The following is a 57,050-nucleotide window of genomic DNA, read 5'->3' on the forward strand; positions in this document are numbered from 1 at the left end:
CCCGCAGATCAGGGCGGCCACGAGCAGGGCGACGAGCAGGGCAGCGCCCATCAGCGTCAGGGACACCCCCATGGCCTCGAGGAGACCGGGCAGGACCGGGCGCCCGCTGATCCAGGAGGTGCCGAAGTCCCCGCGGAGCACCCCGGAGGCCCAGTCGGCGAAGACGGCGAGCGGGCCGCCGTCCAGGCCCAGCTCGGTCCGGATCTGGGCCAGCACCTCCGGGGTGGCCGGCCGGTCCGCGTAGCGGGCGCGCAGCACCGTGTACTCGGGGCTGTTGCCCGAGAGCCACGGCAGGGCCCCGATCAGGACGACGACGGCCGTGAACGCCAGGACGCGCGAGACGAGGGCGGCCGCCCCTCCCCCGCCCGGCACGCGGTTCCGCGCCCGGTCCGCCGGCGCGTCCGCTCCACGGCCCGTCATCTGGTCCGCCGCCCGGCTCGTCACCCGAGCTGTCATTCGGCGACGGTGGTCGCCGCGGTGATGAGCTCGCGCTCGCGCGGATCGCGGACCGCGCCCGCCACGCCGTCCTGCTCCCCCTGGATGACGCGCTCGTGCAGCATCGGGATCGCGGCGTCCTCGGCCAGGATCGCCGCTTCGGCGGCCATGATCGCCTCCTGTCGCTCCTCGCCGGGAGCGGCCTGCTCCGCGGCGGTCAGGGCGTCGTCGACGGTCGCGGAGCAGAACTGGGAGAGGTTGAACGAGCCCTCGCAGCCGAAGTCGCTGACCATGTAGGCCACCGGGTCGCCCGAGTCCAGCACCGTGGCACGGGAGAGGACGAACGCGTCGAACTGCCCGTCGATCGCGTCGGCCTCGATGTACTGGTACTCGCGCACCTCCAGCTCCACCTCGAACCCGGCGGCCTCGAGCTGCTGCTGGAGCTGGACGGCGACCTCGGGCAGCTCGGCCCGGTCGGTGAAGGTCCCGATGGTGATCTTCCGCCCGGCCGGGTCCCCGGCCTCGGCGCGGCCGGCGAGCAGCTCGCGGTAGGCGTCCGTGGCCCGGCCCGCCGCGGCGTAGGGGATCGCCGGGCCCAGCAGCCCGGCGGCCGTGTCGGCGCGGCCCTCGTAGACCCCGTCCACGATGCCCTGCGGGTCGAGGGCCTCACGGGCGGCCGCGCGCACGGCGGGGTCGGCGAACGGCCCGTCCTCGGTGTTGAGGTACAGGGTGTTGGTGCGCGGCATCGGCACCTCCGCCAGGAGGTCCTCCTCCACCTGGGCGGCCTGTCCCACCGGCACGGCCTCGACGACGTCCGCCTCCCCGGCGCGCAGCGCGGCGGCCCGCGCGGTGCCGTCGGGCACGAAGGACACGTCGATGCCGGAAGCGGCCGCGGCGCCGTTCCAGTAGGCGTCGTAGCGCTCCAGGGTGGCCCCGGCGGTTCCGTCCACGGCGGTGAGCTCGAAGGGTCCGGTGCCGTGGCCCACCGGGGTCACGGCCTCCCCCTCGTAGGCGGCCGGCGCCAGGATCGACAGCTGCGGGCTGGACAGCCGCTGGGGCACGAGCGGATCGGTCTCGGCGGTGGTGACCCGCACCGTGTCCCCTTCGGCGGCCACGCTCATCTCCACCCCGTCGAGGATGCGCGGGGCCGGTTCGGCCTCCACGGCCCGGGTCAGGGAGGCGGCGGCGTTCTCCGCGGTGAGCTCGGTGCCGTCGTGGAAGGTGACGCCGTCGCGGACGGTGAAGGACCAGGTGTTCTCGTCCAGCTGCTCCCACCCGGTGGCCAGCATCGGCTGCGCCTCCCCGGCCTCGTCCAGCCGGACCAGGGTCTCGGCGGTGGACCAGCGGGAGAGCTTGAACGCGTCGTCGCTCAGCGGGGACAGCCCCGAGCGCGGCGGCTGCAGCATGGCCAGCCCGATCCGGGCGCCGGCCGAGCCGCCGGCGCCCCCGGCCGAGGAGGTGCCGGAGCCTTCGGCGGAGCTGCCGGAGCCCTCGGCGAAGCAGCCGGTGAGCAGCAGGAGGCCGGCCGCGGCGAGGCCGAGGCCGGCGCGGCGAGGCGCGAGGCGGGGAACGGTGGGACGAGGGGGCATCAGAGGGCCCTTTCGGTGTGGTGATCGGTGGAGGGGGACGTGCAGATCTCAGGAACAGGCAGCACCTGCGGGAAGGCGACGGCGGAGAGCAGGACGAGCAGGGTGCGGGTCCCAGGCGGGCAGGCGCGGAACAGCATCCACCAGCTCCTGCGTCGTCGGGTGGCGCGGCGTCCCGAGGAGCCGGTCGACGGGTCCTTCCTCCACCACCCGCCCGCGGTCGAGCACCAGCGCGCGATCGCACAGGAACCGGACCGCGGTGAGGTCGTGCGAGACGAACAGCAGTCCCAGGCCCTCCCGGACGTGCTGCTCCTTCAGCAGCTCCAGCACCTGGTGGCGCAGCGGCAGGTCGAGCCCGCTGACCGCCTCGTCCGCCAGGAGGATCCGGGGCCGGGTCACCAGGGCCCGGGCAATGGCCACGCGCTGGGCCTGACCACCGGAGAGCTCGTGAGCGCGCCGGCCCAGGTGGTCGGCGCCGAGCTCCACCTGCGCCAGGGCATCGAGAACCAGCCTCGAGTGGTCGCCCGGGATGCGGAAGCGCCGCAGCGGTTCCCGCAGCTGGCGCTCGACGCTGCGCCGCGGATCCAGGCTGGACGCCGGGTCCTGCGGGATGTACTGCACGGCCTGCCGGGCCCGCCGGATCTGCCCCGGCCCGGTCAGGAGCGCACCGTTGAAGAGGACCTCGCCGTGCTGCGGGCGCTCCACGCCCAGCAGCAGGGACAGCAGCGTGGACTTGCCCGACCCGGAGGGGCCCACGAGGCCCAGCGTCTCCCCCTCGCGCACCTCGACATCGACGCCGCACAGCGCGGCCACCACGCCGAACCGCGTGCCGTAGGTCCTGGTGAGCCCGGCACCGTCCAGCGTGGTGGCGCGTTCCGCCGGCCGGCTCACGACGCCACCCCCAACGGAGCCGCGCCCAGCGGAGCCGGGGCGGGCAGGAGACCGGCCCGGGCGGCGTCGACCAGGGCCGCGATGAAGGGCGCCTGCGGCGAGCCGACCACCTGCTGCACCGGACCGGCCTCCACGACCCGCCCTCGCTCCAGGACGACGACGTCGTCGCACAGGTCGGCCGCGACCGACAGGTCGTGGGTGACGAACAGCAGCCCGCCGCGGCCCGGGCCGGTGCACCGGCGCAGGGCCTCGACCACGTGGCGCTGACTGATCATGTCCAGGGCCGTGGTCGGCTCGTCGGCCACCAGCAGGTCCGGGGATGCGGCCATGGCGAGCGCCAGGCACACGCGCTGCCGCTGCCCGCCCGAGAGCTGGGAGGGATGGGCGCCCAGGATCCGCTCCGGGTCCTCGAACCCGACCTCGTGGAGCAGTTCCGCCATGACCCGGACGGCGGCCGCCGCGCTGATCCGGCGGCGGCGGGCCACAGCGGGCAGGAGCTGCCGGTCCAGGCGCACCACGGGGTTCAGCGCGGCCTGGGAGTCCTGGAAGACCGCCGCCATCCCCGGACGCCGCCCCGGTGCCTGACGCCAGGGCAGCTCACGGCCGGCGACCCGCAGCGAGCCCTGCACGTCGAGCTGCTGGCCGAGCAGACCCAGCAGGGCCAGCACCGTCAGGGACTTCCCGGAGCCCGAGGCGCCGAGCAGGGCGACCCGCCGCCCGTGCGGCACCTGGAGGTCCACCCCCTGCAGCAGCGGCCGTCCGGCCACGGAGACCTCGAGCTCCCGCACGTCCACTCCGGTCGCACTGCGCATGCTTCTCCCTTGCCAAAACCCGTTCCGACAGGATCTCATGGTAATGATTTTCATTCTCAACAACCAATCCGGCGGAGACCGGACGTGCGACCCGACGGCCCGCACCATCGCCCATCACCCAGGAGGCAGTCCCATGACCCGCAAGAGCATCCCGAGCAGGACCAGTACCGACGCCAGCGGTCCGCTGGTCGCGGTGTGCCAGGGTCACCGGTGCGCCGGCCTGCGCCGGCTGGCCGGGACGGCCGAGCAGGCGGAGAACCTCCGGGAGGTCGTGAAGGATACGGCCGGAGCCGTCCTGATCTCGTCCCCGTGCATGGGGCGGTGCGAGATGGCCTCCCTGGTCGCCGTGGCGCGGCGGGACGGACCCAGCGGGCAGGCCGGACCCACTGTGTGGCTGAGCGGGCTCGAGGACGCGCACCGCGCGGAAGCGCTGAACCGCTGGGTCGCGTCCGGCGGACCCCAGCAGATCCACCGGCCCGAGCGCGGTGCACCACAGCCCCTGCAGGATGCCGTGAGCGGATTCGGCCCGCCCCCCCCAGGCTCTCCCGCCGCGCCTCCTGAGGCAGTGCCCCCGGACGCGGGTCAGCGGGCCGGAGCGGCCAGAGCCCTGGACAGGCGGTCGGCCGCCCCGGGATCAGCACGCTCGGCGGACATCAGGATCGCCGACACGGCGAGCGGACAGTCTCGAGAAGCCCCTGCACGAGGCAGACGCTTCTCGACACGCACGGGGTCGTGCGGCGCAGTGCTCGTCGTAATGGTCGTCGTGCTGCACGGTCCCGGCACGGAAGGCAGTCTGCCGCCGGTGGAGGCGGAGGCACGGGCCCGTCGCCCCGATCCGGCTCGTGCCGCGAGATCTTCACAGAATCTTCAACGGCGAGGGGTTCAATCCACTGAATCAGCAGTCTACTGTCGATTGCACGGCGGACCGGTTCCGGCCGGTCCGCGCCACGGCAGAACGGACGAAGGAGCGAGACCATGACGCATGTGACCTCGATGCTGGAGACCTACCCGAAGGAGCTGGGGAACATCGACCGGCAGAAGCTGGCCGAGTGCATCGCCGCCTGCTTCGAGTGCGCCCAGACCTGCACCGCCTGCGCCGACGCCTGCCTGGCGGAGGACAAGGTCGCGGAGCTGACCACCTGCATCCGCAAGAACCTCGACTGCGCCGACGTCTGCGCCTCCACCGGAAACGTGCTCTCGCGCCAGACCGGCAACAACGTGGAGGTCACCCGGGCGGCGCTCGAGGCGTGCCGGACCGCGTGCCGTGCCTGCGCGGAGGAGTGCGAGCAGCACGCGAGCATGCACGAGCACTGCCGGGTCTGCGCCGAGGCGTGCCGGCGTTGCGAGCAGGCCTGCGCGGACCTTCTCGCCGCACTGGGCTGAGCACGGTCGAGCACCTGGCCGACGGCCGGAGCGGCTGCCGCTCCGGCCGTCGCGGTGACCACCGGGCCGACACGTCTCGACCGGTGGGAGGTCGCCGTCCGACAGGGTGATCTCCCCGCCGCCCGGTGACAGACTTCGAGGTGACGGCGGACGGAGGAGACCCTCATGTATTCCGGGATCGTGGCGATGGCCCTGGTGGCGCTGTCCCTCGTCGTCCTTCTCCACGCACTTCACCGCGCTGCCGCCGTCGCGTCCGACCCGCTGACGGCGCTGCCCGCTCAGTCCGGGTGGATGCCCCAGGAGCACGCGCTGTCCCGGTTCCACGCCCGCTGGTACCTCGCCTCGATCGTGTTCCTGGCCTTCGACGTCGAGATGCTCTTCATGTATCCGTGGGCGGTGGTCGTGATCGAGAAGGGGATCTCCGCGGTCGTGGAGATGTTCCTGTTCCTCGGGGCCCTGCTCGTCGCCGTGGCCTGGGCCTGGCGTGAGGGAGCTTTCCGATGGGCCTGAGCGATGCTCTCGCCCGGCTCGCGGTCCGGGCCGCCCGGGTCCTCGTCGTCGAGGTCCCCGGGCACTGGACTACCCGCATGGAGCTCGAGCACCAGGCGCTCCGCCGCGGGTGGCGACCGGCGTGGGCACCGGCCGACGCGGACGTTCTCGCGGTGTGTGGCACGCCCGGTCCCGAGCTCTCGGAGCTCGTGGACCGCCTCTGGGAGCAGATGCCCGGTCCCCGAGTCCGCGCCGACATCACCTCGCCCGGAGGGGTGGGGCCCGCTCTCGACGACGCCGCAGCGCTCCTGCTCGACACCCCGCACCACCGGACCGACGCCCGGGAACGGCAGCAGGAGCCCGAGATCCCCGAGGACGTGGATCATGGGGGCCACGGGGGCATGGACCACGGCGAGATGGACCACGGCGAGATGGACCACGGCGAGATGGACCACGGCGAGATGGACCACGGCGAGATGGACCACGGCGAGATGGACCACGGCGAGATGGACCACGGCGAGATGGACCACGGCGGTCATGGCGGCATGGACCACAGCGGGCACGGCGGGATGGACATGGCCCCGGGGGGAATCCCCCTGGCCGAGGGCGGGGAGGACCGTGACGGGCTGGAGATGGACGTGCTCCGGCTGCCGCTCGGTCCGGTGCTGCCGTTCTGGCCGGCCGGGCTCGTGCTGCGCTGCTCCCTGCAGGGGGACGTCGTGGTGGAGGCCGAAACCTCCGTGGTCGACGGCCGGAACGACACCCAGGACGACGGCGCCGGAGCGGCCGGGCCGCACCCCGGTCCCGCGCCTGCTGCGGTGGTGGCGTGCGATCAGGTCATGGCGCTGCTGGCCCTGGCCGGGGCCGAGGACGCGGCGGCGTGCGCCCGGCGCACTCGGGACGCCCTCCTGCACGGCGATCGGGGCGCCTCCCGGGACGCCGCCGAGCGGCTGCACCGGACGGTGCGAAGATCGCGGCTGCTCCGCTGGTCGCTGCGGGGCGTGCTCCCGCTCGACCCGCCTGCCCTGGAGCACCACGGGCTGCCGCGGCACTGTCTCGGGGACGCCCACGACCGGCTGCTGTCCCGGGTGGAACGGATCCGGGCCGAGACCGGTGGCGCGGAGCCGGCCGCAGTGGCGCCACCGGTCCGGGGGGACGACGGCGCGGTGCCGTGGGCGGTGCTGCCGGACCTGGTGACCGGGCTGGAGCTGGCCTCCGTGCGGCTGGCCGTGGCGAGCCTGGACCTCGAGCCGCATCCTGCCGTCCGGGCGGTGGGGCATGGCTGAGAGCGTGGTGACGACCGTCCCCGGCGGCTGGGCCGTGCTGGCGGGGATCCTCCTGTGCGGCCTGGCCTTCTTCGCCGTGGCCCTGGACGCGGCGCTCTCGGCCCGGGCGCAGGGCACCGGCGGCGGGTGGAGCGCACCGGTGAGCCGTACGGCGCGGCTGCTGCGGCAGCGGCGCCGTACCACCGTGGCCGCGGACACCCTGCTGTGGCGGGTCGGCGGCGCGGGCATGCTGGTCGGGGCGTTCCTGATGATCGCGGTGCTCCCGCTGGACCGGTGGACGCTGGCGGACCTGGACGTCGGCGTCGTGTGGTTCAACACCGTGGACGTCATGGTCTGGGCGCTGGTCTGGCTGGCCGGCTGGGGCGCGAACTCCGCCCACGGCCTGGTGGGCGGCTACCGGTTCCTGGCGCACGGGCTGGCCTACGAGCTGCCCTTGATGTTCGCGCTGGTGGCCCCGGCGATCGCCGCCGGCAGCCTGGCCGTGGGGGACGTCGCGGCCGCCCAGGACGGACTGTGGTTCGTGGTCTGGATGCCGGTCGCCTTCCTCGTCTTCCTCATCGGCGTGACGGGCTTCTCCGTGTGGGGGCCCTTCGCCCCGGCGCTGGCCGCCGACATCGGCGGCGGCGTGCTGGCCGAGCTCTCGGGCGTCGACCGCCTCGTGCTGCAGGCCGGGCGCTACCTGTTCCTGACCGCCGGCGCTGCCTTCTCGGTGCCGCTCTTCCTGGGCGGCGGCGCCGGGCCCGTCCTGCCCGGCTGGGCGTGGGTCCTGGTGAAGACCGCCCTGGTGCTGGCGGTGCTCGTGTGGCTGCGGCGGAAGCTCCCGCTGCTGCGCCCGGACCGGTTCATGGAGATCGGGTGGGTGGTCCTGCTCCCGGCCGCCGTGCTCCAGGACCTGGTCGTGTCCCTCGTCGTCGTCTGGAAGGGCTGAGCCGTGCTGGTCGGAATCGTGTTCTGGGTGCTCGCCGTGGTGGCCGTGGCCGCGGGGGCAGCCGTGTTCGTGGTGGACTCCATGGCGCGGGCCACCTACGCCCTGGCGCTGTCCTTCATCGCCGTGGGCGTGCAGATCCTGCTGCTGGGCCAGAGCTACCTGGGGATCATCACGATCCTCATGATGGTGATGGAGATGGCCGTGATGGCGGTCTACATGGTGATGTTCATGGGCATGAACCCCGCACTGATGCCCATGGACATGACCCACGGGAAGAAGACCGCGATCGGCGCCTCGGCCGGGGTCTTCGTGCTGCTGGCCGCCGGTGCCCTGCTGATCCCGTGGCCGCAGCGGCGCGGCGCCCCGCCCGAGGACCTCACGCACGCGCTGGGCCTGGAGATCATGGGCGAGAAGATGCTGGTGATGGCCGTGGTGGGGCCGGTGATGGTGGCGACCATCGTGGCCGGGGTGGTCCTGGCCGCCCACCGCACCCGCTACGACCGGTTCGGTGACGACCTGCGCCGCCGCCCGGCGGACGACCCCCAGCCGGGAGGTGTGGGCCGATGACTCTGGAGGCCGTGCTGGTCGTGGCCGCCGCGCTGTTCGCGGTGGGGCTCTACGGCGCCCTGTCCCAGCAGGTGGTGGTGATGGTGATGATGGGCCTGGAGCTGATGATCAACGGGGTGCTCCTGGCCGCGGCGGGGTTCTGGTGGTTCCTCGCCCCGGACCCCTCCGGGCAGGTGCTGCTGCTGGTGGTCCTGGCGGCCATGACCGTGGAGATGGCCATGGGCTTCGCCGTGGCCACGCTGCTGCACCGCAGGCGGCAGACCGACATGACCGACATGGCCGAGGAGCTCGCCCGGTGACCGCGGCCCAGGCCGTGCTGCCGGCCGTGCTGCTGCTCCCGGCCGCCGTGGGTGCGGTGCTCGCCCTCACCCGGGCGGAGCGGGCCGCGGCCCCGGTCGCGGTGCTCACCGCCGCGGTGACCACGGTGCTCGCGGCGGTCGCCGCCCTGACCCGGCCCGCCCTGGCCGTCCCGTTCGTGGCCGGCGCCGAGTTCGCGCTGGAGGTCGACGCCCTCGCAGCACTCACCCTCCCGATGGTCGCGGGAGTGACGCTGCTGGTCCTGGTCTTCGCGGCCGGCAGCATCCGGGCGGCACGGCCGCGCTTCCACGGACTGATGCTCGTCTTCGCCGCCGCCGCCCTGGCCACGGTCACGGCCGCGAGCCTGCCGGCGCTGCTGTTCGCCTGGGAGCTGATGGGCGCGACCTCCTACGCCCTGATCGGGTTCTGGTGGCGGGACGCCGATCGCGTCTCGGCCGGGCTCACGGCCTTCGTCACGACCCGCACCGCGGACCTGGGGCTCTACGTCGCCGCCGGCGCCGCCCTGGCCGGCGGCGCCGGCATGGCCCTGTCCGCCCTGCCGGCCGCCGAGAGCCCGTGGCGGCACGTGATCGCGGCCGGGATCCTGGTGGCGGCGCTGGGCAAGGCGGCGCAGCTGCCGTTCTCGTTCTGGCTCTCCGGGGCGATGAAGGGCCCCAGCCCGGTGAGCGCGCTGCTGCACTCGGCGGCCATGGTGGCCATGGGCGGCTACCTGCTGCTGCGCGTGGAGCCGCTGCTGGCCTCCACCGGATGGGCGGGCCCGGCCGCCGCGTGGGCCGGGGTGTCCACCGCGGTGCTGATGGGGATCGTGGCGCTGGCCCAGCGGGAGCTCAAGCAGCTGCTGGCGGCGTCCACGGTGGCGCAGCTGGGCTTCGTGGTGCTGGCCGCCGGGGTGGGCGCGGTCAGCGGCGGCGCGGCGCACCTGGTGGCCCACGCCTCCACCAAGGCCCTGCTGTTCCTGGCCGCCGGGGCGTGGCTGACGGCGCTGGGCACCGAGGAGCTCACGGCGCTGCGCGGGGCCGGCCGCCGGTGGCGGGTGGTGGGCGTGACCGCCACCGTGGGGGCGCTGGCCCTGGCGGGGATCGCCCCGCTGTCCCTGTGGGCCACCAAGGACGCGGTGCTGGCCGAGGCCCTCGAGGTCTCGGGTCCGCTCTATGCAGCGGGGCTCGTGGCGGCGGCCCTGTCGGCGGCCTATGCGGGGAAGGTCCTGTGGACCGTCTGGCGCCGCGGTGTCCGCGCCGAGGCCGCGGAAGGCGGCACCGGGCGCGTGGGCGCGCTGGAGCAGGCCCCGCTGGTCGTGCTCGCGGCCGGGGCGGCCGTGCTGGGGGTCCTGGCCCTGCCCCCGGTCAGCCGGGCCCTCGCCCGGGCCCTGGGCGGGCACGGTGCGGTGGCGCCCGCCGAGCTGCTCGTCTCGGCCGCGCTCGCCCTGGTGGTCCTGCTGCTGATGCTGCGCCTGCGCGCCCCCGAGCCGGGCTGGGCCGTGCGGTGGCTGGGGCTGGAGGCCGCCGCGCACGCCGTCGTCGTCCGCCCCGCGCTGGGCCTGGCGCACGCGCTGGCCCGGTTCGACGACCTCGTCCTGGACCGTGCCGTGACCGCCGCCGCCGGCGCGGTCACGGGACTGGCCCGGGCCGCGGCCCGGTTCGACGACCGGGTCCTCGACGCCGGGGTCGAGGCCACCGCGCACGCCGCCGCCGCGGCCGGCCGGGGCGCGGCGCGGCTCGACGACGACGTGGTGGACGGCGCCGTCGAGGGCTTCGCCGGCCGGGTCCGCCGGCTCGGGCAGCTGGCCCGGGCCCCGCAGACCGGGGCCGTCCACCAGTACTTCCTCCAGGCCGTCGCGGTGCTCGCCGTCGGCGTCCTGGCCTGGTCCGTCTACGCCGTGTTGGGATGAGCATGCTGAGCCTGATCGTCTTCCTGCCCCTGCTGGCCGCCGCCGTCCTGGCCGTGGTCCCCGCGATCGGGCCCGCGGCCGCCCGGTGGACGTGGGTGGCGGTGAGCGTCGTGGAGCTGCTGCTCGTGGGCGTGCTGTGGGCCGGCTACGAGGACCCGGGGCCCAACGGGCTGGCGTTCGAGGAGCAGGTCCCGTGGATCCCCGGCGTCAGCAGCAGCTACCACGTGGGCGTGGACGGGCTCTCCCTGCCCTTGCTGGCCATGACGGCCGTGGTGTTCCTGGCCTGCGCCGTCCACGCCCTGCGGGACGCGGACCGCCCGCGCGTGCAGGCAGCACTGTTCTTGTTCCTGCAGGGCGTGAGCCTCGGAGTGTTCGTGGCGGCCGACCTCATCCTGTTCTTCGTCTTCTTCGACCTGTCCATCGTGGGCATGTACTTCGTGATCGCCGGATGGGGCCACGGCAGCGCGGCTCGGTCGGCGCTGAAGTTCTTCCTCTACACCTTCCTGGGCTCCCTGGCCCTGCTGCTGGGCTTCATCGGGCTCTACGTGGCGGCGGAGCCGCACACGTTCGACATCCCGGAGCTCGTCGCGGCGGCGCCCCTGGCGGGCGATCCACTCACCGGCGGGCTGGTGCTCGCGGCCATCCTGGTGGGCCTGGCCGTGAAGACCCCCACCGTGCCGTTCCACACCTGGCTCCCCCCGGCGCACACCGACGCCCCCGCCACCGGTTCGGCCGTGCTGGCGGGCGTGCTGCTGAAGATGGGCACCTACGGGTTCGTGCGCATCGCCATGCCGATACTGCCGGAGGCGTGGCGGGCGTGGGCCTGGGTGATCGTGGCCGTGGGGATCGTCTCGGTGCTGTACGGGGCGTTCGTGGCCCTGGCCCAGACGGACCTCAAGCGGATGATCGCCTACACCTCCGTCAACCACATGGGCTACGTCGTCCTGGCCCTCGGCGCGGCCGGGCTCCTCGCCGAGGACGCCGCCCAGGCCCGTTCCGTGGCGGTCACCGGAGCGGTGGTGCAGATGGTCAGCCACGGGCTGATCACGGCCGCCCTGTTCCTGCTCGCCGGGGTGATGCAGGACCGGGCCGGCACCTACGACATGGGCTCCTACGGCGGGCTGGCCGCTCCCGCTCCGCGCTACGCGGCGCTGTTCGCGGTGGGGGCCTTCGCCTCCCTGGGCCTGCCCGGGTTCTCCGGGTTCATTGCCGAGTTCCAGATCTTCGCCGGCAGCGTGGCGGTCGCCCCGGTCACCGCGGTGGCCCTGCTGGGCATCCTGGTCACCGCCGCGCTGTTCCTGCGCGCCCTGCAGCGGGTCTTCACCGGCCCGGCGGCCGGGCACACCCCCGGGTTCGAGGACCTCCGGGCGCAGGAGCTGTGGTCCGCCGGCCCCCTGCTGGCGCTGTCCCTGCTCATCGGCGTGCTGCCCCGGGTGCTGCTTGAGGTGATCGAGCCGGCCTCGGCCGCCCTCGTGACCCTGGGGGGACGGTAGCCGGTGGAGACCTCGATGCAGATGCGCCCCGAGCTGCTGTTGCCCGAGATCGTCGTCTTCCTCGGCGCGCTGGTGGTGCTGCTGGGCGGATCGTTCCTGCCCCGGCGGCGCCAGTGGATCGCCCGGGCAGTCGCAGCCCTGGCCCTGCTGGGCGCCGCGCTCCTGGGCGCCCTCGCCATGGCCGGACCCGCGCAGAGCGCCTTCAGCGGCACCTTCGCCGTGGACACCGCCACCGGCGCCGCCCGGGTGATCGCCGCCCTGACCACCCTGCTGGTCCTGGGGGTGGCCTCCGGGGAGATCGCCGGGTCCCCGCGGGAGTCGGACACGTGTGCGCTGCTGCTCCTCGCCACCACCGGGGTGATGGTCCTGGCCGGGTCCACCGACCTGCTCGTGCTGATCGTGGGGTTCCTGCTGGCCAGCATCCCCCTGTACGGGATCGTCGGCCTCACCGGCGGCCGCGCCGGGGCCGAGGCCGCCATGAAGACCTATCTCATGGGGGCGCTGTCCGGGATCCTGCTCATGGCCGGGGTCACCGTGCTCTACGCCCTGGCCGGCGGCACCGACTACGCCCTGCTCCGGGACGCGCTGCCCGCCGCCCCGGTCGCGGCCGTGGGCGCGGGTGTGCTGGGCGTGCTCGCGGGGCTGCTCTTCAAGGCCGGCGGGGCGCCCTTCCACTTCTGGGTGCCCGACGCCGCCCAGGGCACCGGGGCCACCGCCGCCACGTTCCTCACCACCGTGCCCAAGGTGGGGGCGCTGGTGGCCGTGTACCGGCTCGTGGACACGGTCTCCGCCGGGGACGGCTCGTGGCTGCTCGTCGCGGCGCTGCTCGCCACGGCCTCGATGGTCCTGGGCAACCTCGCGGCCTACTGGCAGACCGACCCCCGCCGGCTGCTGGGCTGGTCCACGGTGGCCCAGGTCGGGTTCCTGCTCGTGCCCGTGGCCGCGGCCGGGCGCAGCGACCTGGCCCTGCCCGCGCTGCTGTTCTACCTCGCCGCCTACGCCGTCACCAACGTCGCCGCGTTCGCCGTGACCGCCGCGCTGCCCGAGCACCGGGAGCTGGCAGCCTACCGGGGCCTGGCCCGTTCCCGCCCGGGCCTGGGACTGGCGCTGCTCGTGGCGCTGCTGGGACTGGTGGGGACCCCGCCGCTGGCCGTGTTCGTCGGCAAGCTCACCACCGCCACCGCGGCCTGGGACGGCGGGCACGGCTGGCTGGCCCTGGTGGTGGTGCTCAACAGCGTGCTCAGCCTGTTCTACTACCTGCGCTGGTTCGCTCCCGTCTTCGCCCGTCCGGACCAGGACGCCGCGGGGTTCCCCGGCCCCGGCGGGGCGGCCGCCTGGCCGGCCGTCACCGCCGGGACCGCCGCGATCGCGAGCCTGGTGCTGGGCGTCCTGGCCGGTGTGCTGTGGGCGGCCCTCGACGGCCCCCTGCTCATGTAGGTGCGGCGCTGCCCGGGACGGCACCCAATGCGCCGGGCGGCGCCTTGTCAGTGCTGCTCCGGCTCGTCCTGCTCGCTGTGCTGGGCCTCCTGGCCGGAGCGGTGCCGCACCGTGAACCACTGCGCCACGACGATGACCAGGGCCACCACGGCGGTGATCACCAGGGTGAACGGGTCCGACTGGGCCTTCAGCAGCACGAAGGGCACGAGCACCGCGACGTCGAGGGCGATCGCGGTCCAGGGGATCCAGGGCCTGGCCCCGACGTCGTCCCGGAGGTGGCGAAGGATGCCGAGGTGGATGGCGATGTCCATGGCCAGGTACAGGATGGCGCCGAGGGCGGCGATCTGGGACAGGTCGAAGAAGGCGGCCATCAGGATCGCCAGCCCGGCGGTGATGAACAGCGACTGGTGGCCCTCCTTCCCCGGCAGGCCGGGTGCCTGGCCCATGTCGCGGAGCATGTCGTAGAGCTTCGAGACCGAGAACAGGCTCGCGATCAGCCCCGACAGCGTCGCGACCACGGCGATCAGCACGGTCAGCCGCACGCCCCAGGAGCCGAACATCGGCTCGGCCGCCTCGGCCAGGGCATAGTCCCGGGCCTCGACGATCTGCGGCACGGTCAGGCTGCCGGTGACCGCCACGGTGATCAGCAGGTAGAGCACCGTGCACAGGGCGATGGAGATCATGATGGAGCGGCCGATGTTGCGCTCCGGCCGCTCCAGGTCCGCGCCCTGGTTGGTGATCGTGGTGAAGCCCTTGTACGCCAGGATGCACAGGGTGGTCCCGGCCAGGAAGCCCAGCCAGCCCGCCTCCGGCGGGGTGCGGTCGGCCGCGGTGAACAGCCGACCCAGGGAGGACACCCCCGCGGCGAGGATGCCCGCGACCGCCAGCACGGCGATCCCCACGATCTTGATCGCCGCGGTCACCGTGGCGGAGCGCTCCACCCACCGGTTGCCCACCAGGTTCACCAGGGCGGCGGCCGCGATGGCGACCACCGCCAGCACCGCCACCCACACGGCGGAGCCCTGCAGGCCGAAGGGGCGCAGCAGGTAGGTGCCGAAGGTGCGGCCCAGCAGGGACTCGGCCAGGATCATCGACACGTACATGAACAGGGAGAACGAGCCGGCCACCACCCCGGGGCCGTAGGCGGCCTTGAGCAGCATCGCGATCCCGCCGGCGGACGGGTTGGTGGCCGAGTAGCGGATGTAGGAGTAGGAGCTGAACGCCACGACCACGGCTCCGGCGAGGAAAGCCCAGGGCACCCAGCCGCCGGCCAGCTCCGCGACCTGCCCCACGAGGGCGAAGATGCCCGCGCCGATCATCACCCCCGTCCCCAGGGCGACGGATCCGGTGAGGGAGAGCTTCTGCTGCGTCTGCGTGCTCTGGTCCATGAGGAGGTGCACGTCCTTCCTGCCGGTGGCGAGCGCCTCCCGGCGGCGAGGTGGGGCGGACAAGGTCGGTGGGGTGGTTCGGACAGGTCGGTGGGCCGGGCCCACGGTGTTCAGCGGGCCCCGACGGTGCCCATCATGCCGAGGTCCTCGTGGTCGAGGATGTGGCAGTGGTAGACGGTGCGGCCGCCGAAGTCGTCGAAGGCCACCCGGACCGTCACCTCCCCGAAGGCCGGGACGTTGACCACGTCCTGCCACCGCGGGGCGGAGACGTCACGGCCCTCCTCGGACACGACCTGCATCGGCCACACGTGCAGGTGCATCGGATGGTCCATGGGACTGGAGTTGGTCAGGGTCCACTCCTCCACGGTGCCCACCCGGACCTGCTGGTCGGTGCGCTCGGGGTCGAACTCCTGGCCGTCGATCGTGAAGGACATCATCTGCCCGGGACCGCGCCTGCTGCCCATCATCCCGCCCATGCCTCCCATGCCCATGGCGAAGTCCAGGGTGCGCCGGGTCTCGACCGGCTCCTCGCGCAGGTCCCGCAGGGCCGGAGCCGGGGGCACGGGGGCGGGCTCCTCGGCCCGGTCCCCGGTGACCTCCAGGGTGAGCAGGTCGATCGGCTCGTCGGTGCCGGGGCCGTCCCCGGGCACGGCCCCGCCCATCATGCCGTCCATGCTGCCGCGGTCCACGGGGGCGGCGGTCAGCGCGGAGGTGCCCTCGCGGGTGTCCACGAGCAGCTCCACCCGGTTGCCCGGGGCCAGGGTCACCTCGGGGAGCTCGACCGGCTCGGGCAGGCGGCCGACGTCGCGGCCGAGCAGCCGCACGGTCTGGCCGTCGAGGGTCAGGCGCAGGTACCGGGACGGGCAGGCGTTGACGACCCGCCACAGCTCCCGATCCCCCGGGGCGGCGGTGGCCTGCGGACGGACCTGGCCGTTGACCAGCACGGTCTCGCCCTCCCGGCCCATCATCCGCTGCGGCGGGGAGACCTCGGCCAGGTTCCCGGAGTCGTCCAGGGTGAGGTCCGAGACCACCAGCACCCGCTCCCGGGCCACCGGGACGGGGTCGGGGTCCTCGACGACGATGGCCCCGTAGAGCCCGGCGGCGAGCTGGTCGGCCACGTGCCCGTGCCGGTGCGGGTGGTACCAGTAGGTGCCGGGCGGGTGGTCCGCCGGCAGGACGAACTCGTAGTCGAAGGACCCCCCGGGCTCGATGCTGACGAAGGGGTTGTCCCCGTTGTCCTCCGGGGAGACGTGCAGCCCGTGCACGTGCAGGTTCGTGGGGGCCTCCAGCCCGTTGGTCATCGCCACCCGGACCGTGTCCCCGGGCCGGACCCGCAGGGTCGGCCCGGGCGGCGAGCCGTTGAACGCCTGCACGTTCGCCTGCCGCGCCCCGATCCGCACCCGGGCGGGAGCGGCCTCCAGGGCAATGTCCAGGACGCCGTCCCGACCGGCCAGCACCTCGGGCTGCAGCAGCTCCCGGCCGCCGCCGAGGGTCTCGCCGCCGCCGCTGGTCCACCACAGCCCGGCCCCGCCCACGGCCGCGGCACCGGCCCCGGCCGCGCCCAGGGCCAGCAGCTGCCGGCGCGTCAGCGGGTTCATCGGTCGCCCTCCTCCAGGGTCCGCAGCCGCTCCCGGTACTCCTCGGTGCTGATCTCCCCGCGGGCGTAGCGCTCCTCGAGGATCTCCCGGGACCGGCGCGGACCCGCGCCCGTCGGCGGCGGGGCGGAACCGCCCTGCCGGGTCCCGCCGCCCGAGCCGCCGGTGAGCGCCTTGACGAGCACGACCACCAGCACCACCGTGCCCAGGATCAGCAGGAGCCAGAACAGCCACATCCAGCCCATACCCCCTCCCATTCCGTCGCCCCACATCATCACGGTCCTCCTTCGTCGATCGGTTCTGTGCTTCCTGCAGAGCGCCGCACGAGTGCGACGACGCCGGTCGCCGGGGTGGTCAGGAACCCTCCGGCAGCTCCTGGAGCATCCGCTCCATCTCGGCGATCTCCGTCTCCTGCGCCCGGACGATCTCCTGCGCCAGCTCCACGGCCTGCGGGTTCGATCCGTCCTGGACCTGGTCCCGGGCCATCTCGATCGCCCCCTCGTGGTGCTGGGTCATCTGCTCCAGGTACAGCCGGGCGGCCGCGGGGCCCTCCTCGGCCTCCCGGAGCCGGTTCATGCCCTGGTCGTCGACCATGCCGGAGCCGTGACCGCCGTGCGCGGTGGCCGGGTCCTCCGGGGTGGTGGGGGCGTCCCAGGCGGCGAGCATGGCGCGCATCTGCTCCATCTCGGGCGCCTGGGTGTCCCTGACCCGCTCGGCGAGGTCGCGGACGTCCTCGGGCACCAGGTCCTTGCCGAGCAGGATCTCGCTCATCTGCACCGCCTGCTCGTGGTGCGGGAGCATCATCTGGGCGAACATCACGTCCGCGTCGTTGTGCTCGGCTGCGGAGCCGGACGGGGAGGCGGACGGGGAGGCCGAGGGGGTGCCCGCGGTCCCCGTCGCGGCGGAGGCGGTCGCCTCGGCGCTCGTCCCGGAGTCCGCCGCGGGGTCCTCCTCACCGGCGGAGCCGCAGCCGGCCAGGGCGAGGGCCGAGGCCAGGGCGAGGGTGCTGAGAGTGGTGGAGCGCTTCACAGGATGTCCTTCTTCTTCTCGAGGGGTGGGAACAGGGGGATCAGGGGGCGGGGACGGCGGCCGGCCGCCGGGTGCTGCGGTGGCCCTCGGAGCTGACGGCGGCCAGCCGGGCCGGATCGAGGTCCAGGCGGCGCAGCAGCTGGGCGTTGAGGGCCACCACGATGGTGGAGACCGACATCAGCACCGCTCCGACGGCCGGGGACAGCACGATCCCGATCGGCGCCAGGGCCCCGGCGGCCAGGGGCACGGCGACGACGTTGTAGCCGGTGGCCCAGACCAGGTTCTGGACCATCTTCCGGTAGCTGGCCCGGGACAGGTCGATCATCGACAGCACGGCGCGGGGGTCGTTGCCGGCCAGGACCACCCCGGCCGACTCCATGGCCACGTCGGTGCCGGCGCCGATGGCGATGCCGACCTCGGCGCGGGCCAGGGCGGGGGCGTCGTTGACGCCGTCGCCGACCATGGCCACCGTCATCCCGCGGGACTGGAGCTCGGTGACCTTGCTGTCCTTGTCCTGGGGCAGGACCTCGGCGAAGACCTCGTCGATGCCCAGATCGGCGCCCACGGCCTCGGCGACCTGACGGGCGTCGCCCGTGATCAGGGCGACCTTCACCCCGCGCTCCTGGAGGGCGGCCACGGCGGCTCGGGACTCGGGGCGGACCCGGTCCTCGAGGGCCAGGGCGCCGATGACCTGCCCCTCGCGCAGCACGTGGAGCACCCCGGCGCCGCGCTCGACCCACTCGAGGGTGGTCGCGTCGATCGCCGCCGGTGTGGACAGCCCGCGCTCGCGGAGCATGTTGGGGCCGCCCACGACGACCTCGGTGCCCTCGACGACGGCCGTCACCCCGCGGCCGGTCGCGGCCGTGAACCCGGTGCCGCGCAGCCCCAGCCGGGACGCCTCGGGGTGTGCGCCGGCGGCGGTGACGATGGCGCGCGCCACAGGGTGCTCGCTGTCGGACTCGGCGGCCGCAGCCCAGGCCAGCAGTTCGCCCTCGGAGACCCCGGGGACCGGGGCCGTGCCGGTGACGGCGTGCGCGCCCTCGGTGAGGGTGCCGGTCTTGTCGAAGAGCACCACGTCGATGGTGCGCATCCGCTCCAGGGCCATCCGGTTCTTGATGAGGACGCCGGAGCGGGCGGCGCGCTCGGTGGAGATCGCGATGACCAGCGGGATGGCCAGGCCCAGGGCGTGCGGGCAGGCGATGACCAGCACGGTGACGGCGCGGATGACGGCGTCGTCCGGGCTGCCGAGCAGCGTCCAGGCGACGGCGGTGAGGACGCCGGCGGTCAGGGCGAACCAGAACAGCCACGCGGCGGCACGGTCGGCCAGGGCCTGGGCGCGGGAGGAGGACTCCTGGGCGGCGGCGACCATCCGCTGGATCCCGGCCAGGGCGGTGTCGGCCCCGACGGCCTCGACCCGGACCCTGACGGTGTTGTCGGTGGCCACGGTGCCGGCCACCACGGTGTCTCCGGGTCCCCGGGGGACCGCCTGGGACTCACCGGTGATCATGGACTCGTCGAACTCGGCGGCCCCGCCGGTGATCGTGCCGTCCGCCGGGACGCGGGCCCCGGAGCGCACCAGCGCCACGTCCCCCACGGCCAGCCCGGAGACCGGCACCGTGACGGTGTCCCCGTCGACGACCTTCTCGGCCTCGTCGGGCAACAGCTCCGCCAGGGCGTCCAGGGCGGAGGAGGCCGCGCCCAGGGCGCGCATCTCCATCCAGTGGCCCAGCAGCATGATCACCACCAGCAGGGCCAGCTCCCACCAGAAGTCGAGGTCGAACCCGCCGAGCCCCAGCGTGGTGACCCAGGAGGCGACGAACGCGACCGTGATGGCCATGGCGATCAGCAGCATCATCCCCGGCTGCCGGGACCTCAGCTCGGTCAGGCCGCCCTTGAGGAAGGGCATGCCCCCGTAGACGAAGATGACGGTGCCCAGCACGGGAGGGATCCAGCTGGAGCCCGGGAACTCGGGGAGGCGGTAGCCCAGCAGGTGTCCGACCATGGGGCTGAAGAACACCACCGGGAACGAGAGCACGAGCGAGAGCCAGAACTTGTTCTTGAACATCGCCGTGGAGTGCCCGGCGTGCTCCCCGTGGGTGTGGACCTGGTGGTCCTCGTCGACCGCCGAGTGGGCGTGCTCGTGCGGCATGGCCTGGCCGTGGGTGTCGGCGTCGGCGTGCTGTCCGTGGCCGCCGGAGTCCGCGGGCCGGCCCGTGCCGAGTCCGGCGTGCGGCTGTTCCGGGGCGGTGGGGTGGCCGCGGCCGTGGTGCGGGGAGCGCATGATCGTCCTTCTGCGAGGGCTGGTGGCTGGTCGGTGCGGTGGTGCCGTTCGTCAGGCCGTGACCACGGTGTAGCCGGCCTCCTCGACGGCGGCTCGCACGGCCTCCGGGGCGGCCGTGCCGCGCACGGTCACGGTGGAGACGCCGTCGGCCACCAGGTCGACATGCACCTCGGTCACGCCCTCGAGGGCGGTGATCTCCTCGGTGACGCTCCGGGCGCAGTGGCCGCAGGTCATGCCCTCCACCGGGTAGCTCGCGGTCGCGCCGGCCGCGGGGGACACCGCGGCGGCCGCGGGAACGGCCTGCTCGGACGCCGGGGCCGGGGCGCAGCAGGCGCAGCCGGTGGAGAGCATCGGCAGGGGCGTGCGGGTCTCGGGGGTCATCTGGAACTCCTTCGATCGGATCGTGCGGTGCGACGGGGACGGACATGGCCCCGACCCCTCTCAGGTATATACCCCTAGGGGGTATAGATCAAGGGGGTCACCGGGCGGCCTCCACCGGCGACGGACGCACGCGCTGACGGGTGGGCAGCTCCACGGTGAAGACCGCCCCGGCGCCGGGCCCGGGGGACGTGACGGTCAGCGTCCCGCCGTGGGCCTCGACGAGGGCCCGGGCGATGGTCAGGCCGATCCCGGAGCCGCCGCTGTCGCGGTCCCGGGCGCTGTCGCCGCGCCAGAAGCGCTCGAACACCCGGGACAGGTTCTCGGCGGCGATGCCGTCGCCGGTGTCGGCGACGCGGACGGCCACCCGCCCCGGACCCCGCCGGGAGACGCCGAGGACGACCTGCCCGCCGGGCGGGGTGTGGCGCAGGGCGTTGGTGAGCAGGTTGCCCAGCACCTGGCCCATCCGCTGGCGGTCCACCTCCACCGCCCCGGCGTCGTCGTCGATGTCCAGGACGAGCCGCACGCCCTTGGCGGCGTAGGCCTCGCGCTGGGCCTCCGCGGCGGAGCGGGCCGGCTCGCCGGTCGGCAGCTCGGTGCGGTCCAGGTCGATCCGGCCCTCCTCGGCCCGGGACACGTCGTGGATGTCCTCGACCAGGCGCGTGAGGCGCCCGAGCTGGTCGGCGACGAGCTCACCGGTGGCCTCGTCCCAGTGCGCTACCCCGTCCTGGAGCGCCTCGCAGTAGACGGTGAGCACCGAGATCGGGGTGCGCATCTCGTGGGCCAGGTCCGAGAGCATCCGTCGCCGCAGCTCCTCGGTGCGCTCCAGCCGCTCGGCCATGGCGTTGAACGAGGCCGCCACCGCGTCCACCTCGGCTCCGGCGGCGAGGGCCGGGACCCGGCTGTCGTAGCGGCCGCGGGCCACCCCCCGGGCCGCCTCGGTGAGGGCGGAGAGGGGCCGCCGGAGCCGGCGGGTGAAGAGCCAGGTCACCGCCGCGGCGCAGACCAGGGCGGTGCCCAGGGCCACGCCCAGGGTGATGACGCTGGCGTCGCGGTAGGCCCGTTCCACGTGCAGCAGCTCCGGGGAGTCCGCGGAGTGCCCGGCGATGACCAGGTGCTCGTGGAAGATCGGGGGGCCGGCCAGGGAGGCGACCACCACGGCGGCGAGGATGCTCGCGGCCACCACGATGGCCTGGGCCAGGAAGAACCGGGAGGCCAGGCCGCGGGGGCGTCGCCGCCGGGTCATCGGGCCACCATCCGGTAGCCGACCCCGCGCACGGTGTCCACGAAGGCGGCCTGGTCCTCCCCGAGCTTCCGGCGCAGGTGCCCGATGTGCACGTCCACGATCCGCTCGTCGCCCACCCAGGCGGGGCCCCACACGACGTCGATGAGCCGGCGGCGGCTCAGCGCCTCGTGCGGCCGGTCCGTCAGAGCGGCCAGCAGCTCGAACTCGGTGCGGGTCAGCGCCACCGGCTCCCCGCCCACCCGCGCCTCGTGGGCCGCGAGGTCGACGGTCAGCTCCCCGAACACCCGGGCCGGCTCGACCGGGGCCACGGTGGTGCGGGGACGGCGCAGCACCGCGGCCACCCGCGCGACGAGCTCGCGCACGCTGAAGGGCTTGGTGATGTAGTCGTCGGCCCCGGCCGCCAGCCCGGCCAGCTTGTCCTCCTCGTCCCCGCGCGCGGTGAGCATCAGCACGTAGCACTCGGAGAAGCCCCGGATCCTGCGGCACACCTCGATGCCGTCCAGCCCCGGCAGCCCCAGGTCCAGCACCACCACGTCCGGCCCCTGGCCGCGGGCGGCCTCCACGGCCTCGGGCCCGGTGTGGACGGTGGCGACCTCGTAGCCCGCGCGGTCCAGGTAGGTGGCGACCATCCGGGCCAGGGGCTTCTCGTCGTCGACCACCAGCACCCGCCCGGCCGCCGCGTCAGTGCCAGGATTCATGACTTCAGTGTCCCCCTCCCCTCGGGGCGCGGCGGCTCCCGGGGGCGGTCAGGGGCGGAATCTTCGTCAAACCTTCACGGAGAACGCCGCGGGGTCCCGCACCGGCCGGTCGAGAACGGCCGGCGGCCTCGCGGCGCGGTGCGGTGCGGGCCGGGAAGGACGCATGGACCCCCTGGCCCGCAGGTCCCTGCTCATCGGCGGCCTCGGCCTGCTCGGCTCCGGCGCCCTGGTGGCGTGCGCGCCGCGGGCGGCGTCCTCGGCCCCCTCCGACGACGACGCCGGCGACGGCGTCAGCGGGGCAGCCGGACGCTCAGCCGGGGCAGCAGGACCTGGACCAGCGGGCCGATGGCCAGCGCGTAGAGCACCGTGCCCAGCCCCACGGTGCCGCCGAGCAGCCAGCCGATCAGCACCACGACCGCCTCGATCGAGGTGCGCACCACGCGCACGGAGCCCCCGGTGCGCCGCACCAGCCCGGTCATCAGCCCGTCCCGCGGGCCCGGGCCCAGGTGCACCCCGATGTAGGCGGCGGTCGCCACGGCGTTGAGGACCACGCCGGCGAGCACGAGCAGCACCCGCAGCCACATCGCCTCGACCGGCGGCAGCACCAGCAGGGTCGCGTCGAGCACCAGCCCGACCACCACCGCGTTGCTGAGGGTGCCGATCCCGGGCCGCTCGCGCAGCGGGATCCACAGCAGGAGGAGCAGCACGCTGACCACGATGACGACCGTGCCCATGCTCACCCCGAACTGCCGGGACAGCCCCTGGTGCAGCACGTCCCAGGGGACCACGCCGAGCTCGGAGCGCACGAGCATCCCCATGGTGATGCCGTAGAGCACCAGCCCGGCGTAGAGCTGCACGAGCCGCCGGGGCAGCCTGCGCGAGTCGGGAGGGCGCGCCCCGGCCCGGTCGGTCGAAGGGGTGGGGCGGCGCGGAGGACGGGTCATGGGAACCATCCTCGCCCCTGCGGGGCCCGCGCGGCGCCCACCCGGCGTTCCCGGCCCAGGCCTCCGCTCCGGTCGACGGGCACCAGCCGGCCCCCGGTTCACCGGCAGGGCATCCCGGCGGGACTTCCCGGAGCACCCGCCCTGGGGGTTGACTGGGCACCGTGCCCGGCGTGCGCCGCGGTGCACGCCCCGCCGTCGTCCGTCCCGCCCCGGGCCGGAGCACCGACCCCGAAGGAGAACCCGTCATGCGTGGAGTCCTGCTGCACACCCCCGGAGACGTCCGTGTCGAGGACCGCGAGCGCCCGGCGGTCGTCGAGCCCACCGACGCGATCCTGAAGGTCGCCGCCGCCTGTGTCTGCGGCTCCGACCTGTGGCCCTACCGGGGCCTCGAGGACGTCGACGGCCCCGCCCCGATGGGCCACGAGTACGTCGGCACCGTGGAGGAGGTCGGGGACCAGGTGCAGGACATCGCGGTCGGCGACTTCGTGGTCGGCTCCTTCTTCGCCTCCGACAACACCTGCGAGATCTGCCGGTCCGGCTACCAGACCCACTGCGTGAACCGGCAGCCCGGGGCGGCCACCGGCGCGCAGTCCCAGTACGTGCGGGTCCCGCTGGCCGACGGCACCCTGGTGGCCACCCCGGGACAGCCCGACCCGGAGCTGATCCCGTCCCTGCTGGCGGCCTCGGACGTGCTGGGCACCGGCTGGTTCGCCGCCGTGGCCGCAGAGGCCGGTCCCGGCAAGACCGTGGCCGTCGTGGGCGACGGCGCGGTCGGACTGCTCGGCGTGCTGGCCGCGAAGCAGCTGGGCGCGGAACGGATCATCGCGATGTCCCGCCACGCGGACCGGCAGGCCCTGGCCCGCGAGTTCGGCGCCACGGACATCGTCGAGGAGCGCGGCGACGAGGGCGTCGCGCGGATCAAGGAGCTCACCGGCGGGCTCGGGGCGCACTCCGTCATCGAGGCCGTGGGCACCCAGGAGTCGATGCTGCAGGCCATCCGCTCCACCCGACCCGGCGGACACGTCGGCTACGTCGGCGTGTCCCACGACGTCTCACTGCCCGGCCAGGAGCTGTTCTTCTCCGGGGTGCACCTGCACGGCGGGCCCGCCCCGGTGCGCCGGTTCCTGCCCGAGCTGATCCGGCTGATCTGGGACCGGCAGATCGACCCCGGCAAGGTTTTCGACCTCACCCTGCCGCTGGAGGAGGCCGCCGAGGCCTACCGGGCGATGGACGAGCGCCGGGCCATCAAGGTCCTGCTCACCACGGACTGAGCTGCCGCCCGGCCCGGCGGATCGGCGGACCGCCGCCGCCCGGACGCAGGGGGCAGCCCTAGGCTGGGAGGCATGCGCTTGCTGCTGATCCGCCACGGCCAGACCCCCTGCAACGTCTCGGGAGAGCTCGACACGGCGGTGCCCGGCGCCCCGCTGACGAGTCTGGGGCGGGCCCAGGCCCGCGCGGTGCCGGCCGCTCTCGGCCACGAGCGGATCAGCGGCGTCCACGCCTCGCAGCTGGTGCGGACGCAGCTCACGGCCGCGCCGCTGGCCGAGGCCCGAGGGCTGGCGGTGCAGGTCCGGGCCGGCCTGGAGGAGATCCCGGCCGGGGAGCTGGAGATGCGCGGGGACCCGGACGCCCGCCGGGCCTACATCTCCTGCCTGCTGGCGTGGGTGCACGGCGACCTGGGGCAGCCCATGCCAGGCGGCCCGGACGGCCACGAGTTCCTCGGCCGCTACGAGGCCGCGCTGCAGCAGATCGTGCAGGACCACGACCCCGCGGACACGGCCGCCGTGTTCAGCCACGGGGCGGCGATCCGCGTCTGGACCGCGCTGCGCGCCGGGATCGACGCCGCCGAGGCGGCGGAGCTGGAGATCATGAACACCGGCGCGGCCGTGCTCGAGCACTGCGCCGGCGGCGGGTGGGAGCTGGCGGCCTGGCACCGCGATCCGCTCGGCGGCGCGGCGCTGGAGGACCCCGCCGCCGAGGACGTCACGGGCGAGAGCGCCGAGGACGTCCTCGAGGAGACCGCCGGGAGCGGCGCCGAGGGGGCGACGAGCTGACGGAACGCCCCTGACGGAACAGCGCTGACGGCACGACGACGGCGGGCCCGTCCGCTCACAGCCCCTGCGGGCCGGGCACGTGCTCGAACACGAGACTGGTCTGCGTGGCGGCCACGACCGGGTTCGAGGACAGGTGCTCGATCACGAACTGGCGGATGTGCTCGGTGTCCCGCACCCGGACGTGGATCAGGAAGTCGTCGACCCCGCCCAGGAAGAAGTACTGCGAGACCTCGGGGACCGTCTTCAGCGACTCCCCGAAGGCGGCCATCTGCTGCCGGGCGCCGGGGCGCAGTCGCACGCTGATGAGCGCCTCGATGGTCTGGCCCAGGGCCTTGGGCTCGACCTCCACGGTGAACCGGCGGATCACCCCGGCCCGCTGCAGCGCCTTCATCCGGGCGAGGCACGTGGACGGCGCCACCCCGAGGGCCTCGCTGAGGGCCTGGTTGGTGGCGCGGGCGTTCTCGCGCAGCAGGCCGAGCAGCCGGAGGTCGAGGTCGTCGAGCTGGTGGGCGGGCCGCAGATCCTGCGGCGCGCGCGGTGTGGGATACGTCACATGACGCTCCATTCTGCCAGTTCTGCGGTATCTGCCGAAGGACCTTCGATCCTAGTGCGGAGCGGGGGAAGAAACCGTAGTTTTTTCTCACCGCACCACCGTTTCTTCGGAAGGCCCCATCATGATCGTCTCCGTTCCCCGCGAAGTGAAGACCAACGAGTACCGGGTGGCCATCACCGCCCCGGGCGTGCACGAGCTGGTGGCCCACGGCCACGAGGTCCTCGTCGAGGCCGGGGCGGGCCTCGGGTCCGGGATCGACGACGACGCCTACACCGCCGCCGGCGCGCAGATCGTGGCCGACGCCGACGAGCTGTGGGCGCGGGCGGACATGGTCCTGAAGGTCAAGGAGCCGGTGGCCTCCGAGTACCACCGCTTCCGCGAGGGCCTGGTGCTGTTCGCCTACCTGCACCTGGCCGCCGAGCCCGAGCTGACCACCGCCCTGCTGGAGGCCGGGGTCACCGCGATCGCCTACGAGACGGTCCAGACCCCGGACCGGCGCCTGCCGCTGCTGGCCCCGATGAGCGAGGTCGCCGGGCGGCTGGCCGTCCAGGCCGGGGCCGCGGCCCTGACCGCACCGGCCGGCGGCAAGGGCGTGCTGCTGGGCGGGGTGCCCGGGGTGCGCCCGGCGAAGGTCACCGTCCTGGGCGCGGGGGTGGCCGGCACCAACGCCGCCGCCATGGCCGTGGGCCTGGGCGCGGACGTGAGCATCCTGGACATCAACGTCGACCGCCTGCGCCAGCTCGACGACCGGTACGCCGGGCGCCTCACGACCATCGCCTCCAACGCCCTGGAGGTCGAGCGCGCCGTGACCGAGGCCGACCTCGTCGTCGGCTCCGTGCTCGTTCCCGGGGCGAGAGCCCCGAAGCTGGTGAGCAACGAGATGGTGGCGGCCATGAAGCCCGGCAGCGTGCTGGTGGACATCGCCGTGGACCAGGGCGGGTGCTTCGCCGACTCCCGTCCCACCACCCACGCGGACCCGACCTTCCGCGTCCACGACACGGTCTTCTACTGCGTGGCCAACATGCCCGGGGCCGTGCCGTCCACCTCCACCTACGCGCTGACCAACGTCACCCTCCGCCACGCCGTGGCCCTCGCCGACCGGGGCGCCGAGGCCGCGCTGGCCGCCGACCCGGCCCTGGCCGCCGGGCTCAACGTCCACGCCGGCCGGGTCACCCACCGCTCGGTGAGCGAGGCCCACGGCCTCGAGCACACCGACCCCGCGCTCGCGTCCGCCTGAGCGCCGGCACCCGGTCCCGGGGCGGCCCGTCGCCGATCGCGGCGGGCCGCTCCGGCGAGCGCCCAGGGCCGGTGGATAGGCTTCGCGGATGAGCCTCTTCCCCGCAGCGGACCCCCACCTCCTCCGCAAGCTCGTCCTGCGCTCGGCGGCCGGCTTCGCCGCGGTGCAGGCCGCCGTCGTCGTCACCCTGGTCGGCACGGACGCGGTCAAGCGCCGGCAGCGCGTGCGGCGCAGCGGCTTCCCCCGGCCGGGGACCTTCGAGGGCGAGGTGGCCGGCACCGGCACCACGGCCTACACCTACGGCGAGGACCTCTACCGGGACATGCTCGCCGCGATCCGCGGCGCCGAGGAGCGCATCCTGCTGGAGACCTACCTCTGGAAGGACGACGAGGTCGGCACCGCCTTCCGCGACGCCCTCAACGAGGCCGCCGAGCGCGGGGTCGAGGTCTACGTGATCTACGACGGCTTCGGGAACCTCGTGGTGCCCCGGTCCTTCTACGCGTTCCACCCGGACGTGCACGTCCACCGCTTCCCCGCGGTGCACCTGCGCCGGCTGCTGACCCCGGTGCAGGCGTCCGGGCTGACGCACCGCAAGCTCCTCGTGGTCGACGACGAGGTCGGGTTCGTGGGCGGCTACAACATCGGCTCCCTGTACGCCACCGAGTGGCGCGACACCCACGTGCGCCTCACCGGGCCCGCCACCTTCGAGCTGAGCCACTCCTTCGCCGCCGTGTGGAACCACTCCTCCGCCCACCGCCCGGACCGGCTGCCGCACCTGAGCCCTGGCGAGTGGGACTCGCGCGTGCACGCGGTCAACAACATCCCGGCGAGCCTGGTGTACCCGATCCGCAGCGTCTACCTGGACGCGATCCACCGCGCGACGCACCACATCCACCTCACCACGGCCTACTTCATCCCCGACCAGCAGATCCTCGAGGCGCTGGTCGAGGCCTCCCACCGCGGCGTGGACGTGCGGGTCATCATCCCGGAGAACTCCAACCACGTCATCGCCGACTGGCTGGCCCGCGGCTTCTACTCCGCGCTGCTCGAGGAGGACATCACGCTGCTGCTCTACCGCAACGCGATGATCCACGCCAAGACGGTCACCATCGACGGCCAGTGGTCGCTGGTGGGCACCGCCAACATCGACCGCCTGAGCCTGGGCTTCAACTACGAGACGACCCTCGAGATCCACGACGAGGCGTTCGCCGCGGACATGGAGCGCATCTTCGCCGCCGACAGCGAGAACTGCCGGGAGCTCACGGCCGAGGAGTGGGACCGCCGCCACCCCGCGGCCCGCTTCGCGGAGGTGGTCCTGCGGCCGCTGTGGCGGTTCCTCTGAGCCGGCGGGGACCCTTCCGGTGACCTGCCGCGCCGCTCGGGCCGCGGCGGGTCAGCCGGCCCGGCCCACCGTCTCCGCCAGCATCTCGGCGGTGGGGTATCGCGAGCGCAGGAAGTCCACCGGCAGGCCGGTGCGGCGCGCCACGAGGTCGTGGGTGGGCGGCTGCCCCTGACGGCTGAGGTCGAGCACCGTGGCCCCGATCAGCTGCTCGCGCTTCCGGTGGCGCCGCTCCTGCAGGTGCCGCACGTCCTCGGGGCTGAGCCGCCGCTTCCTGCGCACCGGGCGACGGCGACCGCCGCCCGCCGTCCCGTGCTCGGGCGCGCCCGGTGAGGCGCCGGGGGTCCGCGGGGCGTCCCGGCGGGAGGCCCAGGCCCGTGTCCCGGCCACGTCCCTGTGCAGCTGCTCGACGAGCTCCTTCGACCCGGAGTACCGCCGCTGCGGCCGGAGCCGTTCGTGCAGCCGCACGAGGACGGTGTGCCCGTAGAGGTCGCCCGTGAAGTCGAGCAGGTGGGCCTCCAGCAGGCGCACCCCGTCCCGGCCGTAGTAGGTCGGCCGGCGGCCGACCGACACCGCGGCCAGGCGCACCGGCCCGGACCGGGCCGGGTCGATCTGCACGGTGGCCGCCCAGACCCCGTCGCGCCACGGCTGGTCGGGCACGGCAACGTTGGCGGTGGGGAAGCCCAGCAGCCGGCCGCGCCGGTCCCCCGCGACGACGATCCCCTCGACCTGCCAGGCCGCCGCGCGGGACCGGCTCAGCTCGAGAGCCCTCGAGGCGGAGTGGGCGCCCGGGTCCGGGGAGGACGTGCTTGCGTGCGCGTCAGGGGCGGGCGGAGGCTCAGCCGGGCCCGAGGGCGCGGCGATCGGGTCGGCGGTGTGAAGGTTCGTCATGCGGAACTCCCGTGGTGTTCTGATCCTGTTCCGGGGGCGGGGCGCCGGGCCGGAGGGGTGTGTCGGCTCCGGTCCGCGCTCAGGCGTCCCGGAGTCCGGCGGCGGCGTACCGGGCGTAGTCCTTGCGGGCGCTCGTCCGGAGTGCCTCGGTGACCTCGGCGGCCGCGTCCTGCATGGCGCGGACCCACTCCTGGACGGTGGCGCCGTCCACTGCGGCGGGCAGGTGGCACAGGCGCAGCACCAGGCCCGAGTTGACGGGGTTCTCGGAGTCGGGAGCGAACACCGGCACCACCACGCTGGCCAGCCGGACCCCGGTCTCCGAGGCCTCGACGGAGCCGCCGAAGAAGTGGCGCGCCCCGGCGATGGTCGTGCGCACGGCACGGTCGCGGGCCGGGGTCAGCTCACCGCCGGCGTACTCGCTCAGCGCCTCCCCGAGCCGCTCGTAGCCCTCCGGGTCGTGGTCCACGCGGGAGATGGCGTACCCCTGCTCGCGCACCCGCTGCGCGGCCTCGCGATAGGCGGTGATCACCTGCTCGTCCTGCGGGTGGATGCGGGAGACCCAGCGCTCCACCTGGTCCGGGCTCCAGGCCACGGCGGCCTCGCCCAGCGGCGGGATGAGGGGCACGCGCACGCCGATGCGCTCGTCGGCGTCGCTGTCCCCGCCGTAGGAGGTCGCGCCGATGGTCTGGTCCAGGGCGCTGACCTGCACCAGCGCAGCGGCCGAGCACCCGAACCGCTGCGCGAGCCGGTCCATCTGCGGGCGGGCGGCCTCCGCGATCCGCACGGCGGAGATGAGCGACTCGTCCACGTGGGCCGACAGTCCCGTGGTGGAGAACCCGCCGTAGCCGCCCTGGAAGAACAGCAGCGGCGTCACCGGCCGGTTCACCGCGATGTCGTCGACGGCCACCAGGGTGATGTAGTGGTCGCCGGCCTCGATCTCCCGCTCGATGCGCCCGTGGATGTGCGCCACGGCGCCGGCGATCACCGGCGCCCCCGAGGGCGAGCGGCTCCACTCGACCTTGTCGAACTTCTCCGGGTCCTTCGAGGCGAGGGTCCTGCAGGCCTGCAGCTGGTCGTGGGCGAAGACACTGATGCACACTCCGTCCGCCGCCCGCAGCTTCGCGTAGGTGGCGGAGGTCGTCATCGGCATGAAGGAGACCAGCGGCGGCTCCAGCGAGACGGAGCTGAAGGTGCCGACGACCATGCCCACGGGCTCGTCGTCGACCATGGCGGTCACCACCACCACGCCCGTCGGGTAGTGGCCCATGACGTCGCGGAACGCCCGCGGATCGAAGGTGGTCGGGGTGTCGAGAGTGCTCTCGCTCATGGCGTTCTCCTCAAGGTGTGGATCGGCGACCCCTCGGCCGACGTTTGTACTATCGGAACAAGAATATATTCGTGACCCGGATCACGCCACCCATGTTTCGAAGTTGCATGAGCACGCGCCATCCACACGAGTGAGGACAAAATCTTTTGAGCCAGATTATGCAGAATCCGTTGACAGTGTCATAAATCACACACAGGATGGGGCATCAGCACCCGGACCCGTGAGCTCATGCGGAAGGTCCGGAGAGACCCACGGAGAGGCCATCGTGAACCGACTCAGATCAGTCAGCACACCGCTGCTCGTGTTCCTGCTTTTCATCGGCGCGTTCTTCGGCTATCCGCTGCTGATGCTCGTGTACGGAGCCTTCCGCAGCGGCCAACCGGGAACCGACGGGGACCTCACGCTCTCCGGGTTCACGAACGCCTACGGCGACCCGGCCACGTGGGAGACGCTGTGGGCCTCGGTGCTCTATGCCGTCGGCGTGCAGACGATCGGCATCGTGGGCGGCTTCGTCTTCGCCTGGCTCGCCACCCGGACCAACACGCCGGGGGCCAAGGCCATCACCATCACGATGGTCACCATCTTCGCCATCCCGACCCTCTTCTTCGCGATCAGCTGGGGCATGCTCACGGGTCCGACCGGCCTGGTCACCCAGACACTCGGGACGGGCGCGGACGGCCAGGCCCGCCTGGACGCGTTCTCCTGGACCGGACTGATCCTGGTGAGCGGGCTGAAGGGCATCGCTGTGATGTACCTGCTCCTGCTCGGCCCCGTGCGCGCCCTGAACCGCTCGATGGAGGAGGCGGCCCGGCTGTCCGGAGCCAGCCGGCTCCGGCTGTTCGTGGACATCAACATCCCGATCCTGCTGCCCACCCTGTCCGGTCTGGCGATCCTCGGCTTCGTGAACTCCCTGGGGCAGCTCGACGTCGCCCTCATCCTGGGCGTTCCCGCCGGCATCTACGTCTTCCCGACGCAGATCTACGACTTCCTCGCCACCACCCCGATCCGCTACGACTCCGCGAGCGCGCTGTCCCTGCTGCTGATCGCCATCATCTACCTGCTCGTGCTGGTGCGCTCCAAGGCCCTCGGCAACCGGAACTTCATCACGGTCACCGGCAAGGCCTACCGCCTGGAGCGGGAGGACATCGGCGCCTGGCGGTGGGCGGGCCTGGCACTGTTCCTGCTCTACACCGCCGTGGCGCTGCTCCTGCCCCTGGTGCAGCTGATCATCGGCTCGCTCCAGCCGGTCCTGGGCGTCTCCGGGATCACCCTCAAGCACTACCTCGACCTCTTCGACTCCTCCGACGTCCTGCGGGCCCTGCAGAACACCTTCTTCGTGGGCGTCGTCGGCGGGTTCTTCGCCACGGCACTGGCCGTGCTCATCAGCTACGTCGCGCTGCGGAGCAAGTCCCGCCTGGCCAAGGTTCCCGAGCTCGTCGTCTGGGCCGTCGTCGCGGTCCCCGGCATCGTCCTGGCGCTGGCCATCACCTGGGCCTACCTGAGCGTGCCCGGCCTGAAGAACCTCTACGGCTCGGTCTGGATCGTGCTGATCGCCCTGACCATCGTGGTGACACCGATCGCCCAGCGCGCCACCAGCGGACCGGTGGGCCAGCTGGGCGTCGAGCTGGAGGAGTCCGCCCGGGTGTGCGGCGCGTCCGCGCCCCGCATGATGGGCACGATCGTCGTGCCGCTGATCGGGCCCACCTTCCTGGCCTCCTGGTTCATCACCGGTGTGATGGCCGCCGGCAGCCTGGACATCCCGATCCTGCTCTCCAGCACGCGGACGGAGACCGTCTCGCTGCTCGTCTACAACTACTACACCCAGCTCGGCAACGGGTCCCGGGCCGCCGCCCTCCTCCTGGTCCTGCTCGTGCTGCTGGCCCTGGGCGGGGCGATCATGCTCGGCATCGGACGCCTCCTGCGCAAGCGCGCCGAGCGCAGGACCAGGTCCCGCGGAGCCCTGGTGGACGCCGTCCGGCCCGACCCGCAGCTCGACCGGGCGGCATCCACTCCCGACCCGGACCAGATCCCCGACGACACCCGCGCACTCAGCGCGGCCTCCACCCGATAGGAAGACCCATGGCAAGAGTGAGCATCGAGTCCCTGGAGAAGCGGTACTCCCCCAAGGCGGCGCCGGCCGTGCCGGCGCTGGACCTGGAGATCGAGGAGGGCGAGTTCCTGACGCTCCTCGGCCCGTCCGGGTGCGGCAAGACGACCACCCTGCGCTGCGTCGCGGGACTGGAGCGCCCGACGGGCGGACGGGTGTCCATCGGACACGAAGTGGTCGACGCCCCCGCAGAGCACCGCCACGTCCCCCCGGAGAAGCGGGACATCGGCATGGTCTTCCAGAGCTACGCCCTGTGGCCCCACATGTCCGTGGCCGCCAACGTCGGCTATCCGCTCCGGATGCGCAAGGTCAGCGTGCCGGAGCGGGCACGCCGGGTGCGCGACGTCCTCGAGATGGTGGGCCTGGACGAGTACGCGAGCCGCATGGCCACGGACCTGTCCGGAGGCCAGCAGCAGCGCGTGGCCCTGGCCCGAGCCCTCGTCGCCGACCCCCGGCTGCTGCTCTTCGACGAGCCGCTGTCCAACCTGGACGCCCGGCTCCGCCAGGACATGCGCAGCGAGCTGCGGGACATGCACCGCCGCGTGGGAACGACCTCCATCTACGTCACCCACGACCAGGAGGAGGCCGTCTCCCTGTCGACGCGCATCGTCCTGCTCAACAAGGGCGAGATCGAGCAGGTCGGCACACCCCGGGAGATCTACTGGCACCCCGTCTCGCACTTCGTCGCCGACTTCGTCGGCTACGACAACTTCCTGAGGGCGGCGGTCGTCACCGCCGATGACCACGGCGTGGCCGTCCGCCTGGACGGCACCGACCTGCGGCTGGACTGCCCTGCCCGCGCCGGACTGCGCGAAGGGGACCAGGTCGAGATCGCCATGCGCTCGGCCTCCGTGATCATGGGCGAGCCGGCCGAGACGATGCCCAACCGGTGCACCGGCACGGTGGTCGACATCGTCTACCTCGGCGACGAGTACATCTACGTCCTCGAGATGGGCCCGCAGCGCTTCTCCGTCTCCCTGCGCACGGCGGAGGTCGCCAACATCTGGCCCCACGGAGCGCCCTCCCGCGGCGACACCGTCACCGCGGCGATCCCCCCGGACTCCCTCGCCTGCCTGCCCCTCTGAACCTCACGCACCATCCTCACGAAAGGTCCACACATGAAAGCACGTAAGAGCCTCACCGTCCTGGGACTGGCCTCGGCCCTGGCGCTGACCGGCTGCGGCGGGGACGCCCCGGCCGCCGAGGGCCTGGGCGCGCGCGAGGGCGTCGACGCCGAAGCCGGCCTCGGCGGCGCGGAGGCCATGGCGGAGTTCGAGCAGATGTACGCCTCGGCGGTCGAGAACGGACAGACCACGGTCAACGTCTACACGCCGCTGACGGCCACCTGGCCCGCCGTCTTCGAGGGCTTCCAGGAGCGCTTCCCGGAGATCCAGGTCGAGCCCCTCCAGATCGTCGGCGCCGAGCTCGACACCAAGGTCTCGCAGGAGCAGTCCTCCGGCCAGCGCATCGCCGACGTGGTCATCACCGGCGACACCGGTGCCGTGGCGCTCGCCGACCGGGACTACTTCTCCGAGTACCGCCCGTTCAACGCCGAGGAGCTCACCGGGGACCCGCAGTTCTCGCTCGACGCGGGGACCCTCACCGCGGTCTCGGCCTCGCCCCGCGGATTCGTGTACGACACGCGTCAGGACGTGGGAAGCGTGCCGGAGAGCTGGGACGACCTGCTCGACCCGGCCCTGAAGGGCAAGATCACCATGACCGATCCCGCCACCGACGGCGGCGGGATGCAGTGGGCCGATCTCGTGCTCAACGAGGACTCCCTCGGGGAGGAGTACCTGGAGAAGCTGGCCGACCAGGACGTGGTCATCGCGTCCAACACCGCCGAGTGCCACAACGCCGTGGTCCAGGGGCGCGCCTACGTCTGCCTCATGGGTGCCATGGGTAACTACCTGACCCTGTCCGGGGACGGGGCGCCGGTGGAGATCACCTACCCCGTCGAGGGCGGCAACTGGGCCACCTACTGGTACGCCGGGGTCATCGACGGCGCCGAGAACGCCGACGCGGCGAAGCTGCTCACCGCCTGGCTGAACAGCCCTGAGGCCAACGGGATCAAGGCCGAGGCCGGCCACGGCCCGGTGACCAATGCCGAGGACGTCGACCTGGAGTTCGAGAACCCGGCGGACGTGCCTCAGCTGCCGCGGCCGGACCTCGCCGACGTCACCGACCGGCAGAAGTCCAGCCAGCCGGTGATCGCAGGCATCTTCGGCTGACACCCGACGAGCGGCGGCGGGACCACCGGCACCCGGTGGTCCCGCCGCCGCTCGCACCGTCGGGCCGCCCGTCCCGGGTGGCCCCTCCGCCGTCGGTGTCCGACGGCGCGGATCTCGGCCCGGCGCACCGAGCGACCGGTGAACAGGAGTTGAGCACCGTGGGACACGATCCGGCGCACGGCATGCGCGTCATCACCCTCGGCACCGCCGGTGGCCCGCTGCTGCGGCCGGGACGGGACGCGCGCCACCGCAGCGGCATCGCCACGGCCGTCGTGGTCGGTCCGGCCGTCTACCTGGTGGACTGCGGGCACGGCGTGGGGCTGCGCATGGCCGAGGCGGGACTGTCGTTCACGGACCTCCGGGGGATCTTCATCACCCACCACCACTCGGACCACACGATCGACCTCAACTCCGTCATGGTCCTGGGCGGGCTCGCGCTCCGGGGCCACCCGGAGCGGACCGTCCCCGTGCTGGGGCCGGGCCGGCGCGGAGGGCTGCCACCGGCCTCCGGGCCCGGGGAGGAGCCCGACCCCGTCTTCCCCGACGCCCCGACACCCGGGACGGCAGACCTGGTCGAGCTGCTGCTCCGCGCCCACGCCACCGACCTCAACGACCGCCGGCGGGACTCCCGCGCGCCGGATCTCTCCCGCGTCTTCCGCGGCGAGGACATCGTCATCCCGCCCCACGTGGGCTTCCATCCCGACGAGGCGAACCATCCTGACATGGAGCCGCTGGAGGTCTTCCGCGACGACCGGGTGACGGTCACCGCCACCCTGGTCCAGCACCGGCCGATGGCACCCGCCTTCGCCTTCCGCTTCGACTCGGCCCACGGGTCCGTCACGGTGTCCGGGGACACCGCGCCCAGTGGGAACCTGGTCCGCCTGGCCGCGGGGTGCGATCTCCTGCTCCACGAGGCCATTGACCTGGAGTCCGTGGCCGGCAGCTACCGCGCTCCCACGCAGCAGGACCTGGACGCCAGCATGGGACACCACCGGCGGGCGCACACCACCCCGGAGGACGCCGGGCGCATCGCGGCGGCGGCACAGGTCCGCACTCTGGCCCTGCACCACCTCGTACCGGCCCACGCGCCTCTCGAGACCTGGCTGCGCGCCTCGACCACGTTCGCCGGGGAACTGCTGGTGCCGGCGGACGGCGAGTCCATTCCGGTCGGGCGGTGAGCGCCGCTCCCGGCGAACGGCTCCCGCGGGGTGCCACCCGCGGACGCCGGGCCTGCCGCCGGAGGCCTGTCCCACGTGGTGACAAGGAAGCCCGAAGGTCGCGGCAAAGAATGCATTCTCTGTTGACCTTTGCATGACAGCTCGTTATTGTGATCTCAGATGTGATGTGCATTACCTCTCTCCGCCCTGCCGGGGCTCGGGGAGCGGCAGCGGACACACGTCCGGCCCCGGACAGCGGCGGGCCGTCGACGGCAAGGAGGCACAGTGGAGAACCGATTCGACCCGGCGTGTGAGGTCATCGTGGTGGGGGCGGGGCCGGTCGGCCTGACCGCCGCCCTGCTGCTGGCCGAGGCCGGCGTCCGCACCACGGTCGTGGAGAGGTCCACCGCCCCCGGCGACCTGCCCCGGGCCATCAGCCTGCAGGACGAGTCGTTCCGGGTCCTCGAGCAGATCGGGATCGCCGACGACCTCAAGGCGGAGTCCCTGCTGGACACGGGCAGCCGCTACTTCGGGCTCGACGACCGCCTGCTCGCAGAGGCACGGCCGGTTCCGTCCCGGCTCGGCCACCCCGCCAAGACCCAGTTCGACCAGCCGATCCTCGAGCAGCTGCTCTTCGACCGGGCCGTGACACACCCGGGCCTGGAGGTGCTGCTCGGCACCGAGGCCACGGAGCTCTCCCAGGACGCCGAGGGAGTCAGCCTCCGGGTGAGCACCCCGGACGGACCCCGGACCCTCACGTCCAGCTGGCTGATCGGCGCCGACGGCGGGCGCAGCTTCACCCGGTCCGCCGTGGGGATCGACCTGGTCGGCTCCACCCAGCCCCAGCGCTGGATCGTCATCGACCTGCTCAACGAGACCAGGCCACGGGACCCGTACGCGGAGTTCCACTGCGACGGGCGGCGTCCCTACGTGCTGGTCCCGGGCGCCGGAGGACGTCTCCGGCTGGAGTTCATGCTCTTCGACCACGAGGACGCGGACGAGATGACGTCCCCGGCCCAGATCCGGGAGCTGCTGCGACCGTTCCGCGCCGAGCTGGACCCCGCCGACATCCGGCGCGCCGCCGTGTACGTCGCCCATCAGCGGGTCGCCCGGTCCTACCGGGACGGCCGGGTCTTCCTCGCCGGGGACGCCGCGCACCTGATGCCGCCCTTCGCCGGGCAGGGCCTCAACGCGGGCGTCCGCGACGCCTCGAACATCGCCTGGAAGCTCGTCGACGCCGTCCGAGGCGGAGCCACCGACCGCCTCCTGGACACCTACGAGACCGAGCGCCGGGCCCACGGCGCGAAGATGATGATGCTCTCCCGCCGGATCGGTGCCGTGGTCATGGCCACCAACCCGCTCAGCACCCGGCTGCGCGACGCCGCCCTCCAGCTGCTGCGCAGGGTCCCCCCGGTGCACGCCTACCTGGCCGGCATGCGCTTCGTCACCCCGCCGGATTACTCCGACGGCGTCGCCGTGCCGACCGGCGGAACCACCGCCGCCGATCTCCCCGGGATCACGACCGGGAGGTCGCTGAGCCAGCCCACCGTCACCGATCCGTCCGGCCGCCGCGCCGGCCTCGACGCCCACCTCGGCCGCGGCTGGTCGGTGATCGGCCTCGGCGCCGACCCCGACGGCCTGGACCCGTACTTCACCCGGATCGGAGCGACCCTGGTGCGCCTGGACGGGCCGGGCACCGACGAGACCGCAGCACGCGGGAACGGAGCCGACGTGGTCCGCGTCCGCGAGGACCACGAGACCCTGACCGCCGGACTCCCCGGGGAACCGGTGTTCGTGGTGGTCCGCCCGGACCGCTATGTGGCCGCCGTCTTCACCCCGGCCGAGCAGGCACGGGTCGTCGAGGTGCTGCGCACCCACGTCGACGACCGTGTCCGCGCCGCCCGCCAACCGACCGCCTGACCGGACCCGCCAGGCCCCGATGCCCTTCCCAGGAGGACCGATGACCGCACTCAGCACCCCGCCGGCCACCCAGCCGACGCACGGCGACCTGTACTGGACCGACGAGTACCCGCAGATCACCGAGGACGACGAGACGCTCCGGCGGATGGTCACCGGCGCGGAGGCACCCGTGCTGCTGGCCGCCCTGGCCACCGCGCTGCGGGACACCTCGATCCTCCCCCCGGAGCTGTCCCCGCCCCTCCCGCCCATGGGCACGGCCCTGCAACCGCACGGCGGCCTGACCTCCGAGCAGGTCGAGCAGGCCCAGGAGCTGGCGTTCGAGGGGCTCCGGAGACTGCGCGACGAGGACGTCAGAACGCTGGAGCCGCTCACCCCCGAGCAGACGGACGCCCTCCTGAACTGGTTCACCGGAGGGCGCACGGAGCACGATGCCGGCTGGATGGGCCAGATGAAGCACGAGTTCGGCCTGGCACCGGACCGCAACGGCTCCCCGGACTGGCAGTACGAGGACTACCGGGCGGATCCGGGGGCCGAGCCCTTCGAGACGCTGATCGTGGGGGCCGGGATCTCCGGCATCGCCGCCGCCTACCGGCTCCAGGAGGCAGGCCTGCCCTACACCTGGATCGAGGCCTCGCACCGCGTGGGCGGCACGTGGTGGAAGAACCACTACCCCGGGGTGCGCCTGGACACCCCCACCTACGGCTACAGCTTCTCCTTCGCCCAGCGGGTGGACTGGCCGCACCAGTTCGCGCAGGGCCACGAGGTCCTCGACTACCTGGAGACCGTCGCCGAGCGGGCCGGGTTCGCCGAGCAGATCGAGCTGGACACCTCGCTGGTGCGGGCCGTCTGGGACGAGGACTCCGCCACGTGGCTGGCCACCACCCGCACCCGCGACGGCGAGGAGCAGGTCCGCCGCTACAACGCCGTCATCACCGGGGTGGGCCAGCTGGACCACCCGCACATCCCGGAGTGGCCGGGACAGGACTCCTTCCGCGGCGCGCAGATGCACTCCCAGGAGTGGGACCACGGCGTGGACCTCACCGGCAAGCGCGTCGCGGTGATCGGCACGGGCGCCAGCGCCTACCAGATCGTGCCGGCCGTCGTGGGCGAGGTGGAGCAGCTGTACCTGTTCCAGCGCAGCGCCCCGTGGATGCTGCCCGCCCCCACCTACCACGACCCGATGTCCGAGACCGCTGACTGGCTGCACACCAAGGTCCCCGGCTACGGGCAGCTGTTCCGGCTGTGGGTCACCGCCGGCGGCATCGACGGGCGGCTGCACATCGCCACCGCCGAGGAGGGCTGGGAAGGTGCTCCGCTGAGCGTCTCCCGCGCCAACGAGGAGTTCCGCCGGGCGATCATCCAGCGCATGGAGGAGCAGTACGAGGGCCGCCCGGACCTGCTGGAGAAGGCGATCCCCCAGTACCCGCCGTCGGCCAAGCGCATGCTGCGGGACAACGGCGTCTGGGCCGCGGCCCTGAGGTCCCCGCAGACCGAGGTGATCTCCGAGGGGCTGGAGTCCTTCACGCCCACCGGCCTGGTGACCGCGGACGGGCGGGAGCTCGACGTGGACGTGGTCGTCTACGCCACCGGCTTCCGTCCCTCCGACTACCTGGACCCGATCGAGATCGTGGGCCGGGACGGCGTCGAGATCCACGACTACTGGGGCGGTGACGCCAAGGGCTTCGCCGGCATCACCGTGCCGAACTTCCCCAACTTCTTCATGCTGATGGGGCCCAACACCGGAGGCGTCGTGGCAGGCGGCCTGCACTTCATGATCGAGCGGGCCGCCGAGTACGCGGTGGAGGCCGTCCGCCAGCTCCTCGAGCGCGACGCACGGGCCCTGGTCCTCACGCAGGAGGCCCTGGACCGGCACATCGCCTGGGTGGACGCCGAGAACTCCCGCATGACCTGGGGACAGCCCTACGTGCGGACCTGGTACAAGAACCGCTTCAACCGCGTCTCCCAGGTGTGGCCCTTCCGGACCACCGAGTACTGGCGGATCACCCAGGCCGTCGAGGCGGACGACTACGAGTTCCTGCGGTGAGCGGGCCGGACGCCGGTGTCGACGTCGTCCTGCGCTACGCCGAGCCGGCGGAGCCCGGCGACCGGTTCGCCGAGGCCGTCCTCGTGGGCCGGGGGGACGGCGCACCGGCCGGCCCCGAGCAGCCCTCGGCCTTCCCGCAGCGGCCCGGCGCCCTGAACGCCCTGCTGGGCGGCGCCAACGGCGAGGTCCCGCAGAGCGAGACCGCCTTCCAGGTCCGGGTCCAGGCCCCGCCCGGCGCCGAGGGGCTGCCCGTGGTGGTGTTCGTCCCCGGCGGCGGCTTCCTCTCCGGCACGGGCAACGCCCGCTGGTTCACCTCCCCTGCTCTGGTGCAGAACGGGTCTGTCGTCCTGGTGACCGTGAACTACCGGCTCGGCGTCCTGGGCCACCTCGGCCCGCGCGGGGACGCGCACGAGTCCCAGCGACCCCTGCGGGACCTGCTGCAGGCGCTGCACTGGGTCAAGGACGAGATCGGTGCCTTCGGCGGGGACCCGGAGAACATCACCCTCGCCGGTGACTCCGCCGGCGCCTGGTACGGCTTCGCCCTGGCCGCGCACCCCGGGGCCTCCGGACTGTTCCGGCGCCTGGCGCTCGTCAGCCTTCCCTGGGAGCCGCCGCTGACCCCGGCGGCGCTGGAGGAGAGGTGGCGTCCGGCCGCCACCGCCCTGGCCGGCGCCGGCGGACTGGCCCGGGCGCCGCTCGAGGCCGTCCTGGACGCCCAGGGGGACCTGGCCCGCGCCTTCGCCGGCCGGGGCATGGCCCTCATGCCCGCGGCCGGCGGACCCGTCGCCGAGGACCTGCACGACTACGGCACCTCGTCGGCGCGCCTGCACATCGAGGCGCTGCTGCTGCTGTCCACCTCCGAGGAGGCCTCGGCCTTCCTCCGCGCCGCCCCGGACGAGGCGTTCCCGCCGGGCGTCGTGGACGGCCACCTCCGGTCGCACTTCGCGGACCCCGCAGCCGCAGAGGCCTGGATCGACCGCAAGCGGCCCGGTGCCTCCGGCAAGGAGCGCATGGTCGAGGCGATGACGCTCCACCAGTTCCGGCTGGCCCACCTCGAGCTCGCGCACGCCGCGACCCGGGCCGGTCTGGAGGTCCACCTCGCCGGGTTCTCCGTGCAGAGCCCGCTGCCCGGTGCCGGCAGCCCGCACTGCATGCCGCTGCCCTTCCTCTTCGGCGACCGCCGCCGCTGGGAGGACGCCCCGATGCTGCGCGGCCTCGACCCCGCCGTCTTCGACGGCACGGCGAGCGCGCTGCAGGAGTGGTTCCTCGGCTTCGTCCGCGACGGGCGGCCCCGGGCCGGCGGCCGCCCGGTCCCCGGCTTCGACCCGGCGGATCCCCGGCGCCTCGAGTTCGGCGGAGGCGCCCCGGACCTCCGGGCCCCGGACGAGGGGCACCTGGTCGCGCTGCGCCCCTGAAGGAGCACCGCGCAGAGGGAGGGGGGTGGGACCTGACGGTCCCACCCCCCTCCCTCTGCGGCTCGAACCACTGCGCTCGAGCCGGCACGAGCGCCGGCCCGGTGCCTCAGCGCTCCGGCTCGAAGCAGCTCGTCAGCGTGCCCACGTCCTCGAGGTCCTCGAGACGTGCCACCGTGGCCGCCGCCCGATCGGCGCGCGCGGCCGTGATCCGGCGGGAGAAGGCCGTGTTGAGCCGGTACTTCTCCAGGATCTGCTCCTCGGACAGCGGCGCGTGGTGGACGTCGCCGCGCGGGGCGTCCACCCGCTGCCGGCGGACGCTGCCGTCGGAGAGACGGACCTCGACCTCCGCCGTCAGCACCTCGCGGTCGTCGAGCGTGCCGCGGATCTCGGTGACGTCCAGGAGGGCCCGGACCCGGGGGTCGGCCATGGCCTGCGGCCCGAGGTGCTCCGGGCGGACCGTGCCGAAGACCAGTGCTGCCGCCGCCGTGTACTGGATGCTGAAGGCGGCGGAGACCTCGGGGCACTCCCCCGGGTCGAAGGGCCGGCCGACGAAGCCGCCGGCCGTCCGGGGGGTCACGTGGACGACCACCTGCTCGATCCGTTCCGGGTCGATTCCGTCCTCCTCGAGCAGCCGCACGCAGGCGTCCAGCGAGGGGTGCGCGGCGCGGCAGCACGACCAGGGCTTGATCACGGCGTCCGCGTAGAACTCCTCCCCCAGGCGCTCGACCATCACCTCCGGATCCGGGTCCGCGCAGTAGGTCTGCAGGAACCCGAACCGGCCGCCCAGCGGGTCCTCCGGCCCGGTCACGCCCGCCGCGGCCATCTCGGCCGCGGTGATCGCGTTCCGTGCCGCGAAGGCCATGGGCAGCTTGAAGACGCCGGCCCCGTCGAAGATGCCGGCCACGGTGCCCGCGAGCTGGTTGACGGCGATGCCGACCGCGTGCCGGGTGCGGGTCTCGTCCAGTCCCATGAGCAGGCAGGCGACCACCGTGGCCCCCACGCCGTTGACGGTGCCCGTGTTGTCCTGGCCGGAGTAGACGTCGAAGCCCGAGCCGAACGCGAGCCGGGCGGCGATGTCCTCGCCCGCCAGCAGGGCCGCCAGGAGCTGCCGGCCGTCGGCCCGCTCGCGCTCCCCGACCGCCAGGGCGACGGGCACGGTCGTTCCGGTGATGTGCGCCGCGACCTGTCGCCGCCCCGGCCCCTCGGCGCCGACGGGCTCGAAGTCGAACGAGCGCATGAGGGCCGCGTTGAGCATCGCGGCGTGGTGTGCCGGGATCCTGCGCCCGTCCCCCAGGACGGGCGCGTCCTCGCGCCCGCCCCAGCCGACGACGGTCTCGACCAGCTGCTCCATGCCCTGGGCACGGTGGCCGGCGGCGATGTTGCCGAGGGCGTCGAGCATCCGGTGCCGGGCCCGTTCCAGCACGGCGGCGCCGAAGTCCTCGAACCGGACCCGGTGGGCGTGGTGGAGCAGACGGTCCGTGAGGGTGCCCTGTGCCGTGAGCTGTCCGTCGCCGCCCACCTCAGGCCTCGTCCCCGCGCGTCCCGTGGCCCGCGCCCACGGTCTCCCGCGGGGCGCGGCGGGTGGCGATGCGCTTGGTGGCCTTGAAGCGGGCGCGCTCCAGGTGGGTGCTCTGCATCCCCTCCGCGCCCTCGGGGACGCGCCGGATGCAGACCAGGCCGGCCACGAGCACGGCGATCCAGAAGACGCCGACCAGCGGCAGGCCGCCGGCGATCATCAGGCCCGTGACGATCATGGGCGTGAAGCCCGCCCCGAGCGTGGAGGCCAGCTGATAGGACAGCGAGGCGCCGGTGTAGCGCACCCGCGGCGGGAACAGCTCGGAGATGAAGGCCCCGATCGGCCCGGCGAGGATGCCCTGGACCAGGCCGTTGCCGATGAGGATCGCCGCGACGAACAGCCAGGGGCTGCCGCTCGTGAGCATCACCAGGATCGGCCAGGCGAGGACGATCCCGGCCACGGCACCGATCGTGAGCACGGTCCGGCGGCCGATGCGGTCGCTCATCCGGGCGGCCAGGAAGGAGACGGCCACGGTGACGATCGCCGCGACGCCCTTCCAGTTGAGGACCCACTCGCGGGCGATGCCGTTGTTGACGGCCTGCGCCACGCCCCAGGACGTCAGGATGCCCTGGCAGGCGTAGAAGCCGAGGCTGGCGACCAGGGTCAGGCCCACGGTCTTGGAGTGGCGGGCCAGGATCTCGCCCAGCGGGGTCTTCCGGGTTTCCTTGACCTGCTCGGCCTCGGCGGCCAGCTGCTGGAACACCGGCGACTCGGCCACCTTGAGGCGGATCACCATGCCGATGACGATGAGCACGGCGCTCAGCAGGAACGGCACGCGCCAGCCCCACTCGAGGAACTGGTCACCGGTGAGGGCCGACGTCGCGGAGACCACCAGCGTGGCCAGCAGACCGCCCACCGGGCCGCCGGCGTTGGCGAAGGCCGCGGCGAACCCACGGCGGGAGGCGGGGGCGTGCTCCAGGGCCATGAGCGTGGCACCGCCCCACTCGCCGCCGACAGAGATCCCCTGCACCATGCGCAGGAGGACCAGGATCACCGGAGAGATCCAGCCGATCACGTCCGGGGTGGGCAGCAGGCCGATGGCGATCGTGGCGACGCCCATCATCATCATCGACACCACGAGCATCTGCTTGCGGCCCACCCGGTCGCCGAAGTGGCCGAAGACCAGGCCGCCCAGGGGCCGCGCCAGGTAGCCGGCGGCCAGGGTGCCGAAGGAGGCGAAGAGCGCCAGGGCCGGGTCGAGGTTCGCGAAGAAGACCTTGTCGAAGACGATGGCGGCCGCCGTCGCGTACAGGATGAAGTCGTAGTACTCGATGATCGAGCCCAGCATGCTGGACCCGAGCACTCGCCGGAGGTCCTTCGTGTTCAGGGTGTCGTTCGGGGTCGACGGATGGCCGCCGGCCCGGGAGGGCGGGTTCTGCTGATCCATGGTGCTCCAACTTCCGGGTGCCAGGGACACCGGGGCTTCCACGCCGCAGCCGTCGGACCGGGAGGTCCGACAGGGACGATGACGGCTGGCTGATATGAGGGGTGCTTCACGTCGTCGGGAGCACCGTTGTCAGGACGGGTCAGGCCGAGGTGAGGCGGCGCACCACAGGAGGAATGCCGAAGTCGCGGAAGTCCAGCGGACGGTAGTCGCTCCACATGTTCCACCAGTTGTCCTCGGCGCCCCAGACGATCGGGTCCCGGTTGTCGTCGTAGATCTGCTCCAGATCCGTGTACAGCTCCACGACCGCTCCCGAATGCTCGACATAGTATGCGGCGATGTTGTGACCTGCACCATGGCGCACAGGGCCCCAGATGAGGTCCCGGCCGACCTTGTTCAGCCGGTCCCCCAGCTTGGCCAGGTCCGCCACGGACTGCGTCTGCCACGCGTGGTGGTGGAACGTGCCCTTGCCGGGGAGCAGGGCGATCCCGTGGTGGTCCGGATTGCACCGCATGAAGTAGGCGTAGTCGTCACCGATCACGTCGGAGAGGCGGAAGTCCAGGACGCGCTGCAGGAACTGCATCATGGAGCGCGAGTTGCGGGGGTGGAAGTTGATGTGACCGTAGCGGTCCGGCCCGAACCCCTTCTGCGCGGCCACGTCCGCCTGCCGGCCGATGGTGATCTCGAAGACGTACCCCTCGGGGCCGACGAAGCTGAAGCCGTCCTCCACCCCGGCGGTGCGGGGAAGCTCGGACAGGACCTCGAGGTTCTCGTCCTGGACCCGGCGGCGGATGGTCTTCAGGGCGTCGCCGTCGCGGGCCACCAGCCCGAGGGAGTCCACGCCGTTGACGTCCGACTCCCGGTAGACGAGTTCGTGGTGCACCTCACCAGCGGCCAGGTACACGGCATCGCCCGCCCGCTCGGTGACGCGCAGCCCGAGCAGCTGCGTCGCATCCCAGACGGAGGCGTCGAGGTCGGTGGTCTGGATGCCCACGTGCCCCATCTCGCTGATCAGTCCCCAGGACATATCTGCTTCCTCATTCCTCTCGTGTCCGGTGGCGCCCCGTGGCCCACCGGTCCGGTCCGCTGGGTTCAGTTGGCGACGGCGACGGGCTGCGGCACGGCTGCGCCGGCCTCGGGGATGCCGGCTTCCTCGAACAGCGCGCGGTACGCACCGGTCTCCCCCTTGGCCTGGGCCTTGCGGTGGTCGAGCCCCCGGGCCCGCCCCACCGAGCCGAGGTAGAAGCGCTCGTACAGCTCGTTGCGCGATCCCAGCGCGGACCCGGCGAAGTCCCACGCGGTGCGGAAGATCCGCGCCCGCTCCTGGGCGGAGATGCCCTGGGCTCCCGGCAGGTACTTCTCCACCAGCGGCCCCAGCCGGGGGTGGTCGAAGGCCGCCGCGGTCGGCGTGGCCAGCAGGTTGTGCGAGCCCAGGGTCTTGATGATGTCGTTCACCCGCGCCATCCAGATCGGCATCATGGTGCGCAGGGACGAGATGTCGTCGTGGCAGAACCAGGCGCCCCCGCCCCAGTCCGAGGACTTCACCTCGGCGGAGTGGACCACGGCCCGGGCGATGCGCAGATAGGAGTAGATCTCACCCAGCAGCGCGGCCGTCTCGGGCTTGCTGTCCGTGCCGGTGGCCTTGGCCATCTGCACGCACAGGTCGTAGGCGAACTCCAGCTTCACGCAGGCCCGGACGGCGGTCTGCTGCTGGGTGTTGCCGGTGGCGGTGCCCCCGTTGAGCCGGTTGTAGACGTCGAGGTTGCCGTCGATGAAGACCCGGTGCCAGGGCACCAGGACGTCCTCGAAGATGACGACGGCGTCCTGCTCGTCGAAACGGGCCGAGAACGGCCGGTCCACGACCTCCATGTCGACCACGTAGGGATCCCGGCACACCGAGACCACCCCGGGAGTGCTGACCGGGATCGCGAAGGAGACGGCGTGGGCCTCGTCCCCCGGGCGGATCGGGGTGGCGGGGTACACGTAGAGCTCGTCGGCGATCGGGCCGAGGGTCGCAAGCATCTTGGCGCCGCGCACCACGAGGCCGTCGACGGTCCGGTCGACCACGCGCAGGGTCAGGTCCTCGTTGACGCCCTCGAACTCGCCGGTCGACTTGTCGATGGCCGCGTGCACGATGGTGTGGGTCAGCGCCAGGTCGCCGTCGACGACCTCGCGCTGGTAGGCCGCCAGGCGGTCGTGGAAGACGGGGTCGCCGTACTGCTCGAAGATGTCGCGACGAGCGACGTGGCCGGCCAGCACCACGTTCACGTAGTCCGGGGTGCGTCCCAGCATGCCGACGGAGTAGCGGGCGAGACGGTCGAAGGCCACGTGCCGGCGCTCGATGTCCTCCGCGCTGCGCGGCAGCAGGTGGGAGACGTTCATCTGCCCCCCGCCCGGGGCCGGCATGAGGACGTCCTCGGCGTGGTCGTGCTGGTAGTCGAAGTAGCCCGCCATCCCCTCGATGGACCGCGCCAGCGCGGGGTGGGTGGTGATGTCGATCTGTTCGTCGCCCAGCCACACCTCGCGGCCGTCGTTCAGGCCGGCCTTGTACTGGACTCCAGTCCTGGCAGTCATCTCGTCTCCCATGGTTCGCTCTGGTGCATTTTGATCTACAAAATATTTTCTCTGCGCCCGAGTCTACGATGAGGTTGTGATGCACGCAATAGTCGCGAGAAGCTGACCAGAGATGTTCCAGTGGCAGAATGCAAAACCTGAAGATCGAGCTGGCTGATCGTTTCTTGCACACGGTGTACATGATCGACGCAGAACGTAGACTGACCGCATGGCCAAACGGACAGACGCAGAAACGCTCTCCAAGCACATCCGCGACGAGCTGCGCATCAACATGCTCAGCGGACAGTGGGCGCCGGGCGACCGCCTGCAGCTGAACCAGATCTCGGAGCAGTTCAACACGTCGTCCACGGTCGTCCGGGAGGCGCTCACGCGCCTGGCGGGCGAGCGGCTGGTGGTCCTGCGCCCCAACCGCGGCTTCTTCGTGCCCACCCTGTCCCTGGACGAGCTGCGGGACATCACCGAGCTGCGGTGCGTCAACGAGCAGTTCGGGGTCACCCTGGCCATCGAGCGCGGCGACCTGGCGTGGGAGGGCGAGCTCATGGCCGCGCACCACACGATGGAGCGCACACCCAGCCGGGACGAGGACAACCGGCTGACCGCCGAGTGGGCCGCCGCACACCAGGCGTTCCACGCCCAGCTGCTCGCCGCCTGCGGCATCCCGGCGCTGGTCGACCTGACGAACACGCTGTCCGACCTGGCGCAGCTCTACAACTGCTGGGCGACCTCTGCGACGAACTGGACCGGGCGGGACCTCTCCGCCGAGCACCAGGCCATTCTCGACGCCGCCCTGGCCCGCGACGCGGATGCCGCCTCGAGCCTGCTGGCCGACCACTACCGGGGCACCCTGGAGGCGATCGCCACGCTCGGCGTGGAGGTGGGCCTGCCGGCGTCGGCCTGAGGACCGTCCGCCGGCAGGCCCGGCGGCCTCAGCCGACGTCGCGGTACCGCGCGGGCCAGACCCCCTGCTTGCCCGGCGCCAGGATGCCGGCGGGATCCACGGCGTCCTTCAGCCGCTCCTGGAAGCGCCGGACGGCATGGTGGTTGAAGTCGAACCCCTCGGCGATGCGGTCCATGTAGTCCACATGGCTGCGGTAGGGCGCGTACCCGCGGCGACGGGCGGCGTCCAGCAGCCGGCCGTACAGCTCCCGGGCGCGGCCGAGCATCTCCTCGTTGTCGTTCTCGAAGTAGATCATGGTGACGTGCACCATGTGCCGGGGGTACAGGTGGTAGCCGATGTACAGGTCGAAGCCGTGCTCGGTGTACAGGTCCTTGACCTCCTGGTAGAAGTCCCAGACCTCTTCCCCGCGGGCCGGCAGAATCGGGGCGGCATCGATGTGCCCGCCGTTCTCGGCCATGTAGTTGATCGTGCCCAGGGGCTTGAGCGTGGGCACGCCGGCCATCTGGGTGCGGTCCTGGTCGGCGATGTCCGCGTAGGCGACGCGCGCCCCCTCGGGCCCTTCGTAGAGCCGTGCGTTGACCGTGAAGCCCTCCAGGTCCGCGAACCGCTCCCGGATGATCTCCAGGCGGCGCTCGGCCAGGCCCTTGTCCCCGTAGATGCCGAACTTCGCGTTCCACTGGCCGATGCCCAGCTCCTGGCGGATCTCCTCGAGGCGCTCGGGCGGGATGGACCCCTCCCCCTGGTACCACCGGGACCGCGGGCCGTTCATGGTCACCGCCCGCACCACGTTCCCGCACAGCGCGTTGTTCTGGATGACGTCCTCGCGCCGCAGCTGGGTGAGGACGTCGATCAGCTTCGGCAGGTCCTCCTCCCGCTCGACGGTGACGTCACCGTTGACATAGACCTCCGGCCACGGCATCAGCCAGAGCCCGATGCTCGTCACGACACCCAGGTTGGACTGGGTGAACAACCCGTCGAGCGTGGGCCCGAAGCCGCCCTGGAAGATCGGTCCCAGATCGGTCCCGTCCATCGCGCCCATCCCGGTCCGCAGGAGTTCGCCGTCCGGCAGCACGACCTCCATGCCGCAGATCTGCTTGGCGTGGTCCCCCAGCGGGGTCATGCCGTAGCCGCGGTCGAGCGCGTTGCCCAGGACGGAGCCCCAGCCCAGCGCCGGGACGGAGAGCCAGACCTTCAGTCCGCGCTCCTGGATGTGCTCGAACAGGTCGAAGAACGTCACCCCGGGCTCGATGACGGCGTAGCACAGCCGGTCGTCCACCTCGAGAATGCGGTTCATGCGCCCCAGGTCGAGGGCGACCGTGCTCCGGTCCCGCGGTTCCGGTCCGCCGTACCCGAGGTTCTTGCCGCAGGAGAACGTCCACAGCGGGGTTCCGGTCTCGTTGGCGAGCCGGACCAGGGCCTGCACCTCGGCGGTGTTCGCGGGGCGCACCCCGGGCCAGGGCGACCGGCCGGGCTGCAGCGGATAGGGGTCGCGGTAGCCCTCCTCGACCTCCGGGCGGATCACGTGCTCGGCCCCGACGATGCTCTCGGCCCGGCGCAGGAAGTCCTCCCGCGCGGTCTCGACGTCGAGGCCGCGCCCCACGGACAGTTCAGTCATTGTCATACCTCTCTCAGCTTGGTGGACGGGCCGGGACCGCGTCGGCCGGGCTCCGCATCGGGCGGGTCCGGGTGCGTGGTGCGGCTGCGCCGCACCGGCCGGGCAGCAGCCCTCAGGCCGGCAGGAGCGACGTGGAGACCTCGGGCAGGCCCAGGTTCTCCCGGAACGTGGCGCCCTCGTACTCGGCACGGAAGTACCCGCGGTCCTGCAGCTCGGGGACGAGCTTGTCGCAGATCAGCCGGAAGCCGCCCGGATTGAAGGGCGAGTTCAGGTTGAAGCCGTCACAGGCCTTGGACTCGAACCAGTCGACCATCCGGTCGGCGACCTGGGAGGGAGTCCCGGCCATCCACTGGTGGCCGGTGGAACGGGCGAGGTCCACGATCAGCTCGCGCAGGGTCATCCCCATCTCCACGGACTTCGTCCGGTAGATCTTGTAGCGGCTGCCGTAGGCGTCGTCGTCGCGGAACCACTCCGCCGGGATGCGCTCGTCGTAGTCCAGCTCGGACAGGTCCATGCGCAGGTCGGCACCGACCTGCGCCCGTCCGTTCTCCAGGTGCACGTGGCGGCCCAGCTCGTCGGCGAGCTCGCGGGCCTCCGCCTCGGTGTCACCGATGATCGGCAGGATGCCCGGGACGATCTTGACGTGGTCCGGGTTGCGCCCCTTGTCCTTGGCCATCTGCTTGAACGCGGCGTAGAACTCGATCGAGCGCCCCTTGTCAGGCTGCGCGGTGTAGATCATGTCGCCGACCGAGGAGCCGAGGTCCATGCCGGGGCCGGAAGACCCTGCCTGCGCGAGCACCGGGTGCCGCTGCGGGCTGGTGGGCATGTTCAGCGGCCCCTGGACGCGGAAGAACTCGCCCTCGTGGTCGATCGGGTGCAGGCGGTGCCGGTCGAGGTACTCCCCGGAGCCGCGGTCCACGATCACCGCACCGTCGTCCCAGGAGTCCCAGAGGCGTCGCACCACGTCGACGAACTCGGTGGCCCGGCGGTAACGGGTCGCGGGATCCGGCGCCTCCTCGATCCCGTAGTTCTGGAAGCCGTCGGAGGAGGTCACGATGTTCCAGCCGGCACGTCCGCCCGACATGTGGTCGAGGCCGCAGAGCTGCCGGGCCACGTTGTAGGGCTCCGAGAACGAGGTGGAGATCGTGCCCACCAGACCGATGTGCTTCGTCCGCGCGGCGAGCGCCGACAGCACCGTGACCGGCTCGTAGAAGCCGTTCATCTTGATGTCCCCGCGCAACAGCGTGTTGGCGTGCACCACGTCCCCGAAGAAGACGGCGTCCAGCTTCGCCGCCTCGGCCATCTGGGTGAGTTCGAGGACGAAGTCGAGGTTGCCCAGCTCCTCCGCCCTGCTGCCGTCCATGCGCCAGCTGTCCTTGTGGTACCCCGCAGGGAGCATGAAGGTCGTCAGAATCATGTGCTGGGCCGGCTTGGAAGTGCTCATCAGCGCTCGTCCTTTCCAAAGAGTCGAACCCGTCCCGGCGTCGAGCGGGAACGGAGTGGCGCGGGGCTACTGAGATCGTCATCACACAGCATGTCCCACCGGACGACATTTTTCCAGCTTTCGCGCACAATCGAGCTGAGAATATTTTCTGCTTGCCAAATATGCGCCGGCCTGGTTAGCGTGAGACCCACGTCACCGCGCGGCACCACGCCCTTCCCGAGGACGGTGCGAGGACGCAAGCCACCCGACTCGATGGGAGAACTCTGTGAACTACGTCAGCTTCTCGGCCCCGGACGGCAGCGCCACCTGGGGCGTGGCCGCCCGAGGCGCCGTGCACGACCTCGGCCCCTCCGGCAAGGCCCTGGCCCCCTCGCTCCACGCGGCAGTGGCTGAGGGCGTCTTCGGGCGTCTGAGCCTCGACGACCTCGAGGGCGCCCCCACGCACGCCGAGGAGGACGTCACGTTCCTGCCCTGCCTGATCGAGCCCGGGAAGATCATCTGCATCGGCGTCAACTACCAGACCCATCAGGAGGAGTCCGGCAAGACGGGCCAGACGGCACCGACGGTCTTCACCCGGTTCCCGGACACGCAGATGGGCCACCTCGCGCCGGCGGTCAAGCCCGCCTCCACCGGGAAGTTCGACTACGAGGGCGAGATGGCCCTGGTGATCGGGAAGGAGGCGTGGCACGTGGCCCCGGAGGACGCCTTCGACCACGTCGCCGGATACGCCAACTACAACGACTTCTCGGTGCGCGACTGGCAGAAGGCCGCCAGCCAGTGGATCCCCGGGAAGAACTTCCCGGCCACCGGTGGGTTCGGCCCCTACCTGGTCCCGGCCTCGGACGTGGGCGACGTCCGCGAGCTGACGCTCGAGACCCGCGTCAACGGCGAGGTTCGCCAGCACGCCTCGGTCGCCGACCTGTACTTCGACATCCCCACGCTGATCAGCTACGTCACCGGGTTCACCCGCCTGCGCCCCGGCGACGTCGTCGTCACGGGCACCCCCGGCGGAGTCGGCCTGTTCTGGGGTGAGGACGGACTGCTGAACGCGGGCGACGAGGTCGAGGTCGAGGTGACCGGCCTGGGCGTGCTGCGCAACACCGTGGTGGACGAGTCCGCCGCGGAGCCGGCCGCACAGGGCACCGACTCCCTGGCGCACGCCGGCTGAGACCGGGAGCCGCGGACAGGCCCGAGCAGAGCGGCGGCCGTCCGGCCCTGGCGTCCTTCGACGACGCGGGAGCCGGACGGCCGCCGCTCTGCCATGTCCGCCCGCGCAGCGGTCGCGCCTGCCGCGTCAGGACCCCGCGGCGGGGAGCATCGGCCGGTGCTCGTAGAAGGACTGCAGCACCACGGTGGTGCGGGTGTTGACGGAGGCCACGTGGCGCACCTCGTTGACGAGCGCCTCGAGCGCCTTCGGCGAGGCGACCCGGACGAACAGCATGTAGGCGGCGTCCCCGGCCACCGAGTGGCAGGCCTCGATCGCCGTGATCGACTGCAGGAGCTCGGGGGCGTTGTCGGGCTGGCGGGGATCGAGCGGGGTGAGCTCGATGAAGGCCGCGAGCGGCTTGCCGATGGCCTCGGGGTCGAGGATCGCCTGGTAGCCGGTGATCACGCCGCTGCTCTCCAGCTTGCGCAGGCGCGCCTGCACGGCCGAGACCGAGAGGCCCACGCGTTCGGACAGCTGGGCCAGGGTGGCGCGCGGGTCGTGGGAGACCTCGGTGGCCAGTCGCACGTCCATGGGGTCGTCCATGGGCCGAACGCTATCAGCCGAGCGCGCCGAGGGTGTTGACACCCCCCTGCGCTCATGTGAATATTCCTGTGTGTGACCGGCATCACCGGAAAATTTCCGTTGACTTCACGACAGGAGGGTTTCAATGTCCACGTCTCTGCAGGCGGTTCAGGCCATCATCGGCGAGCCTGAGGTCGTCGAGGACGCCCGCACCGTGGAGTCGAGCCCCGCCTGGCTCCGGCTGAGGTCGGCGGCCACCGCCCTGCAGGCCCTGCAGGTCAAGGACGGGTCGATCCCCGATCCCGCCGACCACGCAGCGGCGCGCGAGCAGGTCGGGGTGATCGTGGAGTCGATCGCCGAGCTCGCCCCGCTGTTCCCGCACGACGCGGCGTACCTGGCGGCGCTGCCCGGTGACTTCGCGCGCTGGGCGGACGGCGGCTTCGGGGAGCCGGACTTCCTCGACTCCCTCGTCGAGTTCCAGCCGCAGCGCCACCGCGTCGACGGCATCCGGCACCTCGTCGTGTTCCCGATGTACACCCAGAACGGCTCGGCGAACCGGCACGTCGAGGCCCTGCTCGTGGAGGCGATCTGGCCGGAGTTCATCGCCGAGCTCGAGGCCGGGGACTACGGCAACAAGGCGTTCGTGTCCCTGCGGCTGATCGACTTCACCCCGGGCTACGACTCGAACTCGGCGGTGCTGTTCCCCGAGACGGTCGCCGTGCGGGAGATCCCGGCCTTCACCTGGGGCGCGATCTTCCAGGACCGCGAGGCGGCGCGCTACCGCCGCGTGGTCACCGCGGCCGCCGGCATCACCAGGCTGGACCTGCCCGAGGACGCCGCGGCGCTGCTCGCCGACCAGGACCTCGCCGAGAAGACGTTCGTGATGTGGGACATCATCCATGACCGCACGCACATGCGCGGGGACCTGCCGTTCGACCCCTTCATGATCAAGCAGCGGATGCCGTTCTTCCTGTACTCCCTGGAGGAACTGCGCTGCGACCTGACCGCGTTCCGGGAGTCGGTCACGATCGAGCGGGCGCTCACGGCGCGCAGCGCGGCCGGCGAGGAGCTCACCGGGACCGAGGAGCAGACCCGCCGGCACGGGAAGCTCGTGCAGTACGCGGTGATCTTCGACCGGATCTTCCGGTTCGCCCTCACCGGGTCGCGGGTGCGCAACTACGACGGGCTGGGCGGTCAGCTGCTGTTCGCGTGGCTCCACCGCAAGCACGTCCTGCAGTGGCGCGACGTCGAGCTCAGCTTCGACTGGGACCGGGTCGCCGACGCGGTCGTCGAGCTCGGCGAGGCGATCGACCAGCTGTACTGGGAGTCGATCGACCGGCCGAAGACCGTGCACTGGATGAAGGCGTACGAGCTGATCGCCTCCGTCGTGCCCCCGAACCCCGCGTCGACGTGGGCGGAGGGGCTCCCCCGCGAGGTGCTGGCCGGCCCGCCCAAGGGCTACACGGACCTGGTGCTGGACGACGAGTTCCCGCTGTCGATGTTCTTCGAGTCGCTCGACAAGAAGCTGAAGGGCGTCATCGCCTCGACCACCGGCATCCGCGCCACGGACGTCTGAGCGATGACCGACCTGACCGGCCGCACCGTGCTGATCGCGGGCGCCACCAGTGCGTCCGGCCTGGCGGCGACGCGTGCCCTGACCTCGGCCGGGGCGCACGTCGTCGCCACGGGGCGCCACCCAGACAAGCTCGCGCCCCTCGCAGCACTGGGGGCGGACACGGAGACGCTGGACCTCACGGACGAGCGCGCCGTGCGCGAGCTCCTCGTCCGGCTGCACGACCGCGGCTCGTCGCTCGACGGGCTGCTCCACCTCGTCGGCGGCTGGCGCGGTGGCGGCGGGCTCGCCGGGCAGACGGAGGAGGACTACCGCGCGCTGGAGTCCTCCTTCACCGCGCTGCGGCACCTGAGCCGCGCCGTCGACGACGACCTGCGGGCCTCACCGGCCGGCCGGCTGGCGATCGTGTCCTCGACCGCGGTCCAGCGCCCGCTGGCGGGCGGCGCCAACTACGCCGCCGTGAAGGCCGCGAGCGAGGCGTGGACCCGGGCGGTGGCGCAGGGCTGGGCGAAGGCCGCCCGCGAGGCCGGTGAGCCGCTGCGCGCCGCCGCGGTGATCTTCCGGGTGAAGGCCCTGGCCGGCCTGGAGGACCGCCTCGCGGCCGCCTACGCCGGGCTGTGGGCCGCAGAGGCCTCGGAGCTCAACGACTCGATCATCGAGATCCAGGAACAGGTGAGGAACTGAATGAAGAAGATCCATGACGACCGGCTGCGGGGATTCGCCTCGGACAACTACTCCGGGATCCACCCGGAGGTGCTGGACGCGCTGGCCGAGGCCAACGGCGGCCACCAGATCGCCTACGGCGAGGACGAGTACACGGCACGGCTGCAGGACGTGATCGGGCAGCACTTCGGCGAGGGCACTTCGGTGTGGCCGATGTTCAACGGCACGGGCGCCAACGTGGTCGGGCTGCAGTCGATGCTCCCGCGCTGGGGCGCGGTGATCTGCGCGGACACGGCGCACATCCACGTCGACGAGGGCGGTGCGCCCGAGAAGTCCGCCGGCATCAAGCTCCTCCCCGTCCCCACGGGGAACGGCAAGCTCACGCCCGAGCTGATCGCGGCGGAGGCCTGGGGCTGGGGGGACGAGCACCGCGCCCAGCCGCTCGTCGTCTACCTCACCCAGTCCACCGAGCTCGGCACCCTCTACACGCCGGAGGAGATCCGGGCCGTCACGGACTGTGCGCACGCCCACGGCATGTCCGTCTTCCTGGACGGGGCCCGGCTCGCGAACGCGGCGGCCGCCCTGGGGCTGCCCCTGCGCGCCTTCACCACCGACGTGGGCGTCGACGTGCTCTCCCTGGGCGGCACGAAGAACGGGGCGCTGGGCGCCGAGGCCCTGGTGGTCCTGAACGAGGCCGCGTCCCAGGGCCTGGTCTACCTGCGGAAGAACCAGATGCAGCTGGCCTCGAAGATGCGGTTCGTCTCCGCCCAGCTGCTCGCGCTCCTGGACGGGGACCTGTACCTGCGCACCGCGGGCCACGCGAACGCGATGGCCCGGCGCCTGCGCGACGGCATCGAGGCGGGCATCGCCGACGGGTCGCTGCGCGGCATCGCCTTCACGCAGGAGACCCAGGTCAACTCCGTCTTCGCGACCCTCCCCGCCGGCCTCGCGGACCGGCTGCGCCGGCGGTTCCGGTTCTACGACTGGGACCCCGCCACGGGCGAGGTCCGCTGGGTGTGCAGCTTCGACACCACCGAGGAGGACGTCGACGCGTTCCTGTCCGCTCTACGGTCCGAGCTCGCCCCGGTCGGCTGACCCCGGCGGGCGCCCGCCCGCTCCGCGACACCGTGCCCGCGGAGGCAGTTCCCTGCCCCGCCGGCCGAGCACGCCCTCGTCCGTCCGGCGAGCCTGCGGACCCGCAGCCCGTGCTCTCCCCTGCTCCGCCCCAGGAGCTTCCCACCCGTGCCCGCGACCGTCCCTGCTCGACCCCGCGCCCGCACCCGTCCCTGCCCGAAGGAGATCCACCGTGACCGCCACTTCCGCCCTGCGCGCCCGCGCCGGCACCGACCGGCCCGCCTACCGCAGCATCGACCCCGCCACCGGTCAGCTCGTGACCGAGGTCCCCACCGCCACGGACACCGAGGTCCAGGAGGCGCTCGCCGCCGCCGACGCCGCCTTCCGCGACTGGCGCTCCCGTCCGATCGAGGAGCGGGCCGCCGTCGCCGCCCGGGTCGGAGAGCTGTTCGCCGAGCGCGCCGACGAGCTGGCCGTCATCGCCACCCAGGAGATGGGCAAGCCCCTCTCCGAGGCCCGGGACGAGGCCCAGTTCTGCGCCGAGATCTTCGGCTACTTCGCCGAGCACGGCCCGGCCCTCGCCGCCGACCAGGCCCTGCCCACCCCGCACGGGTCGGGGCGGGCCGTGATCCAGCGGCGCCCGGTCGGGGTGCTGCTGGGGATCATGCCGTGGAACTACCCGTACTACCAGGTGGCCCGCTTCGCCGCCCCCAATCTCGTGCTGGGCAACACGATCCTGCTCAAGCACGCCGAGTCCTGCCCGCGCTCGGCCGTGGCCCTCCAGCAGCTGATGGACGACGCCGGCGTGCCCGCCGGGGTGTACACGAACCTCTTCGCCTCCCACGCCCAGATCGAGGACGTCATCGCCGACCCCCGCGTCCAGGGCGTGTCCCTGACCGGCTCCGAGCGGGCCGGGGCGGCGGTCGGGTCGCTCGCCGGGCGGCACCTGAAGAAGGCCGTGCTGGAGCTGGGCGGGTCCGACCCCTACGTGGTGCTCGACACCGACGACGTCGCCGCCTCCGCCCGCGCGGCCTTCGCGACCCGGATGGGCAACACCGGCCAGGCCTGCAACTCCAACAAGCGCATGATCGTCACCGCCGGGATCTTCGACGAGTTCGTGGCCGAGCTGACCCGCCTGGCCGCCGCGCTGGTGCCCGGCGACCCCGCCGTCGA

Annotated in this window: 49 protein-coding genes (2 of these 49 cut by a window edge); 26 read left to right on the forward strand and 23 right to left on the reverse strand. The window is 72.8% G+C overall.

Annotation, left to right across the window (positions count from 1 at the left end):
* The 4 genes in view from RCG67_RS14305 to RCG67_RS14320 are tightly spaced (at most 48 nt apart) and all read right to left on the reverse strand, a layout consistent with a single transcriptional unit that may run on beyond the window.
* Positions 1-456, reverse strand: the start of a protein-coding gene (locus tag RCG67_RS14305) for an ABC transporter permease subunit (RefSeq protein WP_368827223.1). The gene continues 1,416 nt to the left of window position 1, outside the view; only the first 456 of its 1,872 coding nucleotides appear in the window; it begins with the start codon at positions 454-456; its stop codon lies off the left edge, out of view.
* Positions 453-2,024 carry an ABC transporter substrate-binding protein gene (locus tag RCG67_RS14310; protein WP_368827225.1) on the reverse strand — a complete coding sequence of 524 codons (1,572 nt, stop codon included), beginning with the start codon at positions 2,022-2,024 and terminating at the stop codon, positions 453-455. The genes RCG67_RS14305 and RCG67_RS14310 overlap by 4 nt, the downstream gene beginning before the upstream one ends.
* Before the next feature lie 48 nt (positions 2,025-2,072).
* Positions 2,073-2,912 (reverse strand): ABC transporter ATP-binding protein, encoded by an 840-nt coding sequence (locus RCG67_RS14315; RefSeq protein WP_368827227.1) that lies wholly within the window; start codon positions 2,910-2,912, stop codon positions 2,073-2,075.
* Entirely contained in the window at positions 2,909-3,724 is an 816-nt protein-coding gene (locus tag RCG67_RS14320; protein WP_368827228.1) for an ATP-binding cassette domain-containing protein, read from the reverse strand. Before RCG67_RS14320 ends, RCG67_RS14315 begins: the two co-directional genes overlap by 4 nt.
* A 975-nt stretch (positions 3,725-4,699) precedes the next feature.
* Here RCG67_RS14320 and RCG67_RS14325 point away from each other — a divergent pair.
* The 9 genes from RCG67_RS14325 (at position 4,700) to RCG67_RS14365 (ending at position 13,513) form a co-directional block, all read left to right on the forward strand.
* Positions 4,700-5,107 (forward strand): four-helix bundle copper-binding protein, encoded by a 408-nt coding sequence (locus RCG67_RS14325; RefSeq protein ID WP_368827229.1) that lies wholly within the window; start codon positions 4,700-4,702, stop codon positions 5,105-5,107.
* A gap of 165 nt (positions 5,108-5,272) precedes the next feature.
* Positions 5,273-5,617, forward strand: coding sequence for an NADH-quinone oxidoreductase subunit A (locus tag RCG67_RS14330; RefSeq protein WP_368827231.1), 345 nt, complete (start codon positions 5,273-5,275; stop codon positions 5,615-5,617).
* Entirely contained in the window at positions 5,608-6,882 is a 1,275-nt protein-coding gene (locus RCG67_RS14335) for a hypothetical protein (RefSeq protein ID WP_368827233.1), read from the forward strand. The genes RCG67_RS14330 and RCG67_RS14335 overlap by 10 nt, the downstream gene beginning before the upstream one ends.
* A complete protein-coding gene (locus RCG67_RS14340) occupies positions 6,875-7,810 on the forward strand; it encodes a complex I subunit 1 family protein (protein ID WP_368827234.1) in 936 nt (311 codons plus the stop codon). The genes RCG67_RS14335 and RCG67_RS14340 overlap by 8 nt, the downstream gene beginning before the upstream one ends.
* Positions 7,811-7,813: 3 nt before the next feature.
* A complete protein-coding gene (locus RCG67_RS14345; protein WP_230777608.1) occupies positions 7,814-8,377 on the forward strand; it encodes an NADH-quinone oxidoreductase subunit J in 564 nt (187 codons plus the stop codon).
* Positions 8,374-8,676, forward strand: a complete 303-nt coding sequence (locus RCG67_RS14350; protein WP_058874205.1) for an NADH-quinone oxidoreductase subunit NuoK — start codon at positions 8,374-8,376, stop codon at positions 8,674-8,676. Before RCG67_RS14345 ends, RCG67_RS14350 begins: the two co-directional genes overlap by 4 nt.
* On the forward strand, positions 8,673-10,583 hold the full coding sequence (locus RCG67_RS14355) for an NADH-quinone oxidoreductase subunit 5 family protein (RefSeq protein WP_368827236.1): 1,911 nt from the start codon (positions 8,673-8,675) through the stop codon (positions 10,581-10,583). Before RCG67_RS14350 ends, RCG67_RS14355 begins: the two co-directional genes overlap by 4 nt.
* Complete coding sequence (locus RCG67_RS14360) at positions 10,580-12,076, forward strand: complex I subunit 4 family protein (protein WP_368827237.1); 1,497 nt, start codon at positions 10,580-10,582, stop codon at positions 12,074-12,076. Before RCG67_RS14355 ends, RCG67_RS14360 begins: the two co-directional genes overlap by 4 nt.
* 15 nt (positions 12,077-12,091) lie before the next feature.
* Positions 12,092-13,513 (forward strand): NADH-quinone oxidoreductase subunit N, encoded by a 1,422-nt coding sequence (locus RCG67_RS14365; RefSeq protein WP_368827239.1) that lies wholly within the window; start codon positions 12,092-12,094, stop codon positions 13,511-13,513.
* Between the two features lie 47 nt (positions 13,514-13,560).
* On the opposite strand, the gene RCG67_RS14370 is transcribed toward RCG67_RS14365, so the two are convergent.
* From RCG67_RS14370 to yczE, 9 genes are all read right to left on the reverse strand, one after another.
* Complete coding sequence (locus RCG67_RS14370; RefSeq protein WP_368827240.1) at positions 13,561-14,901, reverse strand: APC family permease; 1,341 nt, start codon at positions 14,899-14,901, stop codon at positions 13,561-13,563.
* A 110-nt stretch (positions 14,902-15,011) separates the two neighbouring features.
* Positions 15,012-16,499 (reverse strand): multicopper oxidase family protein, encoded by a 1,488-nt coding sequence (locus RCG67_RS14375; RefSeq protein ID WP_368827241.1) that lies wholly within the window; start codon positions 16,497-16,499, stop codon positions 15,012-15,014.
* Positions 16,496-16,741: an SHOCT domain-containing protein gene (locus tag RCG67_RS14380; RefSeq protein ID WP_438612675.1), complete on the reverse strand. Its 246-nt coding sequence runs from the start codon at positions 16,739-16,741 to the stop codon at positions 16,496-16,498. The genes RCG67_RS14375 and RCG67_RS14380 overlap by 4 nt, the downstream gene beginning before the upstream one ends.
* Positions 16,742-16,850: 109 nt before the next feature.
* The gene (locus tag RCG67_RS14385) at positions 16,851-17,525 is read right to left on the reverse strand and encodes a DUF305 domain-containing protein (RefSeq protein ID WP_368827242.1); all 675 of its coding nucleotides are present in this window, start codon (positions 17,523-17,525) and stop codon (positions 16,851-16,853) included.
* 40 nt (positions 17,526-17,565) lie between these two features.
* Positions 17,566-19,806, reverse strand: coding sequence for a copper-translocating P-type ATPase (locus RCG67_RS14390; protein ID WP_438612676.1), 2,241 nt, complete (start codon positions 19,804-19,806; stop codon positions 17,566-17,568).
* 51 nt (positions 19,807-19,857) lie between these two features.
* On the reverse strand, positions 19,858-20,187 hold the full coding sequence (locus RCG67_RS14395) for a heavy-metal-associated domain-containing protein (RefSeq protein WP_368827243.1): 330 nt from the start codon (positions 20,185-20,187) through the stop codon (positions 19,858-19,860).
* 97 nt (positions 20,188-20,284) lie between these two features.
* A complete protein-coding gene (locus RCG67_RS14400; protein ID WP_368827245.1) occupies positions 20,285-21,430 on the reverse strand; it encodes a sensor histidine kinase in 1,146 nt (381 codons plus the stop codon).
* Positions 21,427-22,128, reverse strand: coding sequence for a response regulator transcription factor (locus RCG67_RS14405; protein ID WP_368827246.1), 702 nt, complete (start codon positions 22,126-22,128; stop codon positions 21,427-21,429). The genes RCG67_RS14400 and RCG67_RS14405 overlap by 4 nt, the downstream gene beginning before the upstream one ends.
* Before the next feature lie 290 nt (positions 22,129-22,418).
* Positions 22,419-23,072: a membrane protein YczE gene (gene yczE / locus RCG67_RS14410; RefSeq protein WP_368827248.1), complete on the reverse strand. Its 654-nt coding sequence runs from the start codon at positions 23,070-23,072 to the stop codon at positions 22,419-22,421.
* A gap of 245 nt (positions 23,073-23,317) precedes the next feature.
* Between yczE and RCG67_RS14415 the strand changes: the two genes are divergently transcribed.
* Together RCG67_RS14415 and RCG67_RS14420 are read left to right on the forward strand one after the other, a co-directional pair.
* The gene (locus tag RCG67_RS14415; RefSeq protein WP_368827250.1) at positions 23,318-24,343 is read left to right on the forward strand and encodes a zinc-dependent alcohol dehydrogenase family protein; all 1,026 of its coding nucleotides are present in this window, start codon (positions 23,318-23,320) and stop codon (positions 24,341-24,343) included.
* 72 nt (positions 24,344-24,415) lie between these two features.
* Positions 24,416-25,126: a histidine phosphatase family protein gene (locus RCG67_RS14420; protein ID WP_368827251.1), complete on the forward strand. Its 711-nt coding sequence runs from the start codon at positions 24,416-24,418 to the stop codon at positions 25,124-25,126.
* Positions 25,127-25,181: 55 nt separating this feature from the next.
* Here RCG67_RS14420 and RCG67_RS14425 read toward each other — a convergent pair whose 3' ends face one another.
* A complete protein-coding gene (locus tag RCG67_RS14425) occupies positions 25,182-25,679 on the reverse strand; it encodes an Lrp/AsnC family transcriptional regulator (protein ID WP_408669430.1) in 498 nt (165 codons plus the stop codon).
* Positions 25,680-25,800: 121 nt separating this feature from the next.
* Between RCG67_RS14425 and ald the strand changes: the two genes are divergently transcribed.
* Together ald and RCG67_RS14435 are read left to right on the forward strand one after the other, a co-directional pair.
* Positions 25,801-26,916, forward strand: coding sequence for an alanine dehydrogenase (gene ald / locus RCG67_RS14430; protein ID WP_368827253.1), 1,116 nt, complete (start codon positions 25,801-25,803; stop codon positions 26,914-26,916).
* An 88-nt stretch (positions 26,917-27,004) separates the two neighbouring features.
* Entirely contained in the window at positions 27,005-28,258 is a 1,254-nt protein-coding gene (locus RCG67_RS14435) for a phospholipase D-like domain-containing protein (protein ID WP_368827254.1), read from the forward strand.
* A gap of 51 nt (positions 28,259-28,309) precedes the next feature.
* Here the strand turns inward: RCG67_RS14435 and RCG67_RS14440 are convergent, their stop codons facing one another.
* Both RCG67_RS14440 and RCG67_RS14445 read right to left on the reverse strand, forming a co-directional pair.
* On the reverse strand, positions 28,310-29,146 hold the full coding sequence (locus RCG67_RS14440) for a riboflavin kinase (protein WP_368827256.1): 837 nt from the start codon (positions 29,144-29,146) through the stop codon (positions 28,310-28,312).
* 79 nt (positions 29,147-29,225) lie between these two features.
* Positions 29,226-30,473 (reverse strand): flavin reductase, encoded by a 1,248-nt coding sequence (locus tag RCG67_RS14445; protein ID WP_368827257.1) that lies wholly within the window; start codon positions 30,471-30,473, stop codon positions 29,226-29,228.
* Positions 30,474-30,738: 265 nt separating this feature from the next.
* Between RCG67_RS14445 and RCG67_RS14450 the strand changes: the two genes are divergently transcribed.
* The 7 genes from RCG67_RS14450 (at position 30,739) to RCG67_RS14480 (ending at position 41,347) form a co-directional block, all read left to right on the forward strand.
* Positions 30,739-32,544, forward strand: coding sequence for an ABC transporter permease (locus RCG67_RS14450; RefSeq protein WP_368827259.1), 1,806 nt, complete (start codon positions 30,739-30,741; stop codon positions 32,542-32,544).
* An 8-nt stretch (positions 32,545-32,552) separates the two neighbouring features.
* Positions 32,553-33,665 carry an ABC transporter ATP-binding protein gene (locus tag RCG67_RS14455; RefSeq protein WP_058875137.1) on the forward strand — a complete coding sequence of 371 codons (1,113 nt, stop codon included), beginning with the start codon at positions 32,553-32,555 and terminating at the stop codon, positions 33,663-33,665.
* Between the two features lie 33 nt (positions 33,666-33,698).
* A complete protein-coding gene (locus RCG67_RS14460; RefSeq protein WP_368827261.1) occupies positions 33,699-34,811 on the forward strand; it encodes an ABC transporter substrate-binding protein in 1,113 nt (370 codons plus the stop codon).
* Positions 34,812-34,969: 158 nt separating this feature from the next.
* Positions 34,970-35,989: an MBL fold metallo-hydrolase gene (locus RCG67_RS14465; RefSeq protein ID WP_368827263.1), complete on the forward strand. Its 1,020-nt coding sequence runs from the start codon at positions 34,970-34,972 to the stop codon at positions 35,987-35,989.
* A gap of 264 nt (positions 35,990-36,253) precedes the next feature.
* Positions 36,254-37,888 carry a bifunctional 3-(3-hydroxy-phenyl)propionate/3-hydroxycinnamic acid hydroxylase gene (locus tag RCG67_RS14470; RefSeq protein ID WP_368827265.1) on the forward strand — a complete coding sequence of 545 codons (1,635 nt, stop codon included), beginning with the start codon at positions 36,254-36,256 and terminating at the stop codon, positions 37,886-37,888.
* Between the two features lie 40 nt (positions 37,889-37,928).
* On the forward strand, positions 37,929-39,932 hold the full coding sequence (locus RCG67_RS14475; protein ID WP_368827267.1) for a flavin-containing monooxygenase: 2,004 nt from the start codon (positions 37,929-37,931) through the stop codon (positions 39,930-39,932).
* Positions 39,929-41,347 carry a carboxylesterase family protein gene (locus tag RCG67_RS14480; RefSeq protein WP_368827269.1) on the forward strand — a complete coding sequence of 473 codons (1,419 nt, stop codon included), beginning with the start codon at positions 39,929-39,931 and terminating at the stop codon, positions 41,345-41,347. The genes RCG67_RS14475 and RCG67_RS14480 overlap by 4 nt, the downstream gene beginning before the upstream one ends.
* Positions 41,348-41,453: 106 nt before the next feature.
* Here RCG67_RS14480 and RCG67_RS14485 read toward each other — a convergent pair whose 3' ends face one another.
* The 4 genes from RCG67_RS14485 to RCG67_RS14500 form a co-directional block, all read right to left on the reverse strand.
* Positions 41,454-42,866 (reverse strand): MmgE/PrpD family protein, encoded by a 1,413-nt coding sequence (locus tag RCG67_RS14485; protein ID WP_368827271.1) that lies wholly within the window; start codon positions 42,864-42,866, stop codon positions 41,454-41,456.
* Position 42,867: 1 nt separating this feature from the next.
* Positions 42,868-44,310 carry an MFS transporter gene (locus tag RCG67_RS14490; protein WP_368827273.1) on the reverse strand — a complete coding sequence of 481 codons (1,443 nt, stop codon included), beginning with the start codon at positions 44,308-44,310 and terminating at the stop codon, positions 42,868-42,870.
* Positions 44,311-44,449: 139 nt separating this feature from the next.
* Positions 44,450-45,334, reverse strand: a complete 885-nt coding sequence (locus RCG67_RS14495; protein ID WP_368827275.1) for a VOC family protein — start codon at positions 45,332-45,334, stop codon at positions 44,450-44,452.
* Between the two features lie 65 nt (positions 45,335-45,399).
* A complete protein-coding gene (locus RCG67_RS14500) occupies positions 45,400-46,881 on the reverse strand; it encodes a 4-hydroxyphenylacetate 3-hydroxylase N-terminal domain-containing protein (protein ID WP_368827276.1) in 1,482 nt (493 codons plus the stop codon).
* 208 nt (positions 46,882-47,089) lie between these two features.
* On the opposite strand from RCG67_RS14500, the gene RCG67_RS14505 reads away from it, so the two are divergent.
* The gene (locus RCG67_RS14505) at positions 47,090-47,779 is read left to right on the forward strand and encodes a GntR family transcriptional regulator (protein WP_368827278.1); all 690 of its coding nucleotides are present in this window, start codon (positions 47,090-47,092) and stop codon (positions 47,777-47,779) included.
* Between the two features lie 28 nt (positions 47,780-47,807).
* Here the strand turns inward: RCG67_RS14505 and RCG67_RS14510 are convergent, their stop codons facing one another.
* Positions 47,808-49,394 (reverse strand): FAD-binding oxidoreductase, encoded by a 1,587-nt coding sequence (locus tag RCG67_RS14510; protein ID WP_368827280.1) that lies wholly within the window; start codon positions 49,392-49,394, stop codon positions 47,808-47,810.
* 112 nt (positions 49,395-49,506) lie between these two features.
* Positions 49,507-50,838 carry an LLM class flavin-dependent oxidoreductase gene (locus RCG67_RS14515; protein ID WP_368827281.1) on the reverse strand — a complete coding sequence of 444 codons (1,332 nt, stop codon included), beginning with the start codon at positions 50,836-50,838 and terminating at the stop codon, positions 49,507-49,509.
* Positions 50,839-51,103: 265 nt separating this feature from the next.
* Here RCG67_RS14515 and RCG67_RS14520 point away from each other — a divergent pair, with 265 nt between their 5' ends.
* Positions 51,104-52,006: a fumarylacetoacetate hydrolase family protein gene (locus RCG67_RS14520; protein WP_368827282.1), complete on the forward strand. Its 903-nt coding sequence runs from the start codon at positions 51,104-51,106 to the stop codon at positions 52,004-52,006.
* A gap of 126 nt (positions 52,007-52,132) precedes the next feature.
* On the opposite strand, the gene RCG67_RS14525 is transcribed toward RCG67_RS14520, so the two are convergent.
* Positions 52,133-52,588, reverse strand: a complete 456-nt coding sequence (locus tag RCG67_RS14525; RefSeq protein ID WP_058875124.1) for an Lrp/AsnC family transcriptional regulator — start codon at positions 52,586-52,588, stop codon at positions 52,133-52,135.
* A gap of 124 nt (positions 52,589-52,712) precedes the next feature.
* Here RCG67_RS14525 and RCG67_RS14530 point away from each other — a divergent pair, with 124 nt between their 5' ends.
* The 4 genes from RCG67_RS14530 to RCG67_RS14545 all read left to right on the forward strand — a co-directional run.
* Positions 52,713-54,143 (forward strand): DUF6421 family protein, encoded by a 1,431-nt coding sequence (locus RCG67_RS14530; RefSeq protein ID WP_368827284.1) that lies wholly within the window; start codon positions 52,713-52,715, stop codon positions 54,141-54,143.
* 3 nt (positions 54,144-54,146) lie between these two features.
* Positions 54,147-54,824: an SDR family NAD(P)-dependent oxidoreductase gene (locus RCG67_RS14535; protein WP_368827286.1), complete on the forward strand. Its 678-nt coding sequence runs from the start codon at positions 54,147-54,149 to the stop codon at positions 54,822-54,824.
* The gene (locus RCG67_RS14540; protein ID WP_368827287.1) at positions 54,825-55,898 is read left to right on the forward strand and encodes a threonine aldolase family protein; all 1,074 of its coding nucleotides are present in this window, start codon (positions 54,825-54,827) and stop codon (positions 55,896-55,898) included. It begins immediately after the preceding gene.
* 211 nt (positions 55,899-56,109) lie between these two features.
* The coding region annotated (locus tag RCG67_RS14545) for an aldehyde dehydrogenase family protein (RefSeq protein WP_368827288.1) crosses the window boundary (this coding region is incomplete at its 3' end): on the forward strand, positions 56,110-57,050 show 941 of its 1,183 nt. Its footprint extends 242 nt past the window's final position.

Origin of the sequence: Kocuria cellulosilytica, from assembly GCF_040981245.1 — a bacterium.
In the GTDB taxonomy this organism is placed as follows: Bacteria; Actinomycetota; Actinomycetes; order Actinomycetales; family Micrococcaceae; genus Kocuria; species Kocuria cellulosilytica.

What these genes read in the sequence shown, in the direction of transcription:
- RCG67_RS14310 (WP_368827225.1), bottom strand. Translation starts at nt 2,024, where the DNA reads ATGCCCCCTCGTCCCACCGTTCCCCGCCTCGCGCCTCGCCGCGCCGGC.
- RCG67_RS14320 (WP_368827228.1), bottom strand. Translation starts at nt 3,724, where the DNA reads ATGCGCAGTGCGACCGGAGTGGACGTGCGGGAGCTCGAGGTCTCCGTG.
- RCG67_RS14325 (WP_368827229.1), top strand. Translation starts at nt 4,700, where the DNA reads ATGACGCATGTGACCTCGATGCTGGAGACCTACCCGAAGGAGCTGGGG.
- RCG67_RS14330 (WP_368827231.1), top strand. Translation starts at nt 5,273, where the DNA reads ATGTATTCCGGGATCGTGGCGATGGCCCTGGTGGCGCTGTCCCTCGTC.
- RCG67_RS14335 (WP_368827233.1), top strand. Translation starts at nt 5,608, where the DNA reads ATGGGCCTGAGCGATGCTCTCGCCCGGCTCGCGGTCCGGGCCGCCCGG.
- RCG67_RS14340 (WP_368827234.1), top strand. Translation starts at nt 6,875, where the DNA reads ATGGCTGAGAGCGTGGTGACGACCGTCCCCGGCGGCTGGGCCGTGCTG.
- RCG67_RS14350 (WP_058874205.1), top strand. Translation starts at nt 8,374, where the DNA reads ATGACTCTGGAGGCCGTGCTGGTCGTGGCCGCCGCGCTGTTCGCGGTG.
- RCG67_RS14360 (WP_368827237.1), top strand. Translation starts at nt 10,580, where the DNA reads ATGAGCATGCTGAGCCTGATCGTCTTCCTGCCCCTGCTGGCCGCCGCC.
- RCG67_RS14365 (WP_368827239.1), top strand. Translation starts at nt 12,092, where the DNA reads ATGCAGATGCGCCCCGAGCTGCTGTTGCCCGAGATCGTCGTCTTCCTC.
- RCG67_RS14370 (WP_368827240.1), bottom strand. Translation starts at nt 14,901, where the DNA reads ATGGACCAGAGCACGCAGACGCAGCAGAAGCTCTCCCTCACCGGATCC.
- RCG67_RS14375 (WP_368827241.1), bottom strand. Translation starts at nt 16,499, where the DNA reads ATGAACCCGCTGACGCGCCGGCAGCTGCTGGCCCTGGGCGCGGCCGGG.
- RCG67_RS14380 (WP_438612675.1), bottom strand. Translation starts at nt 16,741, where the DNA reads ATGGGCTGGATGTGGCTGTTCTGGCTCCTGCTGATCCTGGGCACGGTG.
- RCG67_RS14390 (WP_438612676.1), bottom strand. Translation starts at nt 19,806, where the DNA reads ATGCGCTCCCCGCACCACGGCCGCGGCCACCCCACCGCCCCGGAACAG.
- RCG67_RS14395 (WP_368827243.1), bottom strand. Translation starts at nt 20,187, where the DNA reads ATGACCCCCGAGACCCGCACGCCCCTGCCGATGCTCTCCACCGGCTGC.
- RCG67_RS14400 (WP_368827245.1), bottom strand. Translation starts at nt 21,430, where the DNA reads ATGACCCGGCGGCGACGCCCCCGCGGCCTGGCCTCCCGGTTCTTCCTG.
- RCG67_RS14405 (WP_368827246.1), bottom strand. Translation starts at nt 22,128, where the DNA reads ATGAATCCTGGCACTGACGCGGCGGCCGGGCGGGTGCTGGTGGTCGAC.
- yczE (WP_368827248.1), bottom strand. Translation starts at nt 23,072, where the DNA reads ATGACCCGTCCTCCGCGCCGCCCCACCCCTTCGACCGACCGGGCCGGG.
- RCG67_RS14415 (WP_368827250.1), top strand. Translation starts at nt 23,318, where the DNA reads ATGCGTGGAGTCCTGCTGCACACCCCCGGAGACGTCCGTGTCGAGGAC.
- RCG67_RS14420 (WP_368827251.1), top strand. Translation starts at nt 24,416, where the DNA reads ATGCGCTTGCTGCTGATCCGCCACGGCCAGACCCCCTGCAACGTCTCG.
- ald (WP_368827253.1), top strand. Translation starts at nt 25,801, where the DNA reads ATGATCGTCTCCGTTCCCCGCGAAGTGAAGACCAACGAGTACCGGGTG.
- RCG67_RS14435 (WP_368827254.1), top strand. Translation starts at nt 27,005, where the DNA reads ATGAGCCTCTTCCCCGCAGCGGACCCCCACCTCCTCCGCAAGCTCGTC.
- RCG67_RS14440 (WP_368827256.1), bottom strand. Translation starts at nt 29,146, where the DNA reads ATGACGAACCTTCACACCGCCGACCCGATCGCCGCGCCCTCGGGCCCG.
- RCG67_RS14445 (WP_368827257.1), bottom strand. Translation starts at nt 30,473, where the DNA reads ATGAGCGAGAGCACTCTCGACACCCCGACCACCTTCGATCCGCGGGCG.
- RCG67_RS14455 (WP_058875137.1), top strand. Translation starts at nt 32,553, where the DNA reads ATGGCAAGAGTGAGCATCGAGTCCCTGGAGAAGCGGTACTCCCCCAAG.
- RCG67_RS14460 (WP_368827261.1), top strand. Translation starts at nt 33,699, where the DNA reads ATGAAAGCACGTAAGAGCCTCACCGTCCTGGGACTGGCCTCGGCCCTG.
- RCG67_RS14475 (WP_368827267.1), top strand. Translation starts at nt 37,929, where the DNA reads ATGACCGCACTCAGCACCCCGCCGGCCACCCAGCCGACGCACGGCGAC.
- RCG67_RS14490 (WP_368827273.1), bottom strand. Translation starts at nt 44,310, where the DNA reads ATGGATCAGCAGAACCCGCCCTCCCGGGCCGGCGGCCATCCGTCGACC.
- RCG67_RS14495 (WP_368827275.1), bottom strand. Translation starts at nt 45,334, where the DNA reads ATGTCCTGGGGACTGATCAGCGAGATGGGGCACGTGGGCATCCAGACC.
- RCG67_RS14500 (WP_368827276.1), bottom strand. Translation starts at nt 46,881, where the DNA reads ATGACTGCCAGGACTGGAGTCCAGTACAAGGCCGGCCTGAACGACGGC.
- RCG67_RS14505 (WP_368827278.1), top strand. Translation starts at nt 47,090, where the DNA reads ATGGCCAAACGGACAGACGCAGAAACGCTCTCCAAGCACATCCGCGAC.
- RCG67_RS14510 (WP_368827280.1), bottom strand. Translation starts at nt 49,394, where the DNA reads ATGACTGAACTGTCCGTGGGGCGCGGCCTCGACGTCGAGACCGCGCGG.
- RCG67_RS14515 (WP_368827281.1), bottom strand. Translation starts at nt 50,838, where the DNA reads ATGAGCACTTCCAAGCCGGCCCAGCACATGATTCTGACGACCTTCATG.
- RCG67_RS14525 (WP_058875124.1), bottom strand. Translation starts at nt 52,588, where the DNA reads ATGGACGACCCCATGGACGTGCGACTGGCCACCGAGGTCTCCCACGAC.
- RCG67_RS14530 (WP_368827284.1), top strand. Translation starts at nt 52,713, where the DNA reads ATGTCCACGTCTCTGCAGGCGGTTCAGGCCATCATCGGCGAGCCTGAG.
- RCG67_RS14535 (WP_368827286.1), top strand. Translation starts at nt 54,147, where the DNA reads ATGACCGACCTGACCGGCCGCACCGTGCTGATCGCGGGCGCCACCAGT.
- RCG67_RS14540 (WP_368827287.1), top strand. Translation starts at nt 54,825, where the DNA reads ATGAAGAAGATCCATGACGACCGGCTGCGGGGATTCGCCTCGGACAAC.